Annotated in this window: 57 protein-coding genes and 1 tRNA gene (2 of these 58 cut by a window edge); 25 read left to right on the forward strand and 33 right to left on the reverse strand. The window is 59.1% G+C overall.

Translation table 11 applies throughout. The features are described 5' to 3' along the window. The 4 genes from folE to nudB all read right to left on the reverse strand — a co-directional run. Positions 1-89, reverse strand: the 5' end (the start) of a protein-coding gene (folE, locus tag IC609_RS02285; RefSeq protein ID WP_191818880.1) for a GTP cyclohydrolase I. Its footprint begins 640 nt before the window's first position; 89 of the gene's 729 nt are visible here — the first part of the coding sequence; it begins with the start codon at positions 87-89; its stop codon lies beyond the left edge, outside the window. Positions 90-156: 67 nt separating this feature from the next. Then, complete coding sequence (gene clsB / locus IC609_RS02290) at positions 157-1,386, reverse strand: cardiolipin synthase ClsB (RefSeq protein WP_191817827.1); 1,230 nt, start codon at positions 1,384-1,386, stop codon at positions 157-159. A 2-nt stretch (positions 1,387-1,388) separates the two neighbouring features. Next, entirely contained in the window at positions 1,389-2,135 is a 747-nt protein-coding gene (locus tag IC609_RS02295; RefSeq protein ID WP_191817828.1) for an endonuclease/exonuclease/phosphatase family protein, read from the reverse strand. Then, on the reverse strand, positions 2,132-2,599 hold the full coding sequence (gene nudB, locus IC609_RS02300; RefSeq protein ID WP_191817829.1) for a dihydroneopterin triphosphate diphosphatase: 468 nt from the start codon (positions 2,597-2,599) through the stop codon (positions 2,132-2,134). Before nudB ends, IC609_RS02295 begins: the two co-directional genes overlap by 4 nt. 125 nt (positions 2,600-2,724) lie before the next feature. Between nudB and IC609_RS02305 the strand changes: the two genes are divergently transcribed. Next, positions 2,725-3,054 carry a c-type cytochrome gene (locus IC609_RS02305; protein ID WP_191817830.1) on the forward strand — a complete coding sequence of 110 codons (330 nt, stop codon included), beginning with the start codon at positions 2,725-2,727 and terminating at the stop codon, positions 3,052-3,054. Positions 3,055-3,082: 28 nt separating this feature from the next. Here IC609_RS02305 and IC609_RS02310 read toward each other — a convergent pair whose 3' ends face one another. Continuing rightward, positions 3,083-5,221 (reverse strand): TonB-dependent receptor family protein, encoded by a 2,139-nt coding sequence (locus tag IC609_RS02310; RefSeq protein ID WP_191817831.1) that lies wholly within the window; start codon positions 5,219-5,221, stop codon positions 3,083-3,085. Positions 5,222-5,392: 171 nt separating this feature from the next. Between IC609_RS02310 and IC609_RS02315 the strand changes: the two genes are divergently transcribed. After that, positions 5,393-6,001 (forward strand): ABC transporter ATP-binding protein, encoded by a 609-nt coding sequence (locus tag IC609_RS02315; RefSeq protein WP_191817832.1) that lies wholly within the window; start codon positions 5,393-5,395, stop codon positions 5,999-6,001. Between the two features lie 61 nt (positions 6,002-6,062). On the opposite strand, the gene aspS is transcribed toward IC609_RS02315, so the two are convergent. The 10 genes from aspS to IC609_RS02365 all read right to left on the reverse strand — a co-directional run bounded on the left by aspS (position 6,063) and on the right by IC609_RS02365 (position 18,721). Beyond that, the gene (gene aspS / locus IC609_RS02320) at positions 6,063-7,880 is read right to left on the reverse strand and encodes an aspartate--tRNA ligase (RefSeq protein WP_191817833.1); all 1,818 of its coding nucleotides are present in this window, start codon (positions 7,878-7,880) and stop codon (positions 6,063-6,065) included. A gap of 51 nt (positions 7,881-7,931) precedes the next feature. Then, complete coding sequence (locus IC609_RS02325) at positions 7,932-8,600, reverse strand: DUF502 domain-containing protein (RefSeq protein WP_191817834.1); 669 nt, start codon at positions 8,598-8,600, stop codon at positions 7,932-7,934. Between the two features lie 30 nt (positions 8,601-8,630). Then, positions 8,631-8,936 carry an FmdB family zinc ribbon protein gene (locus tag IC609_RS02330; protein ID WP_191817835.1) on the reverse strand — a complete coding sequence of 102 codons (306 nt, stop codon included), beginning with the start codon at positions 8,934-8,936 and terminating at the stop codon, positions 8,631-8,633. 81 nt (positions 8,937-9,017) lie between these two features. Further along, positions 9,018-10,463: a sodium:solute symporter family protein gene (locus tag IC609_RS02335; protein WP_191817836.1), complete on the reverse strand. Its 1,446-nt coding sequence runs from the start codon at positions 10,461-10,463 to the stop codon at positions 9,018-9,020. 21 nt (positions 10,464-10,484) lie between these two features. Next, positions 10,485-12,053: a ubiquinone biosynthesis regulatory protein kinase UbiB gene (gene ubiB / locus IC609_RS02340; protein ID WP_191817837.1), complete on the reverse strand. Its 1,569-nt coding sequence runs from the start codon at positions 12,051-12,053 to the stop codon at positions 10,485-10,487. Beyond that, positions 12,050-12,547, reverse strand: a complete 498-nt coding sequence (locus IC609_RS02345) for a hypothetical protein (protein ID WP_225223960.1) — start codon at positions 12,545-12,547, stop codon at positions 12,050-12,052. Before IC609_RS02345 ends, ubiB begins: the two co-directional genes overlap by 4 nt. 95 nt (positions 12,548-12,642) lie before the next feature. Further along, positions 12,643-13,620 carry a Tim44 domain-containing protein gene (locus tag IC609_RS02350; RefSeq protein WP_333473619.1) on the reverse strand — a complete coding sequence of 326 codons (978 nt, stop codon included), beginning with the start codon at positions 13,618-13,620 and terminating at the stop codon, positions 12,643-12,645. A gap of 36 nt (positions 13,621-13,656) precedes the next feature. Next, positions 13,657-14,388 (reverse strand): bifunctional demethylmenaquinone methyltransferase/2-methoxy-6-polyprenyl-1,4-benzoquinol methylase UbiE, encoded by a 732-nt coding sequence (ubiE, locus tag IC609_RS02355; RefSeq protein WP_191817839.1) that lies wholly within the window; start codon positions 14,386-14,388, stop codon positions 13,657-13,659. 22 nt (positions 14,389-14,410) lie between these two features. Then, positions 14,411-14,827, reverse strand: a complete 417-nt coding sequence (locus IC609_RS02360; RefSeq protein WP_191817840.1) for a gamma-butyrobetaine hydroxylase-like domain-containing protein — start codon at positions 14,825-14,827, stop codon at positions 14,411-14,413. Between the two features lie 15 nt (positions 14,828-14,842). Continuing rightward, on the reverse strand, positions 14,843-18,721 hold the full coding sequence (locus IC609_RS02365) for a DUF3683 domain-containing protein (protein WP_191817841.1): 3,879 nt from the start codon (positions 18,719-18,721) through the stop codon (positions 14,843-14,845). A gap of 261 nt (positions 18,722-18,982) precedes the next feature. Here IC609_RS02365 and ugpB point away from each other — a divergent pair, with 261 nt between their 5' ends. The 5 genes from ugpB to ugpQ all read left to right on the forward strand — a co-directional run bounded on the left by ugpB (position 18,983) and on the right by ugpQ (position 23,892). After that, positions 18,983-20,287 (forward strand): sn-glycerol-3-phosphate ABC transporter substrate-binding protein UgpB, encoded by a 1,305-nt coding sequence (gene ugpB / locus IC609_RS02370; RefSeq protein ID WP_191817842.1) that lies wholly within the window; start codon positions 18,983-18,985, stop codon positions 20,285-20,287. A gap of 97 nt (positions 20,288-20,384) precedes the next feature. Then, positions 20,385-21,266, forward strand: coding sequence for a sn-glycerol-3-phosphate ABC transporter permease UgpA (gene ugpA / locus IC609_RS02375; protein ID WP_191817843.1), 882 nt, complete (start codon positions 20,385-20,387; stop codon positions 21,264-21,266). A 16-nt stretch (positions 21,267-21,282) separates the two neighbouring features. Further along, positions 21,283-22,137, forward strand: a complete 855-nt coding sequence (ugpE, locus tag IC609_RS02380) for a sn-glycerol-3-phosphate ABC transporter permease UgpE (protein WP_191817844.1) — start codon at positions 21,283-21,285, stop codon at positions 22,135-22,137. Then, entirely contained in the window at positions 22,137-23,147 is a 1,011-nt protein-coding gene (ugpC, locus tag IC609_RS02385; protein ID WP_191817845.1) for a sn-glycerol-3-phosphate ABC transporter ATP-binding protein UgpC, read from the forward strand. Before ugpE ends, ugpC begins: the two co-directional genes overlap by 1 nt. Then, entirely contained in the window at positions 23,119-23,892 is a 774-nt protein-coding gene (gene ugpQ / locus IC609_RS02390; protein WP_225223961.1) for a glycerophosphodiester phosphodiesterase, read from the forward strand. Before ugpC ends, ugpQ begins: the two co-directional genes overlap by 29 nt. Position 23,893: 1 nt before the next feature. Here the strand turns inward: ugpQ and IC609_RS02395 are convergent, their stop codons facing one another. Further along, positions 23,894-24,871 carry a Bug family tripartite tricarboxylate transporter substrate binding protein gene (locus IC609_RS02395; protein ID WP_191817847.1) on the reverse strand — a complete coding sequence of 326 codons (978 nt, stop codon included), beginning with the start codon at positions 24,869-24,871 and terminating at the stop codon, positions 23,894-23,896. A 26-nt stretch (positions 24,872-24,897) separates the two neighbouring features. Next, positions 24,898-25,173 (reverse strand): hypothetical protein, encoded by a 276-nt coding sequence (locus IC609_RS02400; protein ID WP_191817848.1) that lies wholly within the window; start codon positions 25,171-25,173, stop codon positions 24,898-24,900. A gap of 91 nt (positions 25,174-25,264) precedes the next feature. Between IC609_RS02400 and hemA the strand changes: the two genes are divergently transcribed. From hemA to grxD, 5 genes are all read left to right on the forward strand, one after another. Beyond that, positions 25,265-26,536: a glutamyl-tRNA reductase gene (hemA, locus tag IC609_RS02405; RefSeq protein ID WP_191817849.1), complete on the forward strand. Its 1,272-nt coding sequence runs from the start codon at positions 25,265-25,267 to the stop codon at positions 26,534-26,536. 83 nt (positions 26,537-26,619) lie between these two features. Next, positions 26,620-27,720 (forward strand): peptide chain release factor 1, encoded by a 1,101-nt coding sequence (gene prfA / locus IC609_RS02410; RefSeq protein ID WP_191817850.1) that lies wholly within the window; start codon positions 26,620-26,622, stop codon positions 27,718-27,720. Then, positions 27,717-28,559 (forward strand): peptide chain release factor N(5)-glutamine methyltransferase, encoded by an 843-nt coding sequence (gene prmC, locus IC609_RS02415; protein WP_191817851.1) that lies wholly within the window; start codon positions 27,717-27,719, stop codon positions 28,557-28,559. The genes prfA and prmC overlap by 4 nt, the downstream gene beginning before the upstream one ends. A gap of 152 nt (positions 28,560-28,711) precedes the next feature. Continuing rightward, the gene (locus tag IC609_RS02420; protein ID WP_408611008.1) at positions 28,712-29,689 is read left to right on the forward strand and encodes a tripartite tricarboxylate transporter substrate-binding protein; all 978 of its coding nucleotides are present in this window, start codon (positions 28,712-28,714) and stop codon (positions 29,687-29,689) included. 143 nt (positions 29,690-29,832) lie between these two features. Then, positions 29,833-30,156: a Grx4 family monothiol glutaredoxin gene (grxD, locus tag IC609_RS02425; protein WP_191817853.1), complete on the forward strand. Its 324-nt coding sequence runs from the start codon at positions 29,833-29,835 to the stop codon at positions 30,154-30,156. A gap of 49 nt (positions 30,157-30,205) precedes the next feature. Here grxD and IC609_RS02430 read toward each other — a convergent pair whose 3' ends face one another. After that, positions 30,206-30,841, reverse strand: coding sequence for a lytic transglycosylase domain-containing protein (locus IC609_RS02430; protein ID WP_191817854.1), 636 nt, complete (start codon positions 30,839-30,841; stop codon positions 30,206-30,208). A 55-nt stretch (positions 30,842-30,896) separates the two neighbouring features. After that, the gene (locus IC609_RS02435; RefSeq protein WP_191817855.1) at positions 30,897-32,642 is read right to left on the reverse strand and encodes a proline--tRNA ligase; all 1,746 of its coding nucleotides are present in this window, start codon (positions 32,640-32,642) and stop codon (positions 30,897-30,899) included. Between the two features lie 100 nt (positions 32,643-32,742). On the opposite strand from IC609_RS02435, the gene IC609_RS02440 reads away from it, so the two are divergent. Further along, on the forward strand, positions 32,743-33,360 hold the full coding sequence (locus tag IC609_RS02440; protein ID WP_191817856.1) for an RNA pyrophosphohydrolase: 618 nt from the start codon (positions 32,743-32,745) through the stop codon (positions 33,358-33,360). Positions 33,361-33,444: 84 nt separating this feature from the next. Here the strand turns inward: IC609_RS02440 and proB are convergent, their stop codons facing one another. The 4 genes from proB to rplU form a co-directional block, all read right to left on the reverse strand. Next, positions 33,445-34,581: a glutamate 5-kinase gene (gene proB / locus IC609_RS02445; protein ID WP_191817857.1), complete on the reverse strand. Its 1,137-nt coding sequence runs from the start codon at positions 34,579-34,581 to the stop codon at positions 33,445-33,447. Between the two features lie 49 nt (positions 34,582-34,630). Further along, positions 34,631-35,731, reverse strand: coding sequence for an Obg family GTPase CgtA (cgtA, locus tag IC609_RS02450; RefSeq protein ID WP_191817858.1), 1,101 nt, complete (start codon positions 35,729-35,731; stop codon positions 34,631-34,633). A gap of 112 nt (positions 35,732-35,843) precedes the next feature. After that, the gene (gene rpmA, locus IC609_RS02455) at positions 35,844-36,104 is read right to left on the reverse strand and encodes a 50S ribosomal protein L27 (protein WP_191817859.1); all 261 of its coding nucleotides are present in this window, start codon (positions 36,102-36,104) and stop codon (positions 35,844-35,846) included. Positions 36,105-36,116: 12 nt separating this feature from the next. Beyond that, positions 36,117-36,428: a 50S ribosomal protein L21 gene (gene rplU, locus IC609_RS02460; RefSeq protein WP_191817860.1), complete on the reverse strand. Its 312-nt coding sequence runs from the start codon at positions 36,426-36,428 to the stop codon at positions 36,117-36,119. 247 nt (positions 36,429-36,675) lie between these two features. On the opposite strand from rplU, the gene IC609_RS02465 reads away from it, so the two are divergent. Next, positions 36,676-37,605 (forward strand): polyprenyl synthetase family protein, encoded by a 930-nt coding sequence (locus IC609_RS02465; RefSeq protein WP_191818883.1) that lies wholly within the window; start codon positions 36,676-36,678, stop codon positions 37,603-37,605. 16 nt (positions 37,606-37,621) lie between these two features. Here the strand turns inward: IC609_RS02465 and IC609_RS02470 are convergent, their stop codons facing one another. Together IC609_RS02470 and IC609_RS02475 are read right to left on the reverse strand one after the other, a co-directional pair. Further along, positions 37,622-37,939, reverse strand: a complete 318-nt coding sequence (locus IC609_RS02470) for a hypothetical protein (protein ID WP_191817861.1) — start codon at positions 37,937-37,939, stop codon at positions 37,622-37,624. A gap of 563 nt (positions 37,940-38,502) precedes the next feature. Further along, entirely contained in the window at positions 38,503-38,976 is a 474-nt protein-coding gene (locus tag IC609_RS02475; protein WP_191817862.1) for a hypothetical protein, read from the reverse strand. A gap of 138 nt (positions 38,977-39,114) precedes the next feature. Between IC609_RS02475 and IC609_RS02480 the strand changes: the two genes are divergently transcribed. After that, positions 39,115-39,324, forward strand: coding sequence for a hypothetical protein (locus tag IC609_RS02480; RefSeq protein ID WP_191817863.1), 210 nt, complete (start codon positions 39,115-39,117; stop codon positions 39,322-39,324). 14 nt (positions 39,325-39,338) lie between these two features. Then, complete coding sequence (locus IC609_RS02485; RefSeq protein ID WP_225223963.1) at positions 39,339-39,803, forward strand: hypothetical protein; 465 nt, start codon at positions 39,339-39,341, stop codon at positions 39,801-39,803. 150 nt (positions 39,804-39,953) lie between these two features. On the opposite strand, the gene IC609_RS02490 is transcribed toward IC609_RS02485, so the two are convergent. After that, positions 39,954-40,394, reverse strand: coding sequence for a DUF6641 family protein (locus IC609_RS02490; protein ID WP_191817865.1), 441 nt, complete (start codon positions 40,392-40,394; stop codon positions 39,954-39,956). 46 nt (positions 40,395-40,440) lie between these two features. Between IC609_RS02490 and IC609_RS02495 the strand changes: the two genes are divergently transcribed. Further along, the gene (locus tag IC609_RS02495) at positions 40,441-41,061 is read left to right on the forward strand and encodes a hypothetical protein (protein ID WP_225223964.1); all 621 of its coding nucleotides are present in this window, start codon (positions 40,441-40,443) and stop codon (positions 41,059-41,061) included. A gap of 60 nt (positions 41,062-41,121) precedes the next feature. Here IC609_RS02495 and IC609_RS02500 read toward each other — a convergent pair whose 3' ends face one another. Continuing rightward, a complete protein-coding gene (locus IC609_RS02500; RefSeq protein WP_191817867.1) occupies positions 41,122-41,712 on the reverse strand; it encodes a hypothetical protein in 591 nt (196 codons plus the stop codon). A gap of 421 nt (positions 41,713-42,133) precedes the next feature. Between IC609_RS02500 and IC609_RS02505 the strand changes: the two genes are divergently transcribed. Then, the gene (locus tag IC609_RS02505; RefSeq protein ID WP_191817868.1) at positions 42,134-42,706 is read left to right on the forward strand and encodes a tyrosine-type recombinase/integrase; all 573 of its coding nucleotides are present in this window, start codon (positions 42,134-42,136) and stop codon (positions 42,704-42,706) included. Positions 42,707-42,725: 19 nt separating this feature from the next. Here the strand turns inward: IC609_RS02505 and IC609_RS02510 are convergent, their stop codons facing one another. Then, positions 42,726-43,472: a hypothetical protein gene (locus tag IC609_RS02510; protein WP_191817869.1), complete on the reverse strand. Its 747-nt coding sequence runs from the start codon at positions 43,470-43,472 to the stop codon at positions 42,726-42,728. A gap of 150 nt (positions 43,473-43,622) precedes the next feature. Between IC609_RS02510 and IC609_RS02515 the strand changes: the two genes are divergently transcribed. After that, entirely contained in the window at positions 43,623-44,450 is an 828-nt protein-coding gene (locus IC609_RS02515; protein ID WP_191817870.1) for a hypothetical protein, read from the forward strand. A 58-nt stretch (positions 44,451-44,508) separates the two neighbouring features. Further along, entirely contained in the window at positions 44,509-45,156 is a 648-nt protein-coding gene (locus IC609_RS02520) for a hypothetical protein (protein ID WP_191817871.1), read from the forward strand. Positions 45,157-45,180: 24 nt separating this feature from the next. On the opposite strand, the gene IC609_RS02525 is transcribed toward IC609_RS02520, so the two are convergent. From IC609_RS02525 to IC609_RS02540, 4 genes are all read right to left on the reverse strand, one after another. Then, a complete protein-coding gene (locus IC609_RS02525; protein ID WP_191817872.1) occupies positions 45,181-45,636 on the reverse strand; it encodes a hypothetical protein in 456 nt (151 codons plus the stop codon). Next, complete coding sequence (locus tag IC609_RS02530) at positions 45,627-47,012, reverse strand: tetratricopeptide repeat protein (protein WP_191817873.1); 1,386 nt, start codon at positions 47,010-47,012, stop codon at positions 45,627-45,629. The genes IC609_RS02525 and IC609_RS02530 overlap by 10 nt, the downstream gene beginning before the upstream one ends. Before the next feature lie 9 nt (positions 47,013-47,021). Then, entirely contained in the window at positions 47,022-48,449 is a 1,428-nt protein-coding gene (locus IC609_RS02535) for a hypothetical protein (protein WP_191817874.1), read from the reverse strand. A gap of 166 nt (positions 48,450-48,615) precedes the next feature. Continuing rightward, positions 48,616-48,692, reverse strand: a tRNA-Pro gene (locus IC609_RS02540). Positions 48,693-48,960: 268 nt separating this feature from the next. Between IC609_RS02540 and IC609_RS02545 the strand changes: the two genes are divergently transcribed. Then, a complete protein-coding gene (locus tag IC609_RS02545) occupies positions 48,961-49,341 on the forward strand; it encodes a response regulator (protein WP_191817875.1) in 381 nt (126 codons plus the stop codon). Between the two features lie 71 nt (positions 49,342-49,412). Here IC609_RS02545 and IC609_RS02550 read toward each other — a convergent pair whose 3' ends face one another. Then, complete coding sequence (locus tag IC609_RS02550) at positions 49,413-51,377, reverse strand: HAMP domain-containing methyl-accepting chemotaxis protein (protein WP_225223965.1); 1,965 nt, start codon at positions 51,375-51,377, stop codon at positions 49,413-49,415. Positions 51,378-51,589: 212 nt separating this feature from the next. Here IC609_RS02550 and IC609_RS02555 point away from each other — a divergent pair, with 212 nt between their 5' ends. The 4 genes from IC609_RS02555 to IC609_RS02570 form a co-directional block, all read left to right on the forward strand. After that, positions 51,590-51,781: a hypothetical protein gene (locus IC609_RS02555; RefSeq protein ID WP_191817877.1), complete on the forward strand. Its 192-nt coding sequence runs from the start codon at positions 51,590-51,592 to the stop codon at positions 51,779-51,781. Between the two features lie 103 nt (positions 51,782-51,884). Next, positions 51,885-53,102, forward strand: coding sequence for a GspE/PulE family protein (locus IC609_RS02560; protein WP_191817878.1), 1,218 nt, complete (start codon positions 51,885-51,887; stop codon positions 53,100-53,102). Then, positions 53,099-54,313 carry a type II secretion system F family protein gene (locus IC609_RS02565; protein ID WP_191817879.1) on the forward strand — a complete coding sequence of 405 codons (1,215 nt, stop codon included), beginning with the start codon at positions 53,099-53,101 and terminating at the stop codon, positions 54,311-54,313. The genes IC609_RS02560 and IC609_RS02565 overlap by 4 nt, the downstream gene beginning before the upstream one ends. A gap of 3 nt (positions 54,314-54,316) precedes the next feature. Continuing rightward, positions 54,317-54,832, forward strand: partial view of a prepilin peptidase gene (locus IC609_RS02570; RefSeq protein WP_191817880.1) — the 5' portion only. Its footprint extends 312 nt past the window's final position; 516 of the gene's 828 nt are visible here — the first part of the coding sequence; it begins with the start codon at positions 54,317-54,319; the stop codon falls past the right edge of the window.

A 54,832-nucleotide genomic window follows, 5' to 3' on the forward strand; every position in this document is an offset into this window, starting at 1 on the left:
TGGATGCGCTCGCGGATCTTGACGGAGACAGGAACGCCATCGTCTTCGGGTGTGGCAGCAGAAGCAGTCATGGCGTCTGGGGCTTTCATTAACATCCAGCCATCGTACCAGCGAACGGCGCCCCGCCTGAAAGTGAGGTTTTACGGCTGCCGGGATTCAGTAACGCAAGCCACTGATGAACAGCATCAGGCGCATCAGACCAAAGGCGATGCGGTCCCGCAGGCGCTGGTGCCAGGGGCGACTGAGGTAGGTCGCCGCATCAATCGGTGTACTTTGTTCTTCCATGGCCTGCACCAGGCGGCGGTGCAGCTGCACGGCAAAGGTGCGGTCGGCCACCACCACATTGGCCTCACGGGCCAGCAACAGGCTCAGCGGGTCCAGGTTCGAAGACCCCACCGTGGCCCAGGGGCGGTCGCTGTCCGGGTCAATCACCGCCACTTTGGCGTGCAAAAAACTGGCGGTGTACTCGTGGATCTCGACCCCGGAGGCCAGCAACGCGCCATACACCGGGCGCACCGCGTGGTACTGCATGAAGTATTCGTAACGCCCCTGCAGCAGCAGCCGCACCCGCACACCGCGCCGGGCGGCGTGGATCAGTGCCGCACGCACGCGCCGCCCCGGCAGAAAGTAGGCATTGGCGATCACGATCTCACGCCGCGCCATGCCAATGGCCTTGAGGTAAGCCCGCTCGATCTGGCTGCGGTGGCGCACATTGTCACGCAGCAGCAGGCCCGCCCGGGCCTTGATCTGGTCGGGCTCGGCTGTCCCGTCCTCGTGCGTCCAGGGCAGATGCAGGCCTGCCGCACGAAAGGAGCTGAAGGCCTCCGGGAAATTGTGCTGGCGCACATGGCGCACCGCCTGCAGTCGCCACCACAGCTGGGTCATCGTTTCCTGCACCTGCTGCACCAACGCACCTCGTGCCTGCACCGCAAAGTCCAGGCGGGGGTGAGACAAGGTGCCGTGATGGGGGTCGTACCAGTCGTCCAGGATGTTGATGCCCCCGCAAAACGCCTGCTGACCGTCCACCACGCAGAGCTTACGGTGCAGACGACGCCAGCGGCTGGGGATCAACAACCCCAAGGCGCCCAGGGGTGAATACACGCGGCAGCTCACCCCGGCACGTTCAAAGCGCAAGGCCCACTCGGCAGGCAAACGCCCGGTGCCCACGCCGTCGACCACCAGCCACACACGCACACCGCGCAGGGCAGCGCGCTCCAGCGCCTCGGCCACGGCAGCGGCGGCGCCATGGAAGTCAAAAATATAGGTTTCCAGCTGCACCTGCGAGCGGGCGCGGTCCACTGCCGTAATCACCGCCTGGAAATACGCCTCCCCCCCGTCGATCAAGCGGATCTGGTGCCCATCGCGCAAAGGTGCGGTGTGGCGCATGCTCAGGCCTTCAAAGCGAACTCGGCCACCAGCGGCAAGTGGTCCGACATGCGCCGCCAGATACGCCCACTGGGCACCATGGCCCCCAGGGGCTGCAGCCCGCGCACATACACATGGTCCAGCTGGTTCAGAGGCAAGCGTGAGGGGTACGTGGGCGTGGGCTGCTCCCGCCACTCCTGAAAGCCCGCCAAGCCCATGCGCTGGCCCAAGCCCGTGCCCCAGTCGTTGAAATCGCCGGCCACCAGCACAGGGGCATCGGCAGGGATTTCGCGTGCGATGTAGCGCAGCAGCTGCTCGGTCTGGCGCACGCGGCTGGCAGGCACCAGGCCCAAGTGCACCACCACCGCATGCACATCCCGGCCCATGAGATGGACCTGTGCATGCAACAGACCGCGCTGCTCAAAGCGGTGGTCCGACATGTCCTCGTGCTGGTGCGACAACACAGGCCAGCGCGAGAGCAAGGCGTTGCCGTGCTCGCCGTGCCGGGTGATGGCGTTGGTGCGGTAGACCGACTCGTAGCCCTCGGGCGCCAAAAATTCGGCCTGCGGCAACTCGGGCCAGTGGGCAAAGCGCCGCTGCTCGCGTCGATTCACAAAACGCACCTCTTGCAGGCACACTAGGTCCGCATCGAGCTGCTCCACCGCATGCCCAATGTTATGGATTTCAAGCCGCCGCACGGGCCCCAGGCCCTGCACCCCTTTATGGATGTTCCAGGTCACCACGCGCAAGATGTCGGGCGAGTGGCTCATGCGGGGCGACCTGCAAAACGGGGCAGCATCAGGATGGCCTCGGCATTAGACGCCGAAAAGCACACATCGGCCGCCGCGTGCCACGGCAGCCATTGCAGCTCGGTGTGTTCGGCCGGGTTGAGCTTGACCGGGGTGCCGTGCGGGACACGCAAACCAAACACGCGCTCGGTGTTGCGGCTCACCTCGGGCGCATAGCGCCAGCGCCAGGCCGGATAAATGTCGTAAATGTTTTCCAGCTGCCAGTCCTGCAGCAAGCACTGCGGGTGGCTGGCGTCGATGCCGGTTTCTTCAAGCACCTCGCGCCTGGCCGTCTCGTGCCAGTCTTCGGTCTCAAAGTCCTTGCTGCCCGTGACCGACTGCCAGGTGCCCGCATCGGTGCGTCGGATCAGAAGCACGTCGTGCGCCGGGGTATGGATCACCACGAGCACGGATTGCGGGATTTTGTAGATGGGGGAAATCACCATGCCATTCTAGGCAAGCTGGGCTCAGCAGCCATTGCACCAGATCGACTTACGGTCAATGCGAGCCAACACACTGAAGCGCCGACAGGCGCAGGCTAAGGTGCGTGCGACTGACTCAGGAGCACCTCATGCACAAACACCCATGGTTCGGACTGATCCTCATGCTGATGGCCAGCACCCACGCCTTGGCCAACCTCAAGCTGGTCGAGGAAAAGCAATGCCTGCAGTGCCATGCTGTGGACAAGCCCTCGATTGGCCCGTCATTCAAACGCATCGCTTACCGATGGAGCGGCAACCCGAATGCTGAAAAAATGCTGCTCTCCACCATCCAGAACGGCACCCGTGAAGGCGGTGGGCAACACTGGAGTGAAACCACCTCGATGCCCAACGGGTGGGAACGCCCCGTGGTCAGCAATGCCGAGGCCAAAGCCATTTACCGCTGGATCATGGGGCTTTGATGGCACACCCGGCAGCCCCCGGTCCAGATCACAAGGGCAGCGAAGCCTTGACGCCGACCATGCTGTTGCGCGGCAGGCCCGGCTCAAAGAACTGCGCGCTGGCCTGGTTGACGATGAGCGAGCCGACGTAACGGCGGTTGAACAGATTGTCGATGCCTGCATAGACCTCAACCCGGCCCGGGCCGACCTGATAACGCTGGCGCAGCTTGGCGTTGAGCAGCCCGTAGCCCGCTGCGCTGGCCGTCAGGTCATTGGCATCGCTGGCCCAGATGCGTGAGCGGGCCACCCAGTCGAGCGAAGCCTGCAGACCCAGAGGCGCCTTGGCACCAAAGCCTTGCGCCGCCCATTGCACCGATGCAAACAGCTGCTGCTCGGGGATGCCCGGCATGGCCTTGCCAGCGGCCACGGTTTTGTTGGTGTAGTTGGAACCCGTCTTGGCGGTGGTGGTGAAGGCGCTGTCGTAAGTGGCCTCCAGCCAGGTGGCCGACAGTTGCGCACGCCACTGCTCGGCCAGCTTGGCGCGCCAGGACAGCTCCACCCCCTGGCGCAGCGTCTGCGCGGCATTGGTGTAAGCGGTCTTGCCCGCGTCGGACAGGGACGTCACGATCTCACGCTCGGTCTGGATGTGGAACACTGCGGCATCCAGGCGCATGTCGCGCGTGGGTGTCCACTTGATGCCGACCTCTTTGTGCTGGCTTTGCGAGGCCAGCAGATTGGGGTTGAACTGCCCCACCACCGAGCGGGTGTTGCCCGTACCGGTCACAGCGTAGGCGGCTTCGGCCAGCGTGGGAGTTTCAAAACCACGGCCCCAGTTGGCGTAGACGTTGAGTTGCTCGCTGGCGTGCCAGGTGGCACCCAGCACCGGGCTGGTGGTGGTGAAGTTCACCGAACCGGAACCGTTGGGGTCTAAGGCAGTGACCGGTATGTCGTCGCGGCTCTTGAGGTCCACACTGCTGCGGCGCACGCCTGCGGTCAGGGTCCAGGGCGAGCCTGCTAGGTTGGACAGGTGCCAGTTGAGCTGCGCGAACAGGTCGCGGTTGCTGGCTTCGTTGTATTCGTTGCGGGTGATGGCACCGGTTTTTTCTCCGGCAGCGGTGGCGCCGCCCTGGCGCTGCTCGCCCGACTGGTCGGCATCCACACCCAGCACCCAGTCGATTTTGTTGCCCGCATCGGTGCGCGTTTTGCCATTGAGCTGCAAGCCGAGACCTTTGAACTCACGCGCCAAACCAACCCAGGTGCCGGCTGTGGCGCTGCTGGCCTGGTATTGCAGGTTGTCGCGTGTGCCTGTGTAGGCACGCGCTTGCAAGCGCAGGTCATCGCTGAAACGGTGTTCGAGCACGGCACCCAGCTGGTTTTGCGAGACGATTTTGCGCGTTCGGTTGGCCAGCGCGTTGGTGCCCGCCTGTTGGGGATCTGCGGCGAGTTGTGCGGCGGTCAGGCCCAGGGGGTCCATGGCGTAGGGCATGTCGAAGGCGTTGGCGACCACTTTGAGGCGGGTGCCCTCTTGCAGATCGGCGGTGAGCACGCTGTTGAATTGCTTGCGCTCGGCCCCGCTGCCCGCGCGGTACCCGTCGGTGTGGAAGGTACTGTAGTCGGCCACGATGCCCACACGGCCTGTGCGCCCGCTGGCTTGCCAGTCGGTGCGGCGCAAGCCGTAGCTGCCCAGGGTGACTTGCGCGTCAGCCTGCGGCTGCGCGCCTGCTTCGCGTGTGGTGGACTGGATCACGCCGCCCGCCGAATTGCCGTACAACTGCGCCAATGGTCCCGTGAGCACTTCGATGCGCTCGGCCGAAGTCAAGCTCACGGTAGAGGCTTGGCCTTGCCCGTCGGGAATGGTGGCGGGAATGCCATCGGTGATCAGGCGAATGCCGCGCAAGCCAAAGGGGGCACGTGCGCCAAAGCCACGGATGGAGATTTGCACGTCCTGTGCGTAGTTGTTACGGTTGAGCGCCACCACGCCCGGCACCTGGCTCAGGGCCTCGGACAGGTTGACCTGCGGGCCAGCGTTGCGGATGGCCTCGCCATCGATCACCGACACCGAAGCTGGGGCGTCCAGTTGGCGCTGCAGCATGCGCCCGCTTTGGACCATGACTTCATCGGCGTTTTGGGCGTGCGCCGTGGCGCTCAGCAAACCCAGAACACCACTCCAATACAAACGGGTTTTCACATGCAACTTTCAGGTATTCGGTGCACCCGTGGACCGCATGTTGGCGGTCGTCTGGAGGCAATTGACTCGGATGATGTGGCAGATTACAGGGATCGTTGCCGTGTTTCAGCCTCCAGGTGACACGCCCTTGTCACAAAGGTGGTTTTCCAAAGGGCACGCTAACATGAGGGCATGTTCAAACACGCCCATTTCAAAGCCCACACAGCCCTCTTTTTGCAGGCCACTGGCCTGACAGGCGGACCTGGCGCAGCACCCTTGTTCTCGGGGCTGGACCTTCAAATTCCCACAGGCCTCACCGCCGTGACGGGCGACGAAGGGACGGGCAAGACCAGCTTGCTGAGGCTGCTGTCTGGCGACTTGTCCGCCCACTCTGGCACCCGACCCGCCACAGATGCCTTGTGGCTCAACCTGGCGCTGCCCGAGCACGACGAAGCCACGCCCGAGCAAGTCTGGTCAGCGCTGCAACAACAATGCCCCCGCTGGAGCACCGAGTTGCAGCAGGATGTGACCGAAGCCTTGAGCCTGCAGGTGCATCTGGGCAAGAAGCTGTTCATGCTGTCCACGGGCAGCCGCCGCAAGGTGGGCCTGGTTGCGCTGCTGGCCTCTGGCGCCACCCTCACTTGCCTGGACCAGCCTTATGTGTCGCTCGATCAGGGGTCGATCCAGGTGGTGCGTGGCTTTTTGAACGACATGGCCGATCACCCGACGCGGGCCTGGCTGGTGGCGGACTACGAAGCTGATCCGGATCTGGATTGGAGCAGTTGCATCACTCTGGGCTGAAGCGCAGACACCATGAAAAACGCCACCCGGAGGTGGCGTTTTGGTGTCAGTCAGAAGTCGCTCAAGCGGCCTTGACAGCATCCGGATTGCGCAAACGGATGTGCAGCTCGCGCAGCTGTTTTTCGTCCACAGGCGAAGGCGCCTGGGTCAGCAAGCACTGGGCGCGCTGGGTCTTGGGGAAAGCGATCACGTCGCGGATCGACTCGGCCTTGGTCATCAAGGTCACGATGCGGTCCAGGCCGAAGGCCAGGCCACCGTGCGGAGGCGCGCCGTATTGCAGGGCATCCAGCAGGAAGCCAAACTTGAGCTGCGCTTCTTCGGGCGTGATCTTGAGGGCGTCAAACACTTTTTGCTGCACGTCTGCGCGGTGGATACGGACCGAGCCACCGCCCATTTCCCAACCGTTCAGGACCATGTCGTAGCCTTGCGAGATGCACTTCTCGGGGGCGGTGACCATCCAGTCCTCGTGACCGGCTTTGGGCGCCGTGAAGGGGTGGTGCACAGCGGTGTAGCGCTGGCTTTCCTCGTCGTATTCGAACATGGGGAAATCCACCACCCACATCGGTGCCCAACGGTCTTCGAACAGACCGTTGGCCTTGCCGAAGGCGCTGTGACCGATCTTGATGCGCAGCGCGCCGATGGCGTCGTTGACCACCTTGGCCTTGTCGGCACCAAAGAAGATCAGGTCGCCGTTTTGGGCACCCGAGCGCTCCAGCACCGCATTCAAGGCCGCGTCGTGGATGTTCTTGACGATGGGTGACTGCAGACCGTCACGGCCTTTGGAGAGATCGTTGACGCGGATGTAGGCCAGGCCCTTGGCACCGTAGATCTTGACGAACTCGGTGTAGGCGTCGATCTCGCCACGGCTGATGCCGCCGCCTTCGACCGAACCATTGGGCACGCGCAGGGCCACCACACGTCCGCCCTTCATGTTGGCAGCGCCTGAGAACACCTTGAAGTCCACATCGGCCATGACGTCGGTGACCTCGGTGAACTGGAGCTTGACGCGCAAGTCGGGCTTGTCGGAGCCGTACAGGTGCATGGCGTCCTGGTAGGTCATGATCGGGAACTCGCCCAGGTCCACGCCAATGGTGTTCTTGAACACACGCTTGATCATGCCCTGGAACATCTCGCGGATGTCTTCTTCGGTCAGGAACGAGGTTTCGATATCGATCTGGGTGAATTCGGGCTGGCGGTCAGCGCGCAGGTCTTCGTCGCGGAAGCACTTGGTGATCTGGTAGTAACGGTCGTAGCCCGCCACCATCAAGAGCTGCTTGAACAGCTGGGGCGACTGCGGCAACGCGAAGAACTGGCCATCGTGCACGCGGCTGGGGACCAGGTAGTCACGGGCACCTTCGGGCGTGCTCTTGGTGAGCATCGGCGTTTCGATGTCGATGAAGCCGTTTTCGTCGAGGTACTTGCGCACTTCCATCGCCACCTTGTAGCGCAGCATGAGGTTGTTTTGCATGTAGGGGCGACGCAGGTCCAGCACGCGGTGCGTGAGGCGGGTCGTCTCGGACAGGTTTTCGTCGTCCAGCAGGAAAGGAGGCGTCACGGACGGGTTGAGCACCGTCATCTCGTGGCACAGCACCTCGATTTTGCCGCTCTTGAGGTTGTCGTTCGTAGTGCCGTCAGGGCGTGCACGCACCAAGCCCGTGATCTGGACGCAGAACTCGTTGCGCAGGTCTTCGGCCACCTTGAAGGTCTCGGCACGGTCAGGATCGCACACCACCTGCACATAACCCTCGCGGTCACGCAGATCGACAAAGATCACACCACCGTGGTCACGGCGACGGTTGACCCAGCCGCACAAGGTCACGGTTTGGCCCATCAGGGCTTCGGTCACCAGACCGCAATAGTGGGTACGCATGGAGGACATGTTTGTCGCTTTCTATGTCGAGAATCGGCGGCACTTGTGCCACCGACAGTTTCACAAATTTTCAGAAACAGCTTTCGCTGCGGGCAAGGTGTCAGGCCCACCGGGCACCACCACCCCCATCGAGATGATGTATTTAAGGGCGTCGTCGACCGACATGTCGAGCTCGATCACGTCGGCCTTGGGCATCATCAAAAAGAAGCCCGATGTCGGGTTGGGTGTGGTGGGCACGTAAACGCTGACCATGGGCTGCGGAAAGTGCTGGGCCACTTCACCGCCGGGGGTTCCGGTCAAAAAGGCGATGGTCCAGGCACCCTGGCGGGGGTACTGCACCAGCAGGGCTTTGGAAAACGCATTGCCGCTGCCCGAAAACAGCGTGTCGGCCACCTGCTTGACGCTGGTGTAGATGGAACGCACCACCGGGATGCGGTTCATCAGGTTGTCCCACTGACGCAACCACCACTGGCCAAAGATGTTGGCCACAAAGACACCCGTGGCAAAAATCACGATGGCCACAAGGATCACGCCCAAGCCCGGCACGCCGCGCAACACCTCGGCCAGGGTATGCATGCCCGGGATCAGGGCGTCGGCCGCGTACAAAACGGCCAGGAAGATGCTATCGAGCAAGCCCACCAGCCACATCAGGACCCAGACCGTGATGCCCATGGGCAGCCACACCAGCAGACCGGTGATGAAGTACTGTTTGAAGCTGCGTTGTTTCATGGGGGCAATCAAAAGTGGCCGATCAGACCATCAATGGCAGGCACAGGAAGCACCACAGCCCCCTGCAGCATCGGACGAAGCAGAAGCCTCGGCGGCAGGAGACGACGATTCGGTGGCCGGGGCAGAGGCCGCCGCAGCACCCGTGACACCGCCGCCGCCCTTGAAGTCGGTGGCGTACCAACCCGAACCCTTGAGCTGGAAGCCCGGGGCGCTCAGCTGCTTGCTGAACTTGGGCGCTCCACAGGCCGGGCAATCGGTCAGAGGGGCGTCGGAGATCTTTTGCAAGACATCCTTGGCATGTCCGCAGGACTCACACTTGTAGGCGTAAATGGGCATGTTGAGGGCTCTTGAAACGTCGTAAATACAAAACCTTCAATTATAGGCGGGGGCCGCCCTTTCAAGCCCCGGCTGCTGGGCTCAGGCCTCGCCAGCCAATTTGTGGTGCGAGGCATGCTGGTTGCGAATGGCCTGGGGACCCAAAGAGCCGATCAGCATGCCCGACAGACTGGCCAGAACACCCGCCAGCTGGGCCGGGAACTGCTCGCCCGCCGGGGTGAGCATAAACAGCAGCCAGGTCAGCAGGCCCAGCACGATGGCGAACAAGGCCCCCTGTGTGGTCGCCCGGGGCCAGTACAGCCCGAAAGCCAAGGGCACGAAAGCCCCGACCAGGGTGACCTGGTAGGCGCCCGACACCATTTCGTAGATTGAGGTGCCCTGCATGGCGATGGCATACGCCAGCACCACAGCGCTGAACACCAGCACAGTGACCCGCATGGCCCGCAGCTCCTGCTTGTCAGACTGGTGGGGGTGGAACTGGCGCCAGATGTTCTCGGTAAAAGTCACGCTGGGCGCCAGCAGGGTGGCCGAGGCGCAGGACTTGATGGCCGAGAGCAAGGCCCCAAAAAACAGCACCTGCATGATGAAAGGCATTTTTTGCATCACCAAGGTGGGCAGAACTTTTTGCGGGTCTTCGGCGATCAGTTGCGCGGCCTGCTCGGGCATGATGATCATGGCGCTGACCACCAGGAACATGGGCACAAAGGCGAACAGGATGTAAAACACCCCGCCAATGACCGGGCCACGGGTGGCCGCAAATTCGCTGTTGGCCGACATCACGCGCTGAAACACGTCCTGCTGCGGGATCGAGCCGAGCATGATGGTGATGGCGGCAGCAAGGAAGAACACGATGTCATGGAAGTTGGGCTCAGGCCAGAACTTGAACATGTCCTGGCTCACGGCCAGCGCCAGCACCTTGTCGGCCCCACCCGCCTGGTGCCCCGCAAACACCGCCAGGACGGCCAGCCCGACGACCAGGATGATCATCTGGATGAAGTCGGTGATGGCCACCGACCACATGCCACCAAACAAGGTGTAGGCCAGGATGGACACCACCCCGATGGCCATGCCCACAGGCATGCTGACCACACCGTCAGACAACACATTGAACACCAGCCCCAGCGCCGTGACCTGCGCCGACACCCAGCCCAGGTAGCTGACCATGATGATGAGCGAGCAGATGACCTCGACGCTGCGGCCATAGCGCTCGCGGAAATAGTCGCTGATGGTCAGCAGGCTCATGCGGTAGAGCTTGGCCGCAAAGAACAAACCCACCAGAATCAGGCAGCTGCCCGCACCAAACGGGTCTTCAACCACGCTGCCCAGGCCGTTGTTGACGAACTTGGCCGGGATGCCCAGCACCGTCTCCGAGCCGAACCAGGTGGCAAAGGTGGTGGTGATGATCATGCTGATCGGCAGATGCCGACCGGCAATCGCGAAGTCAGCCGAGTTGTTGACCCGCTTGGCCGCGACCAGACCGATCGCGATGGTCACCAGCAGGTAGGCAATCACAAGGGTGAGCAGCATGGCAGTTCTTCAGCTCCAAAATCAAAGGTACAGCTGCACATGGGCCCACATTTGCAGCAAGAGCAAGCTCAGCACAAAGCCCATGGCCAGGTACAGCAGGATCTGCAGCAGGCTGTTGGTGCGCCGCTGTTCAGCGAGCAACAAGTCCAGTTGCTTGCGGTCGTTGTGCTGCGGGTGCTTGAGGTAATCGTTCAACAGGCGCGGCAATTGAGGCAGCAGCTTGGCGTACTGCGGCGCTTGCGCCTTGAGTTCTTCCCACAGTTTTTTGGGCCCGATCTGGTCCAGCATCCATTTTTCGAGGAAAGGCTTGGCCGTGCTCCACAAGTCCAGCTCGGGGTCGAGCTGGCGACCCAGCCCTTCGATGTTGAGCAAGGTCTTTTGCAGCAGCACCAGCTGCGGCTGGATCTCGACATGAAAACGGCGCGAGGTCTGGAACAGGCGCATCAGCACCATGCCCAACGAAATTTCTTTGAGCGGGCGGTCAAAGTAAGGCTCGCACACGGCGCGGATGGCCGCTTCAAGTTCATCGACCCGCGTGTCGGCAGGCACCCAACCCGACTCAATGTGCAGCTCGGCCACACGCTTGTAATCGCGGCGGAAGAAAGCCGTGAAGTTTTGCGCCAGGTATTCCTTGTCAAATTCGGTCAGCGTGCCGACGATGCCAAAGTCCAAGGAGATGTAGCGGCCAAAAGTGTCGGGTGCGAGGCTGACCTGGATGTTGCCCGGGTGCATGTCGGCATGGAAAAAGCCATCGCGAAACACCTGCGTGAAAAACAGGGTCACACCATCGCGCGCCAGCTTGGGGATGTCCACACCCGCTTCGCGCAGGCGGTCCACATGGCTGATGGGCACGCCGTGCATGCGCTCCATCACCAGCACTTCGTTGTGGCAGTAATCCCAGATCATCTCGGGGATCAGCACCAGATCGAGCCCTTCCATGTTGCGGCGCAGTTGCGCGGCATTCGACGCTTCGCGCACCAGGTCCAGCTCGTCGTTGAGATATTTGTCGAACTCGGCCACCACCTCGCGAGGTTTGAGGCGCTTGCCGTCGGCGCTCAGGTTCTCGACCCAGCCGGCCATCATGCGCATGAGGCTGAGGTCTTTCTGGATCACGGGCAGCATGCCCGGGCGCAGCACCTTGACGGCCACTTCGCGCAACTGGCCCGATTTGCTGCGCAAGGTGGCAAAGTGCACCTGTGCGATGGAGGCACTGGCCACCGGCTGGCGGTCAAAGCTTTCAAAAATGGTGTCCACCGGTTGGCGAAATGCCCGCTCGATGGTCGCCACGGCCACCTCCGAACTGAATGGCGGCACGCGGTCCTGCAGCTTGGCCAACTCATCGGCAATGTCTGGCGGCAGCAGGTCGCGCCGGGTGGAGAGCACTTGGCCGAACTTCACAAAAATCGGACCCAGGCGTTCCAGCGCTTCGCGCAGACGCACCGCACGGGGCGACCTCAGGTCGCGCCCCACCGACAAGATGCGGGCCAGCAGGCGGATCCAGGGCTTTTGAAAGCTGGAGAGCACCAATTCGTCCAGGCCGTAGCGCAGGACGATGAAGACGATGAAAGCCCCCCGGCCCAGGCGGCTCATACGGCAGCACCCACCGACGTACCCGGGGCGCGCTGCGCCACAAAACTGCGCAAGGCCTCCATGGCTTTGCGGGCAAATTGCGCCAGGGTGTGCGCGGGCGCATCGCCCACCAGTCGGGCCAGGTCTTCCTCGGCATCCCAACGGACATGGTCGATCAGCCAGTTGATTTCGGCGGCCAGCTGCACATCGCCTTCGATGCGGACTTTGGGTTTGTCTCCGCGTGCCAATGCCGCAACAATGTCCAGCGGCGAGTCCTGGGTGGCCGTCAGGCGCAGATCAAAACCCTCAAACGCCGCACGCTCCAGCAGCCCTGCGGCTGTGGGTTGCAGTTGCAACTTCATGGCTTGCCAGACGATTTCGATGCGTTGGCCTTTTTGGCGAGCCAGGCGCTGACAGGCCTCAGGCTCGCTCATCAACACGTGGTTGAGGAAGAGCACCAAGCGGTTGAGGGTCTCATCCACCACCCAGGCGGGAGGCTGAAAATGGACCGCCATCTGCGGCAGAGCCTGAGCGGCCCAAGAAAAAGGGGACTGTGTTGCCATAGTCCCCGATTATTCCCGAAAGCAGCGCCCACACGGGCGCTTTGGGTTTATTGCAGCGCCTGAACGCCTGCCACCAACCAGCCGCTGCCGCCTTGCTTGGGCTTGGTCATGTTCCAGACTTCGCGGAAGGGGCTCGGACCTGCAGACGCGTCTTCGCGGATCATGCCATTGAACTCCACACTGGCCATGTAGGTGTCGGTCAGCTCTTCGATGCCCAGCAGCTGGGCTTCGAGCATGACCACTTCGGTCTTGTTGGGCTGGCCAGGGAACTGGGCCTCGCGCTCGGCGAGCTGGCTGCGGATTTCGCCGACCATGGTGTCGGTCATCATCGAGCGCAGCGTGGCGATGTCGGAGCGGTCCCAGGCATCCTGCAAAGTCACGAAGTTGCGCTTGGCCGCATCCACAAAACCTGCCACGTCAAAGTCTGAGGGAATGCCCCAGCCTTGGTTGCCCTGCAAACCCGCACCGATCATGGAACCCGTCTGGGTCGGCGCTGCGCTGTCAAAACGGGTGTCATGGCTCTCCCAAGGGCGAGCCGAAGCGTCGTTGCCGACTTTTTCGGGGTTGTACTGCTTGAAGCTGGCAGGTTGATCCGCTGTGGCGCCAGCACCCTGATAGGCCAGCCCGCCCGTGGAAGCGGTACCCTGGCGGCGGCGCATGAACATGCCGATCAATGCCATCACGGCCACGCCGATCAGGATGAACATCAGCACATTGCCGAAAGCTTCACCCATGCCCAGGGAATGCGCCAACCAAGCCAGACCCAGACCTGCTGCCAGACCGCCGAGCATGGCACCCCAAGGCTTCTTGGTCGGTGCTGCTGCAGCGGGGGCAGGCTTGGGTGCCACAGGTGCCGCTTGTTGTGCAGGTGCGACAGGAGCCTGCGGGCGAACGGCTTCGCGCTGCGTCACCTGACCAGACTGCTGGCCCATGGATTTGCCTCCGCCAAGACGGCGGGCGGCTTCGGCGTTGAGGCTGCCCAGAGCCAGAATGGCAGCGAGCATCAGGGTCAGGAACTTGTTCACAGTGTCTCCAATGGCAAAAAATTCACGAATCGGGCATCAACATTTGATTCCGACGTGCAAGGCTACCACCCCAGCCGACAAATTGTGAAAATCCACATGCCCAAATCCGGCCTTTTTCATAAGGGTTTTCAGTGACTCCTGGTCCGGATGCATGCGAATCGACTCGGCCAAGTAGCGGTAACTGTCGGCATCACCCGCCACCAACTGCCCCATGTGCGGCAGGATCTTGAAGCTGTACCAGTCGTAGATTTTTTCCAGCGGCTTGGCCACTTTGGAAAACTCCAGCACCAGCAGCTTGCCGCCAGGCTGGAGCACACGGCACATCTCGGCCAAAGCCACATCCTTGTGTGTCATATTGCGCAGGCCAAAAGCCACGCTCACCACATTGAAATGGTTGCCCGGAAAAGGCAGCTTCTCGGCATCGCACACCAGCGTTGGCAACGCCAGGCCGTGGTCGAGCAAGCGGTCGCGACCTGTGCTGAGCATGGCCTCGTTGATGTCGGTGTGCACCACACGGCCTGTGGTGCCGACCTTTTTGGCAAACGCCATCGACAAGTCACCCGTACCGCCCGCGATGTCGAGCACCTGATCGCCTTCCTTGAGGTTGGCCACCTGCACGGTGTAGGCCTTCCAGACGCGGTGCAGACCCATCGACATGAGGTCGTTCATCACATCGTATTTCGATGCGACCGAGTCAAACACGCCGCGGACATGCTTGGCTTTTTCTTTTTCGTCGACGGTTTTGAAACCGAAATGGGTGGTGCTCATGGCGACCCTTCTGATCTGAAATTCAGTGGTTGTGACCGCAGCTGCTGCCGCCTTTTTCGGGCATGGGGGCGTCGCGGTCTGCGCCTGCCGCTTGCAGGCGCTCTTCGTACTGCTGCCACAAGGCAGTTTGCTGATCACCCAGGAAGTACAGGTACTCCCAGGTGAACAGACCCGAGTCGTGGCCGTCCGAGAAGGTCGGCTTGACGGCGTAATTGCCCACGGGTTCGATGTCGAGCAAGGTCACCTGGCGCTTGCCTGTTTGCAGCACCTCCTGACCCGGGCCGTGGCCCTGGACTTCGGCCGAGGGCGAGTAAATGCGCATCAGCTCGAACGGGATGCGGAACTGCGCCCCATCGGAAAAACCCACTTCCAGCACGCGGCTTTGGCCGTGCACGGTCAAGGACTCGGGCGTGGGGGTGTCTTTTTTCAAACCGGCCATGGGGTGCTTTCTGCGTTAAACCAGGACGCGCTCAATGCCACCGGCGTTCGCTGCGCTGACGTACTCGGGCATCCAGTTTTCGCCCAGGATGTGCTTGGCCATCTCGACCACGATGTAGTCAGCTTCGAGCAGGCCGTTTTGCAAGTCATCGCCATAGCGCGACAGACCTTGCAGGCAGCTGGGGCAACTGGTCAGGATCTTGACATTGTCTTTGGCCCCAACTGCACCGCTGGCGCGCAAAGCGGCTTCGCCCTTGCGGATCTCTTCTTCCTTGCGAAAGCGCACTTGCGTGGAAATGTCCGGGCGGGTCACCCCCAGCGTGCCAGATTCGCCGCAGCAGCGGTCAGACTTCAACACCTGGTCGCCCAGCAGGCCTTTGACCGTCTTCATCGGCTCTTGCAGCTTCATCGGTGTGTGGCAAGGGTCGTGGTACAGGTAGGCCCCCTGCGATTCGAGCTTGATGCCTTTTTCGAGCAGGTATTCGTGGATATCCACGATGCGGCAGCCTGGGAAGATCTTGTCGAACTCGTAGCCCTGCAACTGGTCGTAGCAGGTGCCGCAACTCACCACCACGGTCTTGATGTCGAGGTAGTTGAGTGTGTTGGCCACGCGGTGGAACAGCACGCGGTTGTCGGTGATGATCTTCTCGGCCTTGTCGAACTGGCCCGAGCCTTTTTGCGGGTAACCGCAGCACAGGTAACCTGGCGGCAGAACGGTCTGCACACCTGCGTGCCACAGCATGGCCTGGGTGGCCAGGCCCACCTGGCTGAAGAGGCGCTCGGAGCCGCAACCTGGGAAGTAGAAGACCGCTTCGGTTTCCGATGTGGTGGACTTGGGGTCACGGATGATGGGCACGTAATCGTTGTTCTCGATGTCGAGCAATGCGCGCGCGGTCTTCTTGGGCAGGTTGCCCGGCATCTTCTTGTTGATGAAGTGGATCACCTGCTCCTTGATGGGCGCAGCACCCACGGTGGCGGGCGGCGCACTGGTCTGCTTGCGAGCGATGCCCTTGAGCAGACCGGCCGCAAAACGCTGCGCCCGCATGCCCACCCCCACCATGGCGGCACGCGCGAGCTTGATGGTCTCGGGGTTGGTGGCGTTGAGCATGAACATGGCTGCGGCGTTGCCGGGCCGGAAGCTCTTTTGCCCCATCTTGCGCAGCAGGTTGCGCATGTTCATGGACACATCGCCAAAATCGATGTTCACCGGGCAAGGCGTCAGGCACTTGTGGCACACGGTGCAGTGGTCGGCCACGTCTTCAAACTCTTGCCAGTGCTTGATCGACACGCCACGGCGGGTCTGCTCTTCGTACAGGAAGGCTTCTACCAGCAAAGAGGTGGCAAGGATTTTGTTGCGTGGGCTGTAGAGCAAATTGGCACGCGGCACATGGGTCGAGCACACAGGCTTGCACTTGCCGCAGCGCAAGCAGTCCTTGACGCTGGCGGCGATCTCGCCAATGTCCGACTGCTGCATGATCAACGACTCGTGGCCCATCAAGCCAAAGCTGGGCGTGTAGGCGTGCGTCAGGTCGGCCGCGTGCACATCGTCACCCAAGCCAGTCAGGGCCGCGCCGCGCAGCAGCTTGCCTTTGTTGAAGCGCCCTTGTGGATCAACCTTGGCTTTGTAAGCAGAGAAGTTGGCCAACTCGGCGTCCGTCAAAAACTCCAGCTTGGTGATGCCGATGCCGTGCTCACCCGAAATCACGCCGTCCAGGCTGCGCGCCAGCACCATGATGCGTGCCACCGCTTCGTGGGCGGTCTGCAGCATCTCGTAGTTGTCGCTGTTCACGGGGATGTTGGTGTGCACATTGCCGTCACCGGCGTGCATGTGCAGCGCCACCCAAACGCGGCCCTTGAGCACACGCTGGTGGATGGCGGTGACTTCGGCCAGGATCGGCTGGAAAGCCGAGCCGGAGAAGATGTTTTGCAAAGCCGGACGGATCTGCATTTTCCAGCTGGCGCGCAAGCTGTGGTCTTGCAACTGGGGAAACAGCGCGTCCACCTGCGTCAGCCAGCCTTGCCACTGATCGCGCACCTCGCGCACCACGGCCAGGGCCTGCGCCACACGGTCTTCCAGCAACTCGGCCGAAGCGATTTCGTTGACGTCGTCTTGCTTGCCCAGGGGCAGGTTGCCGCGCTCCAGAAAGCTCTCCAGCTCGGCACAGAACTTGAGCTTGTTGCGCAGGGAGAGCTCGATGTTGATGCGCTCGATGCCATCGGTGTACTCGGCCATGCGCGGCAACGGAATCACCACGTCTTCATTGACCTTGAAGGCGTTGGTGTGGCGCGAGATGGCGGCCGTCTTTTTGCGGTCATGCCAGAACTTTTTGCGCGCTTCGGGACTGATGGCGATGAAGCCTTCGCCGCTGCGCGAATTGGCGATGCGCACGATCTCGCTGGTCGCCTTGGCCACGTCGTCGGCGTTGTCACCGGCGATGTCACCGATCAGCACCATCTTGGGAAAGCCGCCACGCTTGGATTTGGTGGAGTAACCCACGGCCCGCAGGTAGCGGTCGTCCAGGTGCTCCAGACCGGCCATCACGGTGCCGGTGCGCTTTTGCTCGGCGAACATGAAGTCTTTGATCTCGACGATGCTGGGCACAGCATTGCGGGCATGGCCAAAGAACTCCAGGCAGACGGTGCGGGTGTGCTCGGGCATGCGGTGCACGACCCAGCGGGCGCTGGTGATCAGGCCGTCACAGCCTTCCTTTTGCACGCCGGGCAGGCCCGAGAGGAACTTGTCGGTCACGTCCTTGCCCAGGCCTTCCTTGCGGAAAGTCTTGCCCGGGATCACCAGGGTTTCGGTGCGGATCGGGGTCTTGCCATCGGCTTTGAAGTAACGCAGCTCAAAGGTGGCCACTTCGGCGTCGTGGATCTTGCCCATGTTGTGGTCCATGCGCACCACGTCCAGCCATTCGGCGTCGGGCGTCACCATGCGCCAGCTGGCCAGGTTGTCGAGCGCCGTACCCCACAAAACCGCCTTTTTGCCGCCCGCGTTCATGGCGATGTTGCCGCCAATGCAGGAGGCTTCGGCCGAAGTCGGGTCGACGGCAAAGACAAAACCGCCGCGCTCGGCGGCATCGGCCACGCGCTGGGTCACCACACCGGCTTCGGTGTAAATGGTCGGGATCTTGTGCGCGATGCCAGGCAGGTCGACCATTTCGACCTCGGTCATGGCTTCGAGCTTTTCGGTGTTGATGACCGCGCTCTTCCAGGTCAGCGGGATCGCGCCCCCGGTATAGCCCGTGCCGCCGCCGCGCGGGACGATGGTCAGGCCCAGGTCGATGCAGCCTTTGACCAGGCCCGCCATTTCGGCTTCGGAGTCGGGGGTCAGCACCACAAAGGGGTACTCGACGCGCCAGTCGGTGGCGTCGGTCACATGGCTCACACGCGAGAGGCCGTCGAACTTGATGTTGTCCTTGGCCGTGAGGCGCCCCAGGGTCTTTTGCACCTGGCTGCGCAGCTTGGCGCGGTTGGCAAAGCGTTCGTTGAACTGGGCCACGGCCTGCCCGGCCAGGTCCAGCAAAGCCCCCACCAGGGCGTCGCGGGAGGTATCCACATCGGGCGTGCGGCGTTTTTGCACCTCGCCCAAGCGGTGCTGCAGGGCGTCCACCAGCAGTTTGCGGCGACCAGGGTTGTCCAGCAAATCGTCCTGCAAATAAGGGTTGCGGTCGACCACCCAGATGTCGCCCAGCACTTCATACAGCATGCGGGCCGAACGGCCTGTGCGGCGCTCCTGGCGCAGCTGGTTGAGCAGATCCCAGGCTTTTTCACCCAACAGGCGAACCACGATTTCGCGGTCAGAGAAGCTCGTGTAGTTGTAAGGGATCTCGCGCAGGCGCGGCGCATCGGCGTCGGCTTGCATCAAATGTTGGAGCGTGGTGGGTGCATTCATAGGGGATAAGGCGCGATCAGCCAGACCCGGACAGAGGCGTCAACCCGGCTGAGGCTGAATGTTACCGCAGTGCAACAAACACACGCCGGGGGTGGGGGCACCTGTCGCCCAGAGGTCTCGGGTCATGGAAACCCCGGGTTGTCGCGGTAAAGTCACGCCGGTTTAATGCTTTTGACATGTTCAGGTGCCAAAGTGCCCGTCTGCAATTGCCTATTTTTTAGGCAAATCAGGCACTTCCCTTTCTCTTATTCAGGAACCGCGATGAAACTCAAGCTCACCCTTTCTGCCTTGGCCCTGGGCCTGGCCAGCCTCTCCGCCCAAGCCCAGACTGAGATCCAGTGGTGGCACTCCATGGGCGGCGCCCTGGGCGAGTGGGTCAACGATCTGGCCAAAGACTTCAACGCCAGCCAAAAAGACTACAAAATCGTGCCGACCTTCAAGGGCAGCTACGACGAGTCCATGACCGCCGCGATCGCCGCCTACCGTGCGGGCAATGCTCCCCACATCCTGCAGGTGTTCGAAGTGGGCACCGCCACCATGATGGCCAGCAAAGGCGCCATCGTGCCCGTAGGCAAAGTCATGACCGACGCGGGCTTGAAATTTGACCAAAACGCCTATGTGCCTGCTGTGGCCGGTTACTACACCGCCCCCAACGGCCAAATGCTGAGCTTCCCATTCAACAGCTCCACGCCCGTCTTCCACTACAACAAAGATGCTTTCAAGGCCGCCGGACTGGACCCCAACACCCCGCCCACCACCTGGCCTGAAGTGGCTCTGGCTGCCGCCAAGCTCAAGGCCAGCGGCCACAAGTGCCCCTTCACCACCAGCTGGATCAGCTGGACGCAGCTGGAAAGCTTCTCGGCCTGGCACAACACCGAATTCGCCACCAAGGGCAACGGCATGCGCGGCATGGACGCACGACTGAGCTTCAACACCCCGCTGCATGTGCGCCACATCGACAACCTGGCCAACATGGCCAAGCAAGGTCTGTTCGTCTACAAGGGCCGGGGCAATGCAGCCGACGCCACCTTTGTCTCGGGCGAGTGCGCCATGGCCACCGGCTCCTCAGCGCTCTACGGCAGCGTGGTGCGCAACGGCAAATTTGGCTACGGCATTGGCACCCTGCCTTACTACCCTGATGTAGACGGCGCACCACAAAACACCGTGATCGGCGGTGCGAGCCTGTGGGTGATGAACGGCAAAAAAGCCCCCGAGTACAAAGGCGTGGCACAGTTCTTCGCCCACCTCTCCAAAGCCGATGTGGCTGCTGCCAGCCACCAACGCACAGGCTATCTGCCTGTCACCAAGGCCTCTTTTGAGCTGACCGAAAAGTCCGGTTTCTACAAAAAGAACCCTGGCACCGATGTGTCGGTCACCCAGATGATCCGCAAGACCACCGACAAGTCGCGTGGGGTGCGGTTGGGCAACTTTGTGCAAATCCGCACCATCATTGACGAGGAACTCGAAGGCGTCTGGAGCGGCAAAAAAGGCACCAAAGAAGCTCTGGACATGGCCATCAAACGCGGCAACGAACAGCTCGAACGCTTCGAAAAAGCCAACAAGTAAGCTCAGGCGCTGACCGCCGCCCCGGTCGCCCTTCATCGGCAAAGCAGAGGCTCAGGCTTCTGCTTTTGGCCATACCGGGGTGACTTTCAAAGCATTTATGGAAAAACGCGTCCGTTTCAAATCCCGCTGGCTGCCCTGGCTGCTGATCACACCGCAGTTGGGCATCGTGCTGGTGTTCTTTTTCTGGCCCGCTGCGCAAGCGCTCTACCAGAGTGTGCTGCAAGAAGACGCCTTTGGCGGCAGCCGAGAGTTTGTGGGCCTGGACAACTTTGCGCACCTGTGGAACGACGCCAGCTACCTGGCCTCGTTCAAGACGACGGCGGTGTTCTCCATTCTGGTCGCGGTATGTGGCCTGTCGGTATCACTGCTGCTGGCCACCATGGCTGACCGCGTGGGCCGGGGTGCCGGACTCTACAAAACCCTGCTGATTTGGCCCTACGCTGTGGCCCCGGCCGTGGCGGGCGTGCTGTGGTTGTTCATGTTCGCCTCGCCGATGGGGGTGGTCGCCTACGCTTTGCGTGCCATGGGGGTGGAGTGGAACCACCTGCTCAACGCCGACCACGCGATGGCGCTGATCGTGATGGCCGCCGTTTGGAAGCAGATTTCCTATAACTTCCTGTTTTTTCTGGCGGGGCTGCAGTCGATTCCCAAATCGCTGATCGAAGCGGCAGCCATCGACGGTGCCGGACCCTGGCGGCGTTTTTGGACCATCGTGTTCCCGCTGTTGTCGCCCACCACTTTCTTTTTGCTGGTGATCAACATCGTTTACGCCTTCTTTGACACCTTCGCCATCGTAGACGCCACCACCCACGGCGGTCCGGGCAAAGACACCGCCATTCTGGTCTACAAGGTGTACTACGACGGCTTCAAGGCACTGGACATGGGCAGCTCCGCCGCCCAGTCGGTGGTGCTGATGGGCATTGTGGTGGCGCTGACGGTGGTGCAGTTCCGCTTTGTGGAAAAGAAAGTCCAGTACTGATGTCCGGGAGCCTGACATGATCGAACGACGCCCCGGCCTGCAGATCCTTCGCCATCTGGTCTTGTTGATCGGGGTGGCGGTGGTGGCTTTTCCGTTGTACTTGACCTTTGTGGGGTCCACCCAGACCGCGCAGGAAATCAACCAGAGCGTGCCCATGTCCATGGCGCCAGGCAGCCACTTCTGGGAAACCTACAAACTCACATTGCTGGGTGGAGACAACTCACAGGGCAGCCCCTTGCCGGCCATGCTGCCCATGATGAAGATCAGCCTGGTCAGTGCACTCATCATCTCGATCGGCAAGATCGCGATTTCGCTGCTGTCGGCCTTTGCCATCGTGTATTTCCGCTTCCCGCTGCGCAACTTGGTGTTCTGGATGATTTTTGTCACCCTGATGCTGCCGGTCGAGGTGCGCATCAGCCCCACCTACGAAGTGGTTGCGGGACTGGGCCTGCTCAACAGCTTTGCAGGCCTCACAGTGCCCCTGATCGCCTCGGCCACAGCCACCTTCTTGTTTCGCCAGTTCTTTTTGACAGTGCCCGACGAGCTGGTGGAAGCGGCCCGCATCGACGGCGCGGGGCCCATGCGCTTTTTCAAAGACGTGCTGCTGCCGCTGTCGGCCACCAACATCGCAGCACTGTTCGTGATCCAGTTCATTTATGGCTGGAACCAGTACCTGTGGCCGCTGCTGGTGACCACCAACGAAGACATGTACCCCGTCGTGCTGGGCATCAAGCGCCTGATTTCAGGCGAGTCCTGGACCGAATGGAACGTGGTCATGGCCGCGGCCATCCTGGCCATGCTGCCCCCGGCACTGGTCGTGGTCCTGATGCAAAAATGGTTCGTCAAGGGCCTGGTAGACACGGAAAAGTAATGGCCTCCATCACCCTCTCCCACATCCTCAAAACCTACGGCACTGGCGCCAAGGCCAACACCGTCATCCACGACCTGAACGCGAGCATCGCTGACGGCGAGTTTGTGGTCATCGTCGGGCCCTCGGGTTGCGGCAAATCCACCTTGCTGCGCATGGTGGCGGGCCTGGAAGACATCTCGGGCGGCACGATCTCGATTGGCGAACGCGTGGTGAATGACCTGGAACCGGCCGAGCGCGACATCGCCATGGTGTTCCAGAACTACGCGCTGTACCCGCACATGAGCGTGTTCGACAACATGGCCTACGGCCTGAAGATCGCCAAGCGCCCGGCCGAAGAAATCAAGGCACGCGTGGACAAGGCGGCTGGCATTCTCGAACTGAGCCACCTGCTGCAGCGCAAGCCCCGTGAGTTGTCAGGTGGCCAGCGTCAGCGCGTGGCCATGGGCCGCGCCATCGTGCGCCAGCCGCAGGTCTTCCTGTTTGACGAGCCGCTGTCCAACCTCGACGCCAAGCTGCGCGCCCAGACCCGGCTGGAGATCCAGAAGCTGCACCGCGAATTGGGCATCACCAGCCTGTTTGTGACGCACGACCAGGTGGAAGCCATGACCCTGGCCCAGCGCATGATCGTGATGAACGGCGGCCACATGGAGCAGTTCGGCACGCCCGAAGAGGTCTACAACCGCCCGGCCAGCACCTTTGTGGCCAGCTTCATCGGCTCGCCGCCCATGAACTTGCTCCAGCGCGCACCGGGCACGCCCGACGGGCAAATTCTGGGCATCCGGCCCGAGCACTTGGACATCACGCCTTCCGGTGGCTGGACGCTGTCTGTGGACACGGTGGAGCTGCTGGGTGCCGAGCGTTTGGTGCACGCCCGTCTGGGCGACGAAACCCTCACACTGCGGCTGGACGAGTCGCTGCCCGCGCCACAACCGGGCACCACCTTCCACGCCACCCCCCGCGCAGACCGTGTGCACTGGTTCGATGCGCACACCCAAAAACGCATCGCCTGAATCGCACAGCATGCAGTACTGGCCCTACCCCCGCTGGATCGCCCACCGAGGCGCGGGCAAACTCGCCCCCGAAAACACCCTGGCCGCCTTCCGGCTGGGGGCCGAGCACGGCTACCGCATGTTCGAATGCGATGCCAAACTCAGCGCCGACGGTGTGGTATTTCTGATGCACGACGCCGCGCTGGAACGCACCACCAACGGCCACGGCATCGGTGGCGATCTTTCCTGGCAGGCGCTTTCACAACTGGACGCTGGCAGTTGGCATTCACGCGCCTTTGCGGGCGAGCCTTTACCCACCCTCGAAGCCCTGGCACGCTTTTGCCTGGCCAACCGCTACCTGCTCAACATCGAGATCAAGCCCACCCCGGGCGCCGAAGCGGCGACGGGCGACGCGGTTGCACGTCTGGCCGAACAACTGTGGCAAGGCGCCAAAGTGCCGCCACTGCTGACCTCGTTTAAACCCGACGCCCTGGCTGCCGCACAAGCAGCGGCCCCCAAGTTACCCCGTGGGCTGCTGGTGGACACGCTGTGGGATGGCTGGTTTCTCAAAGCCCAAGAACTCGGCTGCGTGGCGGTGGTCGCCAACTATGCCCTGTGGGACGCCACCACCGTGGCCCAGGTCCACGGGGCAGGCATGCGGTGCCTGAGCTACACCGTCAACGACGAGTGGGCCGCACAACACCTGCTGGCGCTGGGCACCGACGGCATCATCACAGACCGGGTGGACCTGTTCAGCCCGGACTGAATCAGTCGAGCTTGGCGCCCGACTTCTGAACCACGTCGGCCCAGCGGGGCATCTCGGCCGCCAGGAATTTGGCAAAGTCGTCTGCCCCCAGAAACGCCGGATCAGCCCCCTGAGACACCATGCGCGACCTGATGTCGGGCTGTGCCAGCACCGCCTTGAATGCGTCACTGAGTTTGCTCACCACATCTTTCGGTGTGCCTGCGGGAGCCAGGAAACCGTAGAAACCGACCACCTCGAAGTTTTTCAATCCGGATTCGATGGCCGTGGGCACATCGGGCAAGGCCGGGCTGCGTTCCCGACTGGTCACGGCCAAGGCCCGCACCTTGCCCTGCTTGTGGTACTGGGCGGCTTGCGGAATGCTCTCGGCCATGAATTGGACTTGCCCCGCCATCAGGTCGGTGAAGGCAGGCGCACTGCCCCGGTAAGGGATGTGCACCATGAACACGCCTGTGGCCGACTTGAACATCTCGGGCACCAGGTGACTGCTGCCGCCATTGCCGGCCGAGCCGTAATTGATCTGCCCAGGGCGGGCCTTGGCGTACTGGATGAACTCGGGCAAGGAGCTCACAGGCACCTTGGGGTTGACCAAAAAGGCCAGGGGCTGCATGGCCGTGCGCGCCACCGGCACAAAGTCACGCAGCGTGTTGTAGGGCAACTTGCTGTAGAGCGCCGGGTTGATGACCATCACTCCGGTGTTGGCCAGCATGAGGGTGTGACCATCTGCGGGGGCTTTCATGACTTCCTGGGCGCCCACCGTGCCGCCAGCACCTGACTTGTAGTCGATGATGACCGGCTGCCCGAGCTGGGCCTGCAGGCGGTCCGACAGGATGCGCGCATGCTGGTCCAGCGGCCCGCCCGCCGGAAAGCCCATGACGATGCGGATGGGTTTGGTCGGAAAGGCCCAAGCGGCAGAACTGCTCAGCCCAGCCAAAGCCACACAGACACAAGTCAACAAACCCCGGTAGATGGCGTTTTTCATCGAAAGCATCCTCATGTTCAGCCCCTTCATCGGCGTGTCCAACCACGGTGCATGGCCCATTCGGCCGTGGCGGCCAGAAAAATCAATGCAAAGTAAGTGCTCATTTTTCCGTCATGGCCCTGCAGCACCAGGCCTGCCACCAGCACCAGCAAACCCAGCACGGCATGGACCACCATGCGCCGTCCCCAAGGCGTGCCGCCGGGCCCCATGACCCAGCGCCCCGCACCGGGCATGAACAGTGCCATGGCGAATGCGGGCAGCACGAAGTTGAACAAATGCAAAACCAATTGCCAAAGGGTCATACAGACAGGTCAAAACACGGATAGGGCATTGTGCCTTGCGCCAACCGCCTGTCGGAGGGCCTTCTTCTAGGGGGTTTCTATAATCCAGCGCATGGCTGTCTGGACCCTGGGCTTGAATCACACGACCGCGCCGCTGGATTTGCGCGGCCGGTTTGCCTTTGCCTTGGACCAGCTCACGCCCACCCTCAGCGCCTTGCGCAGCGATCTGGCCAGCCAGACTTCGCAGCCCCCCGAAGCGGCCATCCTCTCGACCTGCAACCGCACCGAAATTTACTGCGCCGCAGACCAGGCCGCCACCGCCGACACCTTGCGCTGGCTGGCCCAAACGGGCGGTGTGACCCCGCAAGAGCTGCAGTCGCACACTTACCTGCTCGAAGGCGATGAAGTGGCCCGCCACGCTTTCCGCGTGGCCAGCGGGCTGGACTCCATGGTGCTGGGCGAGGCGCAGATCCTGGGTCAACTCAAGGACGCCGTGCGCGCTGCCGAAAACGCGGGAGCTCTGGGCACCACGCTCAACCAGTTGTTCCAGCGCAGCTTTGCGGTGGCCAAAGAGGTGCGCAGCTCCACCGAAATCGGGGCCCATTCGATCAGCATGGCCGCCGCCTCGGTGCGGCTGGCCAGCCAGCTGTTTGAAGACCTGAAAGACATACGCGTGCTGTTTGTGGGCGCGGGCGAGATGATCGAGCTGGTGGTGACCCACTTTGCGGCCAAGAACCCCAAATCGATGGCGATTGCCAACCGCACCATGGAACGAGGCGAAAAGCTGGCGGGCCGTTTTGGTGGCGAGGTCATGCGCCTGTCCGACCTGCCCTCGCGCCTGCACGAATTCGACGCGGTCATCAGCTGCACCGCCAGCACCTTGCCTTTGATCGGTCTGGGAACGGTGGAGCGGGCCCTCAAACAACGCAAGCACCGCCCCATGTTCATGGTCGATCTGGCGGTGCCACGCGACATCGAACCCGAGGTGAAGTCGCTGGACGATGTTTACCTCTACACCGTGGACGACCTGGCCAGCGTGGTGCAGGCCGGGCAAGCCCAGCGCCAGGCGGCTGTGGCCGAGGCCGAAGTGATCATCGACGCAGGGGTGCAGAGCTTCAAGCACTGGCTGGGCCAACGCGGCACGGTGCCCGTGATCCAGCAACTGCAGGAGCAGGCCGATGCCTGGCGTGAAGCCGAACTGGCCCGTGCCCGCAAGCTGCTGGCCAAGGGCGACAGCCCTGAGGCGGTGCTCGAATCCTTGTCGCGCGGCCTGACCCAAAAAATGCTGCACGGCGCGATGGCTGAGTTGCGCAGTGCCGACCCCGAGCACCGCGAGCAGACCGTGCAGACGGTACAGCGGCTCTTCTTGCGCCAGGAGCGTTAGCGCCACCACAGGCCATGCGCCTGTGCCCTGCCGCTGTGCCAACCTCGCGTGGCACCTGTCCCGTTCCTTGTGAGTGCCTTGCCTTGAAACCTTTTTTGATCCAGCAACTCGAACGCTACGCCGAACGCCTGGCCGAGCTGGACTTTTTGCTCTCGCGCGAAGACATCATGGCCGACATGGGCCAGTTCATGAAGCTTTCGCGTGAACACGCCGACGTGGCCGCCGTGGCCAGCCGCTACGCCCGCTACCAGCAGCGAAGCGCCGACCTGCGCGAAGCCCGCCAGATGCAGGCCGAGCTGCCCGAGAGCGATGAGATGCACGCCATGGCGGGCGAAGAAATCACCTCGGCCGAACACGAACTGACCGAGCTGGCCGCCGAGCTGCAGCGCATGTTGCTGCCCAAAGACCCGCAAGATGCCCGTCCGGCGTATCTGGAAATCCGCGCCGGAACCGGAGGCGACGAGTCGGCTTTGTTTGCAGGTGATCTGCTGCGCATGTACACCCGCTACGCCCAGGCCCAGGGCTGGAAGACGGAGCTGCTGTCCGAGTCGCCCAGCGAGTTGGGGGGCTACAAGGAAGTGGTGCTCCGCGTCGAGGGCGACAACGTTTACGGCGCGCTCAAGTTCGAGTCGGGCGGCCACCGGGTGCAGCGCGTGCCCGCCACCGAGACGCAAGGCCGCATCCACACCAGCGCCTGCACCGTGGCGGTGCTGGCCGAGCCCGATGAAGCCGAGGCGATCAAGATCAACCCATCGGACTTGCGCATCGACACCTACCGCGCCAGCGGTGCGGGTGGCCAGCACATCAACAAGACCGACTCGGCCGTGCGCATCACGCACTTGCCCACCGGCATCGTGGCCGAGTGCCAGGACGGCCGCAGCCAGCACAGCAATAAGGCCCAGGCCCTCAAGGTGTTGACCGCCCGCATCCAGGAAAAAGACCGGGCCGAACGCGCCGCCAAGGACGCGGCCCTGCGCAAGGGCCTGATCGGCAGCGGCGACCGCTCGGACCGCATCCGCACTTACAACTTCCCGCAGGGCCGCTGCACCGACCACCGCATCAACCTCACGCTCTACAAGCTGCCCTTCATCATGGAAGGCGATCTGAAAGACGTGATCGATGCCCTGCAGGCCGCGCGCCAGGCCGAGCAGCTGGCTGAGCTGGAGATTGGCGGCGTGGCATGACCCCCATCACCCTGGCCCAAAGCCTGCAGCAAGCCCAAATGCTGGGGCTGGCGCGCATCGATGCACAGCTGCTGCACCTGCATGCGCTGGGGCGTGAGCCGCATGACCGTGCCTGGCTGCTGGCCCACGATCGCGACGCCTTGCCTGCCGAGGTGCAGACCCAGCTCGAAGCTTTGCTGCAACGGCGCCTGGCGGGCGAACCCATCGCCTACATCACCGGGTTCAAAGAGTTCTTTGGCTTGCGGCTGCAGGTGGACGCCCGTGTGCTCGACCCGCGCCCCGACACCGAAACGCTGGTGGAATGGGCCCTGGACCTGCTGCCCGAGGGTTGCACCCAACGCGTGCTGGACCTGGGCACGGGCAGCGGCGCCGTGGCCCTGGCTCTGCAACACCAGCGCCCCAGCTGTAGCGTGACCGCCGTGGACGCCAGTGCCGACGCCCTGACTGTGGCCAGCGCCAACGCCCAACGATTGAACCTGCCTGTGCGCTTTGTGCAAAGCGACTGGATGGCCGCTGTACCTGGCACGTTTGAATTGATCGTTTCCAACCCGCCGTATGTGGCTGACAGCGACCCGCACCTGGCCGCCCTGACGCACGAGCCCCTGCAGGCCCTGACCAGTGGCGCAGATGGCCTGGATGACATCCGACACATCGTGGCCCAGGCCCCCAGCCACTTGGCCCCGGGCGGCTGGCTGCTGCTGGAGCACGGCTGGGACCAGGCGCAGGCAGTGCAGGCCCTGCTGGCGAGCGCCGGATTTGAATCGGTGCAGTCGCGCCGGGATCTGGCGGGCGCCGAACGCTGCACAGGCGGGCGCCTGGCCCAGTCAAAAAACACCTGACCCTGGGGCAGACCTGCGCACTGCGGGCCCCAGGCACGCAGGCGACAGGCGACGTGCCCCATCGGTGTTCTCCCCGATGCGCCACAGGCGCAATTGCCCCAGCATGTGGATTCAGGTCACTCCCTTGCAACAGGAAAAACACCATGGAATTCATGCCCGGCAAACTCATCAAAGCATTTGTGAGCGCCAGCTGCGTGCTGGCTTGCGGCTTGGCTGCCGCGCAAACCTATCCCAGCAAGCCCATCAGTCTGGTGGTGCCGTTTGCGGCGGGTGGCCCCACCGACATCGTGGCGCGCACGCTGGCGGCCACCATGAGCAAGTCCTTGGGCCAAACCGTGCTGGTGGAAAACAAGGTCGGCGCTGGCGGCACCCTGGCCGCTGCCTATGTGGCCAAGGCCAACCCCGATGGTTACACCTTCCTGATCCACCACAACGGCATGTCGACCGCGCCTGCGCTGTACCGCAAATTGCCCTACAACCCGCTGACCGACTTCGAGTACGTCAGCCAGGTCGTGGACGTCCCCATGACTTTGCTGGGCCGCAAGGACCTGCCTGCCAAAAACCTGCAGGAGCTGAGCAGCCACGTCAAAGCCAACGCCAAGAACATCAACCTGGCCAACGCGGGCCTGGGGGCGGTGTCGCATCTGTGCGGCATGCTGTTTCAGCAAGCGCTGGGGGTGGACCTGACCACGGTGCCGTTTTCAGGCACCGCGCCTGCCATGAACGCCTTGCTGGGCGGGCAGGTGGATCTGTTGTGTGACCAAACCACCCAAACCACGCAGCACATCAAGGCGGGCACCGTGCGCATGTACGGCGTGACCACCAAACAGCGCATCCGCGCCCTGCCCGACGCCCTCACGCTCCACGAAAGCGGCATGAAGGATTTCGAGGTCATTGTCTGGCATGGTGTCTACGCGCCCAAGGGCACACCCGCTGCCGTGATCGACAAAGTGGGTTCGGCCATCCGCACCAGTCTCAAAGACCCTGCGTTCACCGCGCGCATGGCCGATCTGGGGGCCGAAATCGTGCCGGAAGCCAAGCAGACTTCTGAAGGCCTGCGCAGCTGGCTGCAGTCTGAAATCGGCAAATGGGGCCCGGTGATCCGCTCGGCGGGCGTCTACGCCGACTGAGGTTATTGCAGATCCCCATCGCAGGCCCTCCCCTCTGGGGCTTGCGATTGTCCCCGCGGCCGACGACCCCTTAGCGCGGTGCAGGCTTTCAATCAGAGGGATAATCCACCCATCTGACAAAAGCCCCATTTGGAGTAAAGACCATGAGCGACACCCAGCAACGCATCGACGAACTCGTCAAAGGCAACGAGATCTTGCTGTTCATGAAAGGCAGCGCCAGCTTCCCCATGTGCGGCTTCTCAGGCCGCGCCATCCAGATCCTCAAAGCCTGCGGCGTGGACCCCAAGACGGTCAAAACCGTGAACGTGCTGGACGACGCTGAAATCCGCCAGGGCATCAAGGAATACAGCAACTGGCCCACCATCCCGCAGCTCTACATCAAAGGCGAATTCATCGGCGGCTCGGACATCATGATGGACATGTACGAATCGGGCGAACTGCAGCAAGTGATCAGCGGCCAAGCCTGAACGACCACTGCCCCGGATTCAAAGCCACCTGCGGGTGGCTTTTTTCATGTCAATCGACCACCTGCCGCCAAGCGCGCTGCGCAGCCATGACCGCGTTGGGGTAAGCGGCCTGTCCGCGTGAGCCGTTATACCGGCCCAGGCCCATGAAAGCGTCACCCGCTTCGCGGTCGAGCAGGTAACGCAAGATCACGCAGCCAAACCGCAGGTTGGTCTGCATGTGAAAGAGCCGCCCTGCGTCGCCATCGCCGATCAGGCGGGCCCAGAAAGGCATGATTTGCATGTACCCCAGTGCCCCGGCGCTGGAGACAGCGTGTTTGCGAAACCCACTCTCGACTTGCACCAGCCCCAAGACCAGGGATAAGGAGAGACCCGCTCGACGCGTTTCGTACCAGAGGGTTTGCAAAAATTCCTGCCGCTCCACCGGGTGGGGCATGTAAGAGGTCAGGCGTGTGCTGCAGGCCAGCAGCCATCGGTCATGGGCCTGCCGCTCGTCGGCAGAGGTAAAGATCAACGCTGGCGGCGCACTGCCGGCCACAGCGGCGCTCAAGGCCGTGCGCACGGCGTGAGACAGTGGCTCCTCAATCTGCCGCCCGGCCATCGCGGGCGACACGGGCCACAAGCCCGCCGCGCAAGTCGCCAAAACAAGGCGCCGGGTCAGTGCTTGCGGGCTGGGCTCAGCGGCCATCACCGCACCCTGGGGCAGCTGCTGGCTGCTGGCGCATGTCGGTGTCAGGCCGACTTCAAGCCGACAAACGGCCCAGGATGAAGTCCAACACCTCAGCCGCCGGCACCTTGGACGCCTCGGTGTCGCGGCGGTGCTGGTACTCGACCTGACCGTCCTTGAGGCCTTTGTCACCGATCGTGATGCGATGTGGCACACCGATCAGCTCCCAGTCGGCAAACATGGCGCCGGGCCGCTCGCCGCGGTCGTCCAGGATCACGTCCACACCTGCAGCCAAGAGGCCGTTGTAGATGCGCTCGGCTTCCAGCTTGACCGCTTCGCTGCGGTCCATGCCGATGGGGCAGACCACCACAGTGAAAGGGGCGATGGCGTCTGGCCAAATGATGCCGCGCTCGTCGTGGTTTTGCTCGATGGCAGCAGCAGGCAGGCGCGTCACGCCAATGCCGTAGCAACCCATTTCGAGGAATTGCGGCTTGCCGTCTTCGCCCAGGAAAGTGGCGTTCATGGCCTTGGAGTACTTGGTGCCCAGGTAGAAAACATGGCCGACTTCAATGCCACGCTCAATGGCCAGTTCGCCCTGGCCGTCGGGCGATTTGTCGCCCGCGACCACGTTGCGGATGTCGGCCACCAGCGCGGGCTCGGGCAAGTCGCGGCCCCAATTGACGCCAGTGATGTGGAAGTCTTCTTCGTTGGCGCCGCAGATCCAGTCGGCCATGACGGCCACGTCGCGGTCGGCCACCAAGTGCACGGGCTTTTTGAGGTTCAGCGGACCCAGGTAACCAGGCTTGCAGCCAAAGTGCTCTTCGATCTCGCTCAAGGTCGCAAAGCGGAAACGGCCTTCCATGCCAGGCAGTTTGCCGACCTTGACTTCATTCATGTCGTGGTCGCCACGCAGCAGCAAGAGCCAGACTTGGGATTTGACGATCTCCCCCTGCTCATCGAGCGTGTCGGTGGCCAGCACCAGCGATTTGACGGTGGTGGACAGCGGCACGTTCAGCAAGGCGGCCACGTCTTCGCAGGTGCTCTTGCCGGGTGTTGGGGTCTTGGTCAGCGCTTGTGTGGCCGCGCCGCGTGGCTGGCTGGGGGCCAGGGCCTCGGCCTTTTCCATGTTGGCGGCGTAGTCGCTGCCCGGGCAGTACACGATGGCGTCTTCACCCGTGGCGGCGATCACCTGGAACTCTTCGGACAGGTCACCCCCGATGGCACCGCTGTCGGCGGCCACAGCACGGTAGGTCAGGCCAAAGCGGTCAAAGATGCGTCGGTAGGCCGCGGCCATCACCTGGTAGCTGGCCTTGGCGCTCGCCATGTCGCGGTCAAAGCTGTAGGCGTCTTTCATGATGAATTCGCGGCCACGCATCAGGCCAAAGCGAGGGCGGCGCTCGTCGCGGAACTTGGTCTGGATCTGGTAAAAGTTTTTGGGCAGCTGTTTGTAGCTGCGCACTTCCTGGCGCACCACGTCGGTCACGACTTCTTCGCTGGTGGGCTGGATCACAAAATCACGACCGTGGCGGTCCTTGATGCGCAAGAGCTCGGGGCCCATCTTGTCAAAGCGACCTGTCTCCTGCCACAGCTCGGCCGGTTGCACCACGGGCATGGTCATCTCGATGGCACCCGCGCGGTTCATCTCTTCGCGCACGATGGCCTCGACCTTGCGGATCACCCGCAGGCCCATGGGCATGTAGTTGTAGATGCCAGCGCCCAGTTTCTTGATCATGCCGGCACGGGTCATCAGCTTGTGGCTGACCACTTCGGCGTCGGCAGGTGCCTCTTTGAGGGTGGAGATCAGGAATTGAGAAGCTTTCATCGCGACGAACCAATAAATCTGGGTAAATCAGGGAAACATCCAAGAGCCAAGGCCAGTGCGGCGTGCATAATGGACACAATTTAAAAATTTGGGGTTGATTATGCTTGACCGTGAAGGCTTTAGGCCGAACGTCGGCATCATTCTGCTCAACCAGAAAAACCAGGTGTTCTGGGGCAAGCGCATCCGCACCCACAGCTGGCAGTTTCCGCAGGGCGGCATCGACCGGGGCGAGAGTCCCGAGCAGGCCATGTTCCGCGAGCTGCATGAAGAGGTGGGGCTCCATCCGGAGCATGTGCGCATCGTGGCCCGCACCCGCGACTGGTTGCGCTATGAAGTGCCAGACCGCTTCATCCGCAGGGATGCACGCGGTTTTTACAAGGGCCAGAAACAGATCTGGTACCTGCTGCAATTGGTCACGCACGACCACCACCTGAACCTGCGCGCCACCGACCACCCGGAATTCGACGCCTGGCGTTGGAACGACTACTGGGTCCCGCTCGATGTGGTGGTGGAGTTCAAGCGCGGCGTGTACGAAATGGCGCTGACCGAGTTGGCGCGCTTTCTGCCGCGCCAGGATCGACATAACCGCTACCTGCGTGGCGGGCCGCGCGGCCCACGCGAAGAACAGGAATCGGCAGCAGCCGCCGCCGAGCGGCAGCCCCCCATGCACATGGAGCTGCCACCGGGCGCCAGCTTTGACCCCAACCCACCGGGTTGACAGCATCTGCAACCTCCGGCTTGAGTTCACACCACACCTGCCCAGACGCCCACAAAAAAGCCCGCAATTGCGGGCTTTTGACTTTCAGCGGCTGAGGATCAGGTTGTCCCGGTGCACCATCTCGGGCTCGGCGGTGTAGCCCAGCAGGTTTTCGTATTCGTGCGAAGGCTTGCGGCACAGCAATCGGGCCTCGGCGCTGGCGTAGTTGGCCAGCCCTCGGGCGATTTCAATGCCCTGCGCATCGCGGATGGCGATCACATCGCCGCGCGAAAAATCGCCATCGACCCCTGTCATGCCGATCGGCAACAGGCTCTTGCCCTCGGTCAGCACCTTGTGGGCTGCGCCTGCATCCACCGTGACCGAACCTCGCAGCTGCAAATGGTCGGCCATCCACTGCTTGCGGGCCTGTTGCTTGGCCGTTTGCGCCACCAGCAGCGTGCCCATGTTGTCGCCTTGGCACAAGCGAAGCAAAGCATCAGGCTCCCGCCCCCAGGCGATCACGGTCGATGCACCCGATCCAGCCGCACGTTTGGCGGCCAGGATTTTGGTGATCATGCCGCCCTTGCCAATGCTCGAGCCTGCGCCGCCCGCCATGGTCTCCAGCACCGGGTCCCCGGCACGGGCCTCGTGCACAAAAGTGGCTGCCGGGTCCTTGCGCGGGTCGGCGGTGTACAGGCCCTTCTGGTCGGTCAGGATGACCAACACATCGGCTTCCACCAGGTTGGCCACCAGGGCGCCCAGGGTGTCGTTGTCACCGAACTTGATTTCGTCGTTGACCACCGTGTCGTTTTCGTTGATCACGGGCAGCACGCGGTGCTGCAGCAAGGTCAGCAAGGTCGAGCGGGCGTTGAGGTAACGCTCCCGGTCGGCCAGGTCGGCGTGCGTGAGCAGGACTTGGGCACTGCCCATGCCGTTTTCGCGCAGTTTGGTTTCGTACATCTGCGCCAGACCCATCTGGCCCACGGCAGCAGCGGCCTGCAGCGCGGGCACTTCGCTGGGGCGGGTGGTCCAGCCCAGGCGCTTCATGCCTTCGGCGATCGCACCGCTGGAGACCATGACCACCTCTTTGCCCTGCCCCACCAGCAAAGCCATCTGGCGACACCACTCACCGATCGCAGCCTCGTCCAGGCCACGGCCTTCGTTGGTCACCAAGCTGGAGCCCACCTTGACCACGATGCGACGGGCATCACGCAAAACGGAAGAGAGGGCAGGAGTGGTCATGCTCGAAATGGTTGCGGCCTCAGTCAAAGGCCAGGATGGTGCGGGCAGGTCAATCGGGCTTCTTGAAGCGCGGATCGTCCAGCTCGGGCTCTTGCGCCTTGAAGCGGGGATCAACGTCGATCGGGCCCTGCTCTTCAATTTGCTGCGCCTTGATGTGCTTGTAGATTTCCTTGATCAAAGGCTCGCAGCCCTCGCGCGTCAGAGCGGAGATCTCGAACACCGGGCCCTTGTAGCGCATGCGTTTGATGAAGTCCTTGACGCGGGCTTCGCGCTCATCGGCAGGCACCATGTCCAGCTTGTTGAGCACCAGCCAGCGCGGCTTGTTGTACAAGCCCGGGTCGTATTTCTTGAGTTCGGCCACGATGGCCTTGGCCTGCTGTACCGGGTCCACGTTGTCATCGAACGGTGCAAAGTCCACCACATGCAGCAGCAAGCGGGTGCGCTGCAAATGGCGCAGGAACAAGTGGCCCAGGCCAGCCCCCTCGGAGGCACCTTCGATGAGTCCAGGCACATCGGCCACCACAAAACTTTGCTCGGGGCCCACGCGGACCACGCCCAAATTGGGGTGCAAAGTGGTGAAAGGGTAGTCGGCGATCTTGGGGCGGGCGTTGGACACGGCCGCAATGAACGTGGACTTGCCCGCGTTGGGCATGCCCAGCAGGCCCACATCGGCCAGCACCTTCAGCTCCAGCTTCAGGCTCTTGCGCTCGCCTTCGTGGCCAGGTGTTTTCTGGCGCGGCGCGCGGTTGATCGCGCTCTTGAAGCGCATGTTGCCAAAACCACCATCGCCGCCTTTGGCGATCATGATGGTCTCGCCCGGCACCAGCAGCTCATACAACACTTCGCCAGTTTCGGCGTCGGTGATGATGGTGCCTACGGGCATCTTGAGGGTGACATCGTCGCCCGCAGCGCCGAACATGTCGGAGCCCATACCGTGTTGGCCACGCTTGGCTTCGTGGCGACGCGAGTAGCGGTAGTCCACCAGGGTGTTCAGGTTGACATCGGCAATGGCAAACACATGGCCGCCGCGCCCACCGTCGCCCCCGTTGGGGCCGCCGAATTCTTTGTACTTCTCATGACGGAACGAGACGCAGCCGTTCCCGCCGTCACCTGCGGCGATGTCAATATAGGCTTCGTCAACGAACTTCATGGGGTATCCAGTTTATCTGAGGGCGATGTCGGAGAGGACTGATGGACTCGCCAGAGGCCAGAAAGCGAAAAGCCCCGACGGGCGGGGCTGATTCGCTGGAACGGAACCTGGCTTAAACGGCCGGGGTCACATTCACAGTGTGCTTGCTCAGCTCGCCTTTGACAGCAAACGACACGTGGCCGTCCACCAGGGCAAACAGAGTGTGGTCCTTGCCGATGCCGACGTTGTTGCCTGCATGGAACTTGGTGCCACGTTGACGAACAATGATCGAGCCAGCGCTGATCAGTTCACCACCGAAAGCCTTGACACCCAGCATCTTTGGCTTGGAATCACGACCGTTGCGCGTAGAGCCGCCGCCTTTTTTCTGTGCCATGACCTATTCTCCTCAGGCAGAGATGGCACCGATTTGCAGTTCGGTGAACTGCTGACGGTGACCCTGACGTTTTTGATAGTGCTTACGACGACGCATCTTGAAGATGCGCACTTTGTCGTGCTTGCCATGCGCCACCACAGTGGCTTTGACAGTCGCGCCGGACACCAGGGGCGTGCCGATCTTCAGGTCTGCGCCGTTGCCGACTGCGAGAACTTGATCGATCACGATTTCCTGGCCAACGTCCGCAGCAATCTGTTCTACTTTAATTTTTTCGCCAGCAGCAACACGATACTGTTTGCCGCCGGTTTTTATGACCGCGTACATAAATGACCTCTTGAATGGAAGTTTCCCAGGGCTCATCCCAAGGAACCTGCGATTGTAGCACGGCATGACCTGAATGGCCAGCGAGGGAGCCACCAAGCTGCTGGGGGCCCTGGGCAGACCTATAATCCGAGCCAATTTAGAGGGTTTTCCCGCCCTCACCCGCACCACAAGTGCTTTCAGCAGGATTTTCAAGTTGTCTGCCCCCGAAAACAGTACCGCCACTGTCCTCGCCCTGGTCGCCCAGGACATGGGCGAAGTCGATCGCGTGATCGCCCAGCGCCTGGATTCGGGTGTGCCCCTCGTCGGCGAAGTGGCCCGCTACATCATCTCGGCAGGAGGCAAACGCCTACGCCCCGTCTTGCTCTTGCTGACCTGCGGCGCCCTGAGCTACACCGGATCGCAGCGTCACAACCTGGCTGCGGTGGTGGAATTCATCCACACCGCCACCTTGCTGCACGACGATGTGGTTGACGAGTCCACCCTGCGCCGTGGCCGCCCGACGGCCAATGAGAGTTTCGGCAACCCTGCCAGCGTGCTGGTGGGCGATTTTTTGTACTCCCGAGCCTTCCAGATGATGGTCGACGCCGACAGCATGCGGGTGATGCAGGTGCTGTCCGACGCCACCAACGTGATCGCCGAAGGCGAAGTGTTGCAGTTGATGAACATGCACGACGCTTCGCTCGACGAAGAAGGCTACCTGCGCGTCATCCGCTCCAAAACCGCCAAACTGTTTGAGGCCAGCGCCCGACTGGGGGCCATTCTGGCTGGCAGCGACGCCGCTGTTGAAGCCGCCTGCGCCGATTACGGGCAGGCATTGGGCACGGCGTTCCAGGTCATCGACGATGTGCTGGACTACGACGGCAACGCGGCCGAAATGGGCAAAAACCTGGGCGACGACCTGCGTGAGGGCAAAGCCACCTTGCCTTTGATTTTGGCCATGCAACGCGGTAACTCGACCCAGAGCCAGACCGTGCGCGAAGCCATTGAAAGCGGCAGCGTGGACAAACTGAGCGAAATCGTGGCGATTGTTCGCGAGACAGGCGCCTTGGACGGCACACGACAAGCCGCCGCCGCAGAAGCCCAGCGCGCCATTGACGCGGCCATGCAATTGCCCGACAACCGGTACCGCACAGCCATGGTGACGCTGGCGTCACAGTTGCTGGAGCGTCGGACTTGAGAACCCCAGCGCCGTTTCATTCAACCACGACTTTGCAGGCATCCCGAATCTTGAGTTCGGCCCGTTTTTCCTCGCAATAACGCATCGCTCGGCGCGCACCCTCTGCGGCCATGCGGATGTGCACCGAGCATTGGAGCGTGGCTTTGTCCGACTCGCCATCACCGTCAAATGCTGCAGCGCAACGGCTCTGATCGCTCATGTCTGGTTTATTGAGGAGCCAGACCCGCTTGAGAAAATCAGGCAACGCTCTCATGTGCACCGTGGGGTAAGGTTCAGTGGCACCTGCGCCCAAGGCCAGCAAACACAAGCTCAAAAGGCAGATTTTCTTGATCATGGGATGACTTTAGAACAATCCCGTTGACAGCAAAAGGCCATCCGGTAGCCAACACCCGAAAACCCTGAGCCAGATCAAAGGATGAGCCGAAACCGAGCATCCTGCCTTGAGAAAAATGGTCGGGGTGAGAGGATTCGAACCTCCGGCCTCTACGTCCCGAACGTGCCTGACTATGGTCTAAGCTGTTGATTTTATTGAAGTTTTACGTTATGTAGTTTAGTTTGTAGTTTATTAAAGGCTGAATGCAAACCAAAGAAAAGACGCTGTCTAAGCTGCAAAAACGTGTCTGTCAGTGTGCCATAAAAGCCTCTACGTTCAGCGTCGATTTTTAGGACGCTGCTACGTCATTGAAGCACAGCAGATGGGCTCTGCTGCCCCCACACAAGCCCTACAGCACGTCGATTGCCGACGCTGTGCTCGCCTCGTTAAAGGGCTCTGCCATCGACAGCTTGTAGGGTGGTTAGATTAAAAGTGGTGGGGGTTAGGTTCTCCACCACCTTCGAAAACTGCAGCAGAAATTTTTTGAGTGCTGCAACCATTTTCACTATGCCTCTCATCCCCACTCACCACTTTTTTGCAGTAGCTATGTTTCTCGCCGAAAAACCCACTTTTTTGGGTGGTTTGAGCGGATTTGATGGCAACGCTTGGGGCTGTGCCGATGCTGTGGGCGCTGTGGGCGCTGTGGGTTGGGCTGAGGGTAAGGGCTGCTGATGTGCTGTGGGTTGGGTAGTCTTTGCCGAAAGCTGTTGAGGGGTGGCTGCACGTGGGGGCTGCTGCTGAACACCCACAGCTGATTTCTGTTGCTGCTGTTGTGGGGGTGCTGCTTTCTTCGGTGGGGGTGGTGGGGGTAAGCGAAGCGAGGGCGCTGCACCCTTAGTCTTTCGTTTGCCACCCTTCAATTTTGCTGCACGTTGCGCCGCTGCTTTGCGTTCTGCTTCATCGCGTGCTTGCTGATTGATAGCAGCCCACACGTTGTCATTGATGAGCTTCCATAGTGCCATCTGCTCTTCTGCACTTGCAATTTCCATCATTCTCATCGCCATCTCCATTTCTTATATTTATCGTCAAAGCCTTTGGGTGGTGATGCATTAACTGACTTTGGTGCTATAGTTGTTGGGGCATTGAGCTGTCTTTAGCCTCTTGTTAATGTCTTCGAAAGAATGAGGAGTTTGATTATGTCTAAGATTTTTCCAAAATGGATTAGTCCTCGCGCATTTTTTCTTGCTGCTTTGATTTCTGTTCTTCCTTCTTTTGGAGCTATAAATTTCAGCGGCTTTTCTGCAGAAGTAATTGTTCAGCTATTGCTGCAAGCATTCTTCGGCGGGTTGTTTTGGGGCTGGATTTTTACGAAATTTCTACCCAAATATTTCGGTAAAAAAGATTGAATTGTATGGAGTTAATGCCTGCCGAACTTAGGGCTGAATGGGCTCCTATTGTTGGTAATTTTATTATCGAGTTTGGAGAATTGGAGTCTGCAATTAGTGAGGTTGTTAGACTGAGTTCAACCCCCAGCCAATTTGAAATTTTATATACTCTTAACTTTGTTAAGAGGTTGGATTTGGCGGAGGCTGCTCTTGTTGAATGGAATAATCATTCCAAAGAGTTAATAAAAGAAGCTTTTAAGAAAATAAGAGATGTAGTGGCGAAAAGAAATATTATTGCTCACAATGGTTTTTCCATTAATATTTATGAGTTAGAGGGAGGTGAGACTCGGTATGAGTTTGGAATGACGCCTTCGTATAAGCAAAGTAGTATTTGGCTTACTAAAGAGCATTTAGAGCGAGATACGGCATTGCTTGTAGAGTTTATTAAATCAATTATTGAGTGGATTCCCAAAGACTGCGTTGCAAATAAGGTTAGGTAGGTTTCAGATTTACGACACTCCTTAAACCATACTGAGCTTCCAACAGCCACTTTGCGCGGTTGATGTCCTCTGCTTGCACTTGTGTTCGAACGAGGACGGTGCTGCCACCGCCCATTCGAACGCGGACGGTAGCAGTAAAGCTCAGCAGCTTCATTTCTTAAAGCCACTACGCAGCTTGTTGCTGACAGCGTCAATCTGTGCATCTAAGCTGCCCTCTTCGACAGCTTGCTTGACGATTTCCAACGTGGGCAGCAGCTCATCGACGGACGACAGCTCAATGGCATTTTTCCCTTTGCTGATTTCGATGACTTTGGCACCGTAGCGGATTGACAGATTGAGCTTGCCGTCCGCTGTTTTCCACCACCACTGTTTCACCTTCTTTGCCGTTTCGATGCTGCGGCGTTCGCCAGTCTCTGCATCTTTTACAGATTTGAATTTGGTAGGTGCATACACACGCCCTTCGGCTTGTGCTCGTGCCAACTGCATCTGCTCGAACAGCTTTGTGCTCAGCTTGTTGCGACGCTGCTGCGTAGGGGTTTGAGCTGTAGCACGCTTAGCTACGACGAATTTGAGGTTTGCGAGTGCAGTCATTCAATGCTCCAAAAAAGTTGTTGTGTATTGAATGTAGTTTCAGAGCTTGGCGATGGACAACCGAAAAAGGCTGCATCGTGTGGCTCTTTTCTCACACCGAAAATTCGTCTCCTTTTATTTGGTTTTGCTAAATAGCTGTATGAAGCCAACAGCAGAACACGTCCGAAATTTCCTCAACGAGCACAGCCAACACATCACGCATTGGGCAGTGGCACACACGCCGTTCCACACCTACAAAGCAACACCGCAGCAGCTCGAAAGGATGAAGCACGAGGCACAGAATCAGTGTCGATTTTTTCGACGCTCGTTCAGCCAATTTCTCTATCAAGCAAAGGCACTCCGCAAACCCGAAATCTACAGCCCACTACTCATCACAACCATCGAAGGCGTAAAAGCATCTCCATTCACACAAGACACCATCCACTTCAATTTCGCAATAGGCAACGTCCCACGCTGCATCAGCACTGACGAGCTACGGCAAGTGTTCGAGCATTGTTGGGTTGATAAGGCAAAGCTCAGCGGCAAGAACTTATGGCTGCAAGCTGCAGACTGCAGCCGCAACACGCATTGGCTCAACTACATCACCAAAGAAGCAGAGATAGGCAACATAGACACGTGGGATTTCCAAAACACGCAAATCCCACACGTCGCACTCGCAGCAGACTGAAGTTAGCTGTGCAGTTCCCACAAGCCCACGCAGATGATGGGTAGTGCTGTCGCTTTGATGTTATTTCTGAGACTTTGCAGAAGATAGATGCATTGACTGATGCTCCCAAATTAAATCAAGCACCGCTTTGTCTGGCTTGCAGATAGATGGCTTGCCTACTGAGGTGAATATGACAGCTCGCAAGTGTTCGCAGTCCTTCCGACTTTGAATTCCTTCATTGAAGAAGCCAGACTTTTGGATGTTTTGTGTCCAATCATATTGTCCTTGTAGTCCGATGAGGAATGTTGCTGATTCACCGTGCTGTAGCTTGTGTGGGAGTTGGGGATTTCTAACAACAGAGTCAGACGTAGAGACGTCTTGTATTGCCCATCGTTTCTTTTTGAAAGGCAAACTCAAGCACCAAGCAACATTCACAATAGTCGCTGGTGTTTCACCTTCATTGACAGCATTGAATGTTAGGTATTCTGGTGCTTTACCTTGCTGTTGATACCAGACTATGACTCTGAGAGAGCAAGAAATCTTTAGCAAAGGAGATGGACGTCGATTGGCAAGGAATAGGCTCACTACAACTGCAGCGAGAGTTCCAACGGCGCTTCCAATTTGGGCGTAATCAACGAGTGTTTGAGGATAGAAGCTTGGCTCAGTCATCATTCGTATGTGTTGTGTGTGGTTATAGACTTTATACATCTACATCCGTAGTGGTGGGTAAAAATCACCATACAGACGAAAAAATACCCTATACCTAAAAAAACTGCAGCACAGAAATTTGAGGACTGCAAACCCAATTCGAGCTGCAAGCACGCAGCATCACGCAGACGCAGCAAAACACGCTACAGCACGCTTTTAGGGGCGCGTGCAGCGTTGGGTAGCGAGTAGGGTGCTAAATAGCTTGTAGGGCTTGTTTTGCTCAGTGGCGCTGCTGCCACACGAAACTACATAAAAGTAGGGTTTTCTGTAGTTCTTGCATAACACGTTGAATTTATTGAGATTTTTGCACGTGCCTTTTTCGGTTGCTCTTTGAAAACAAAGAAAACAAACTGCAGCTCTGTATTTATTTGATTTGGAGCAACAGATGGCAAAAGCAAAAACACTCAGCAGCACAGAGCTTCGTCGTGTGCTCGACTACATCGCAACACGCAAACACGCAGCACGCAATAGGGCGACGCTGCTACTCACACATTGGGGCGGAATGCGAGTAGGGGAAGTGGCAGCACTACGCTACTGCGACGTGCTCAACAGCGACGGCACAGTGAAGGACGAAATCAACTTGAGCGCCGAACAGACGAAGGGCAAGCACAGCAGAACGGTGTTTATCAGCGGCAAGCTACGCAAAGAGGTTGCCGCTTACATTGCTGCTCATCCGATGAAGGACGGAGAGCACGCTCTTTTCTACACGCAGAAGAATCCCAAACGAGGATTCACAGCCAACACGCTCACACAATACTTTCTGCACCTCTACCGCAATGTGGGTATCGACGGCGCAAGTAGCCACAGCGGACGCCGCACGTTTGCCACTGTGCTCAGTTCGAAGGGCGTGGGCATACGTGTGCTGATGCGTGCAATGGGACATCGCAACATCAGCACCACTATCGGCTACGTGGATGCATCGGACGATATGCTGCGGAAGGCTGTTGATTTGGTGTGAGCGTCCCAAAAATCGACGCTCACAACTCACTGTTGGGGAACTGCCCTTTCGCTGTATTGGCAATGATGGCACGTGCTTGCTTGACGTATCGACTCACAGTCATTGTCATAGTGGCGTGCTTTTTACGAGTGTCATAGGCGTTGTCCCACTTGTGCGGCATTGCATTGGGCACGAGTTTGAGACTTTCGCCGATTGCCCATAAAGGCTTGCGCTGCTCTTTGGGTTGGGCATCGTTGGCAGCAACAGCGTCATAGACATCGAGCATCACCTTTAGGCTGTGCTGCGTGAAGTTGCGATGCAGAGGGTAGCGTGCTGTGCTTGAAGCTGTCTGCAGCGACTTTCGCCCACGTTTGCCCTTGTGCTCCGTCTGCAACAAGTCAGCGAACTTCTTCTGCAGATGCCGACGCCCCAAATCCATATTGACAGCGACGAACAAGACGTTGCAGCCCCAACGCTTGTTCATCTCCGCTGCAGCGTCGATTTTTTGGACGCTTAGCTCCAATGGCTCTTCGGCGAACAAATAGTCGCCCTTGTTGTTAGGTGCTCCCCACCAGCTGCGGAAGTCATCACTACGCACGTCGCCGAAGTCCGCATACAGCTCAGCAAGCTCGCCAACACCCCCACGCTCACAGCAAGCAAGGTAGTCAGCGTTCCTTCGCAGATATGCCCACCACCAATAGTAGGGGCTGCGCTGCTGCAGATGTATGGGCGATGGCTTGTGCTTCGTCCCAATCAGCGGATGGATGGCTAAGAACTTTTTGCGCATCGCAAGATGTTATCAGCTAATTCGCTGCGAATACGTTGCTGCCTAAAAAATAGGCAAAGAGGCGCATACTAACACTTGTGCTGAGGGACATAACCAAACAAGTCAAGCAGCACGTTTTATCAACTCTCTTTATTTCAAAAGGAAATCAAAATGGCTAAATTTTCTAAAGCTCAGTCTGCTGCAATGGCAATCGCAACCAACGCAAATGTCAAAGCAGTAATCGAAGAGGCAAACAAGCTGTCAGTGCAGCGTGAAAAGTTCGAAAACGAAGAACTCGCACGCAGCAATAAGGCTCTGTATGCAATTCTCGAAAAGGTATATGGGTTGTTTAATAAAGCAGTCAAAGATGGCTGTATTAAAGAAACGGCGAAGGAAATGCGTTCGATGCTGAAAGAGCGTGGCGTTAAAGTGCAGAGCAATACGCCAGCCCTTACTTGTTTCGTTCGCTTTGTTTTTAACAGCGACAGAAAGCGTGCATACAACTACGCAAGCACGCTGATGGCAGCAGTAGATGCAGACATCAAGCCCGAAAACCTTGCTGCTTTTATTGAAGGCAGCAATGGAGTGGAGGAGTGCAAAAAGGCATACAAGATGAAAGACGAGACAAAGCAGCGAGTTGAGGCTGTAGCTGCAGCAAGCGTCGATGTAATGGACATTCTTAAAACGATGCCCTCTGCAGCCAACATCACTCTGCCAAATGCAAGCGTCGATTTGAGCGACGGTGTGGATTTCGCATTCATCGTTGCTCGTAGTGTCGGCAACGGCAAATTCGAACTTCTGCGTGCTGTGCCTAAATCGACGAAGGCTATGCAAACTGCTGCTGTTAAAGAGCTTGCTAAAAACCTAATCGAAGTCGCAGCCAAAGCACAGACTGAAACTAAGGAGCAGAAAGTAAAAGCGACTACTGAAAAGGCAGTCAAGTCAATTTCTGCTAAGTCTGCTGCAAAGATGACACTGAAAGAGTTGGAAGCAGCGTGAGCAATATGTGGGGTGCTGCAATGCACTCCACCTTTAATTAAATTATTTGGAGGTTATTATGGGCAAGATTGTTGATACTGAAAGCAAATATCGTCCTCGTTCGCTTGACGAGTTTGTTTTCCCTAACAAGCACGTTGAGGAAGTTGCAAAGGCGTATGGTAGTGGTGAAATAACTCGTCCGCTGATTTTGAGTGGAACGAATGGCACTGGTAAAAGTCTCTTGTCAGAGCTAATACCGCAGCAGATTGAGGGATTTGAACCGCAAATCAATCGAGTGCGTTCGTGTGATTTGAATAGCAGCAAAGAAATCTACAGTCAATTTACACGCAACAAGCAATTCGACAAGCTATTCACTCCCTACAACCAACGCTTTAGCTACAACATCATTGAAGAAGTGAATTTCGATACCAAAGCAAGGGACGCTTTTCGAGTAGTGCTCGATGAGTATAGGGGGGTAGATATGACGATTATGACTACGAACGAGATAGGGAAAATTGACATTGGTGTTCGTAGTCGATGTGAGACGCTGCATGTGCCACCGTGCGAACCACAAGTGTTTTTCCCTCGTGCCAAAGCCATTATCGAAGCTGAGGGCTACAGCATAGACGACGACGCCCTAATAGCTGCGTTGGATGCTGTATATGACGCCAAGCCAGATAATCGGCGCTACTATCAGACAATCGACGAGATACTGCGTAAAGCGTAGTCTATAACGTCAATTTAATCGACACTAAAAGCCCGCCTTGTGCGGGTTTTTTACCATTATGTTGGTATTTCCTTGATTTACAAAAAGATGCTCCACCAATTCAGCAAATTCCTCATCATTCAGATAAGACGGAAGAAATTTATACTCCTGCAAATCTTTATTCATAGGCGTTATGTCGATAAGTTCGCCGCTGACCATTCTAACTATAGAGTGTGATACAAATATTACGAAAGGGCTTGCTACGGCATCAACGCAAATCCATCCTCTTATCGGATTTGCATTTTTATTTATATTGCAATACTCATCTACATTGTCGTGACAGTGGTTTTTAGTAGCCGAAAAACTTTCATCATCAACGCACCGCTTAACTATCAATTGAGCCTCTGATATTTTTGATATCAAAAATTTCCCGTAATCCTCAATCTGTCTTTGCGTGCAGCAACCTTTTGCAAGCCCTTCATACCTCAGCATCACTGCCACTTTTGATAGCTATCCGTTATAGTTGGATGCTTTGAAGACAGACTCTTTTTTAACTCTGCAACAAGCTCGTCGCTTGCGTATATCTCATTCATATTCATCTGCTTTTGGAAAAAAGTGACATTATGTTTGGCGTCTGACACGTTTGTCGAGGCTATTACCGCCCAAGCATGCGCATATATTTTATTCGCGGCCACACCCTCTCCCTTCCAATACAGCGACGAGAGTGAGTGTTGAGCCTTTGCACTACCCAAATATGCAGCCTCTCGCATCAGCTTAAAGGCATCCTCCAGCTTTCGCTCTTTTCCGTATGTTCCGTTATAGCTAATATTCGCGAGTTCATAGATTGAATTGGCGTCGCCTTTGTTAGCCTTTGCCTCCAACTCCCTATACGCCAATGCATTATGTCCCAGCATTTTATCGTTTACCGCTTTGGACTTAAGCGCCGTAAATCTCTCTTCTATATATTTCGCCTCTGCTCGTTTGATATCACCCTCTGATTGAGCCAAAGATTTCGCCCAAACACCTTTATCTTTTCTATTTGACTCGATTTCCTCTAATGCAGTAGCATAAAGCAAATTAATCTCTTCATTGGATAGATCATGTACTTTGACGTCGGGCTTACTCGAATCATTTAATGCATCACCTACCTTCGATTCGAATTTGTCGCGCTCCTCGCCAGTAGAGATTGCCGAATACGCATCTTCCATAAGTGGGATTTTATTGGGCTGCAATTTATTAAAGCCAGCATTCCCGTTAGATAAATCCCTCAATCCCGCTTGACTTGACTCTTCAGTTTTTGCCTTACCGAGCATAACGATAATTCCCCATAGCACCGCTGGAAATACTATCAAATTTGCTATTATGAACTGCACTATTTTTTCATATCTTATTTTCAACCCAGCCAGCGGAAAACTAATCAATTCATTAAAAATTCCCGTCAAGCCAATGCCAATGGAAATCATTAAGATGAGGATAAGGGCAGATTGAACTTTTGATTTGTATTTCTGCCTCAACCTCTTCGCAAAATAAAAAGCCGCTCCGAAGCCCAATATGGAGGCTATTAATACGGGTATGAATGCACTCATCAAACTCACCTCCTCAATATTTTTGCCCACATGCGTAGAATCTTTTCCCACTACTGCAGATGCAGACATGCCCTTTGACATAGCTTCGTTATAGGCGACGAATCCGCAGGCATACCCCCCACTGGGAAGTGGTATCGGAGCGTAATATGATTCCACTCCGCACTTCCATGAATCCTTGACAAAGAATATTTCTGGATATTTTTTAATTGCTTTATTCAAGGCTTCGGCTTCAGTTACATTGTCATTAACTTTTGCCGAATCACCATTTGGTAGTGGTAAGTATTTCGCCATTTACAGCCTTTACTTTCTTTGTCTTTTGCTCTGCAACATCTCAATATTCATCTCACCTTCTAAGTGGGACGCATAGAAACGCTCAATCATTTCCGTTGATGTGCGTGCGTTGCGTGCGAGTGTGAGCAAGTCCAAACCCTCGCCATAAAGCAAACGGTACATTATGCAAGTGTGTCGTAGGCTGTAAAGGCTGCGCTCTTCCCCACGTGCCCCTTCTGCAAGCCCACAGTGAGCAAGCAAGACGCTGAACTGACGCTGTAGTTGTGTCAGTGCTGCACCCCTACGCTTTTCAATCTGTTCCTTTGTGTCCGCTGCAGACGTGCGCCCATACGAGGGCAGAAACACGTAGTCCTCTGCTGTCGCTCTATTCTTCCGCTTGTCGTCGCTCCAATGCAGCGCCTTCTGCCGACGGTAGTAATGCACAGCAGCAGCCATCGACACAATAGGCTTGTCGTGCTTCTTGCTTGTGGGCAGCGACATACGCAGATAGGTATGCACGCCCTCAATTACCTCAATGTGCTTGTGCTGCATCCACTTGATGTCCGTTGGGCGTATGAAGCTGTTCGTCATAAAGACGATGAGGTTCCGCAAGTCCTCTGTCATCTCCACACGCCGCAGCAGTTGGCTCGCTGCAATCTTCTGCTGTAGTGCCTTCTGTGCCGCAGCACGTGGCTTGTAGGTGGAGGGCTGTCGTTGGGCTGTGAAGATTTCCTCTTTGCCGTTGGCATCGACGAACTTGCGTATCTCCCACGTTTGCCCACTGAGCTTGCGTGCTGCACTCCACAGCTTGCGGTATTCCTTTGTGTTGAACCAACCGCGCGGTGCATCCACCTTTTTGACTTTGGGGAACTGCGGCACAGCTTCGATGTAGCCCCTGCGCTGTGCATAGCCCAACGTCTTGCGGACAAGCCCCAAATAGTTGCTGATGGTGGGTGCTGTGAGCTTGTCGGCACTGAGCTTGTTGATGAACTTCTCAATGACGAAGTAGTCGATGCTCTTCAAGTCGTAGCTGCGGAAGTAGGGCAGCACTTCCTTCTGCAGCCGATACCTATCGTTCTGCTGCATCATTGCCGACATCTCACCGCGCTGCACCTTTGCGTCTTGCTGTTCGAGCAAAGCCGCAGCGCACATCTCAAAGTCTGCACGACTGTTGAGCACCAGCCCTTGTCGCTGCTTGTAATTGACTTCGTCGTAGAAGTCTTTGGCGAACTCGATTGCACGCCGCTTGTCTGTTTCCTTTGTGCTGCGACGAAGGATTTTTCCGTCAGCGTAGTAGCGCACCCACCAAAAGGGCGACGCTGCAAGCTGATAGACAACGAGCTTCTTTGGATAGTTGGGAACGTGCGTGAGGTTGAGGGCAGAAGTGCGATGCTTCGTCGCACCACCGTCGATTTGCACGACGCTGAGAACTGCCTTCTTTGCTGCTGCACGTGCCATCTATGCAGCCCCCAAAGAAAAAAACACGCTGCAGATACGCTCCGCAACGTGTTTTTTGCAAACCAAAGAACTTATTTTTACGAAATCAAGCATTTGTAGTTTAGCTTAAACTAAACTACAAAACAGAGCAATCGAGTTGCTAAGTTGTTGATTTCATTGAAGAAATTGGTCGGGGTGAGAGGATTCGAACCTCCGGCCTCTACGTCCCGAACGTAGCGCTCTACCAGGCTAAGCTACACCCCGATTGGGCCCGGATTATAGCCACGCACCTGTTGCGCGCTGTCACGAAAAAATGAACGCCAGCATGGCCGCATCGTCCATGAGATGCTGCGTGGCATAGCTGGCAAGCCGGTAAAGGGCCGCAGTGATGGCCTCTGTGAATGGATCTCTGTCACTCATGTCTCAATGGCCATGCCGTGGTACGGATTCGTTACCTTGATGAAATCATTAGATTTTACAAATTTCGCAGTGATATCGAATTAAAATACAACCTTCACTGATTGCTCAAACCATGACGACCATACTGCTTGTTGAAGACGAAGTTCTGCTGCGCGAGGGTGTCCAGGAAATGCTGGAGGTTCATGGTTACAAAGTCATTGGCGCGGGCGATGGCCAGGAAGCACTGGAGTGGCTGGACCAGGTGGCCGTCAACCTCATCATCACCGACCTGGTGATGCCCGGCATGAACGGTGTTGACTTCGTCAAACTGGTGCGCGAAAAGTTTCCGCGTTTGCCCATCATCGTGGCTTCCGGCAGCCCGGGTTCGGTGGTGCGCAGGCTGGGCATCGACAGCATCCATGTGCCTGGGGCCACCGCCAGCATTGGCAAACCCTTCAAAACCGCCGAGCTGATTGCCATGGTTCAACAGGCCATGGCCGACGCCGCGACCTGATTCGCGCCTGTACCTCCCGCGCTGGCCTGGGCTGCTCCGTACCGGTCAGCAGCCCGCCAGCAGGCGCCACGTCAAACTCTGAATTTATCGACTTCGTTGCGTGTGGCTTCCGCCAACTGCGACAACTCCATGACCGTGGCCGTGATTTCTTCGGATGCCGAAGCATTGTTGTCCGCGATCTTGTCAAGGCTGCTGATGTTGGCGTTGATTTCCTCCACGGCAGCGCTTTGCTGCTCCATGGCCGCTGAAATGCGTTGCAGCATGTCATCGCTGGCATGTGTGCTCACCTCGATGCGGGCCATGTCGTCGGCGACTTGACGCACAGTCTCCACGGCACGCGCAGCTTCCGCAGCCGCCTGGTGCACAAGGTGTGTGATTTGCTGGGTGCTTTCAGCACTGCTGCTGGCCAACTTGCCCACCTCTTCTGCCACCACAGAGAAGCCTTTGCCATGCTCTCCTGCCCGGGCGGCTTCGATGGCCGCATTCAGCGACAGCAAATTGGTCTTATTGGCGATTCCTTCGATCACTTCGGTGATTTTGTTGATTTTTTCAGAGTTGAGGGCGATGTTGTTCACCACATCGACCATGGTGGCCATCTTGACTTGACCGCTCCTCACCAGCTCCATGGCGGCGCGCGATTTGTTGCTCGCTTCTGCGGTGTTGCGGGAAACGTCCACCACCGCGGAAGCGGTCTGGTTGACCGCGCTCGAAACCTGACGCATGGCGTGCTTTTGCCCTTGTGCACCGTCCGAAATTTGTCCAATGGCGGTGGTGAATTCGTTGGCAGCTGCCGCCACTTGGCGGGTATTGAGGTGGATGGCTTTCATGGTGCCACCGAGTGTCACCAGCGATTTGTTGAGGTTGTCGCGCAGCAAGGCCAAGTCACCGCGGCCTGATGTTTGAACCCGCAAGGTCAGATCGCCTTGCGCAACCCCGTTCATCACCACACCAACTTCACCCAGCATGCTTTGCAGCGATTGCATGGCCTGCGTGGCCAGGTCGATCGCTTGCTTGAATTCGCCCTTGACCGAGGCATCGGAGCGGACATCAAATTGACCGTTGTAGAGGGCTTGCATGACGCTGTTGAGGCTGGCCATCGTGGCATGAATGCTGTCCACGCTCAAGTTCACCGCATCTTTCATCGTCCCCAGGTCACCCCGCAAAGGCGCATTGACTTTTTGCGAAAAATCACCATCCGACAAGGCCTGAACCACTTCATTGACCTGGTTCACGGAGGACTGCATGGCGATCATCAACTGGTTGAATGCCTTGGCTGTTTGCCCAATTTCGTCCTGGGCCAATACCGGCACCCGCAAACCCAGATCGCCACTGGACTCGATCTTTTCAATCGAAGACTGCAGTGCTTTGACCGGCCCGAGGATTTGCCGCTTGAGCAACTGAGACAACACAATCATCAGCAGCAACGAAATTGCAAAAATCAGCAAAATTTCCTGGATCGCAAGATCAATGCTGTCGGTGACCTCGTTGGCCAACGCGGCAAACTCCTTGTTCCAGGCATCCACCATGGCTTGAATGGTGCTGTCGATGCGGTTGATCTGCCCTCGCACTTCCTTATTGAGCAGCAATTTGGCTGCGGGCTGGTAGTCACCTTGGTCCATCAGCTGCAACAACTCGGTCGTGGATTTCAAAAACGCATCGACATCTTTTTGCAATTCGGTAAATTGCTTTTTTTCCTCTTCGGTGAGAACAAGCGTCCCCACCTTGGCCAGCAAAGCCACCAACTCTTTGGCCCCCTCATCGGCCACTTTGTGCATCCGGGCTTTTTCTTCGTCGACGGTGGTGTAGGGCACGCGGCTGATGCGACGCAGCAGGTTAAAGAAGGTGGATTTGCTGTCCAGAACAGCTTCAACTTTGACCAAGGCTTGCGTCTGCATCTGGTGGTTGGCGCTTTCGATCGTTTTCAGGTGGTGGTAGGCCAAACCGACCATCAGCAGCATGGCCATCACCATGCAAATCAAAAACGCATTCAATTTGGCCGCAAAACGCTGGGGCATCAGAAGGGATATCAGTGACATGGCTTTGAGGTCAATATTTTTCGCAATATTCGAATAATATTTGATATTTTCATAAATATAATTGTTTTAATGAACAATCAAAACCCGGCACGAGGTTTCGACCCTGGTGTTTGGACTGGCGAAACCCAGTGCAAAACCCTTTTGGGTCGGGTCATGATGGCCTTCACAGCCCACGGGGGTTGACCTGCCCCACTCAACACCAGGAGACACGCATGACCACCCCTATCACTGACCGACCCACACGCATTCAGCCAGAGCGGCCGGTCCAGCAGACCAAGCCTGCACAAAACAGCCGCCCCGAGACGGTCGACCAGAAAAATCAGGCATCGCGGGCTGCGCAAGAAGCCAGGGCCGAAGCCGCGCACCAAGCGGAAAAAGGTCGCCATGTGGACCGTTACGCCTGAACGCTGTACTCCGCCCGGACTGTGAGGCGGCCGGGTCTGGACAAGGCCGCGCATCCGTCGGATCATTCGAATACAAAAACATTCATGATCCACAGGGGGATGCATGCGGGAAAGCCTCAGCAGCGCGCCGCGTATGGGCGCCATGGAAGACGCACCGGTCGTGGTCTATGTCCAGAACCTCCTGGAACGGGCCGTGGCACTGAGAGCGTCTGACCTGCATTTCGAACCCTACGAACACCACTACCGCGTTCGCATGCGCATTGACGGAGAATTGCGCGAAATCGATCAACCCCCGATGGCTTTCAAGGACCGACTGGCCTCGCGCATCAAGGTCATGTCGCGCCTGGACATCGCCGAAAAACGCTTGCCGCAAGACGGGCGCATGAAGCTGCAACTGGCCAGCGGACGCGAGCTGGACTTGCGGGTGAGCACGTTGCCCACGCTGTTTGGCGAGAAACTGGTGGTGCGCGTGCTGGATGCGCAACAGGCACAGCTGGACCTGACCTCACTGGGTTACGAGCCGCAGGATTTGCAGCGGCTCAAGGAAGCGATCCAGCGGCCACACGGCATGGTCCTGGTCACGGGCCCGACAGGATCGGGCAAGACGCAATCGCTCTACGCCTGCCTGAACCTGCTCAATACCCCTGAAGTCAACATCGCCACGGTGGAGGACCCTTGCGAAATCCAGATGCCGGGCATCAACCAGGTCAATGTGCAGGACAAACCCGGACTGACCTTTGCTGTGGCGCTGCGCGCCTTCTTGCGGCAAGACCCGGACATTTTGATGGTGGGCGAAATCCGCGACCTGGAGACAGCACAAATCGCCATCCAGGCCTCGCAGACCGGCCACCTGGTGCTGTCCACCCTGCACACCAACGATGCCACAGGCACCTTGGTGCGGCTGCGCAACATGGGGGTGGCACCCTACAACATCGCGGCCAGCGTCTCCCTGGTCACAGCGCAGCGGCTGGTGCGCCGCCTGTGTGAGCGCTGCCGCCAGCCGCAAACCCTGAGCCGCGACGCGTTGCGGCTGGCCGGGTGGGATACCCCCGAAACAGGCCAGGAGGCCATGACCGTCTATGCCCCTGTGGGCTGCAGCGATTGCCACAAGGGTTTCAAAGGCCGGACCGGGATTTTCCAAGTCATGCCGGTGAGCGCGTCCATGCAAGAACTGGTGCTGCAGGAAGTGGGCCACCAGGCACTGGCCCAGCAAGCCCGGCGCGAAGGCATCGCCAGCCTACGCCAGGCGGGTCTGCACAAAGTGCTCGCAGGCATCACCTCTCTGGACGAGGTGCTGGCCGCCACGCGAGAACCCGCATGAGCCGCCCGTCTCAGCCCGAGCGCGCCATGCCCACATTCCTCTGGCATGGCCATGGCCCGCAAGGCACACCCGCCACAGGGCAGATCCAGGCAGAAAACGCCGAACTGGCACGCGCCCTGCTGCGCAGGCAAGGGGTGCGGATCACGCGGTTGCAGCGCCTGTGGTGGGCCCCCTCCAATGCCATCCGCGCCCGTGAACTGCCCCCCATGACGCGCCAGCTGGCAGCGCTGCTGCGTGCAGGCGTGCCCCTGGTGCCCGCTTTGCAAATGGTCTCGCGCAGTGCCAGCACCCGCGCCTTGAAAGAATTGATGGGCACCGTGCGCTCGAATGTGGAATCGGGCATGGCGCTGCACGCCGCACTGGCCTTGCACCCAGAACACTTCAGTGGGTTGTACATCAGCATGGTCAGCGCGGGCGAGGCTGCAGGCATTCTGGACACCATGATGGAGCGGCTGGCGGCCACGCTCGAGAAAAACGACGCCCTGCGTTCACGGGTGCGCTCAGCCCTCATGTACCCGTGTGCCGTCATCGTGGTGGCGCTGGCCGTACTGGTCTTGATCATGCTGTACGTGGTGCCCGTGTTTGAAGATGTGTTCAAGGCTTTTGGCTCGGACCTGCCTTGGCCCACGCAATGGGTGTTGAACCTGAGCCAACTCATTGGCCAATCGGGCTGGGCCGTGCTACCCGCCCTCTTGCTGTTGCCCTGGCTTTGGCAACATTGGCAACGCAACCCAGCGTGGCAGCGCAGGGCTGACCGCTGGCTGCTGGGCCTGCCCCTGGTGGGCGGCTTGCTGCGCAGCGCTGTGGTGGCCCGATGGACACAAACCCTGTCGGCATTGCTGGCCGCGGGCGTGCCTTTGGCCGAAGCTCTGGGGTCCGCAGGGCAAGCCTGCAACCACGCGGTCTATGTACGCCTGACCGAACATTTGCAGCGCCGCGTCTCGCAAGGCGGCAGCCTGAGCGAAGCCATGGCACACACGGGGCGGTTTCCAGACATGATCGTGCAACTGTGCGCCACAGGTGAAGAAACCAGCGCACTCGAGAGCCTGCTGGCCCGAGCGGGTGTGCTGATGGAAAATGAACTGGATGACCGGATCAACGGCCTGTCGAGTTTGCTGGAGCCTTTGATCATTGTGGTCCTGGGCGGGCTGATCGGGGGTATCCTTGTGGCCATGTATTTGCCCATCTTCCGCCTGGGCCAGGTCTTTTGAGACATGGTGCCCGATGCCTTCGCTTTTGCACCCTGGGTACTGGCCGCGCTGCTGGGCCTGGTGGTGGGCAGCTTTCTGAATGTGGCGATCCACCGCCTGCCCCTGATGCTGGAGCGGGAGTGGCAAGCAGCGCATGACGCACCGGAAACGCCAAGCCCCCATTTCAACCTCGCGGTCCCCGCCTCGCACTGCCCGCACTGCACCCATCCGCTGCACATGCATGACAACATCCCTGTGCTGAGCTACCTCGTGCTGCGCGGAAAATGCCGCCATTGTCAGGCTGCCATCCATTGGCAATACCCTGCGGTTGAGCTGCTCACCGCCGCGCTGTTTGTCTGGAGCCTTGGCCGCTATGGGCTGACGGGCCAGGCACTGGCGTGGGCGGGCTTTGCGGCGGCCTTGTTGGCCCTGGCGGTCATCGATGCCCGCACCACCTTGCTGCCCGATGTCCTCACCCAGCCCTTGACCTGGGCGGGACTGCTGGCCGCGCTCATGGGCTACAGCAGCGTGCCTCTGCCC

This window comes from Limnohabitans radicicola (assembly GCF_014837235.1).
Taxonomy (GTDB): Bacteria; Pseudomonadota; Gammaproteobacteria; order Burkholderiales; family Burkholderiaceae_C; genus Limnohabitans_A; species Limnohabitans_A radicicola.

What these genes read in the sequence shown, in the direction of transcription:
- IC609_RS02535 (WP_191817874.1), bottom strand. Translation starts at nt 48,449, where the DNA reads ATGGCACGTGCAGCAGCAAAGAAGGCAGTTCTCAGCGTCGTGCAAATC.
- IC609_RS02315 (WP_191817832.1), top strand. Translation starts at nt 5,393, where the DNA reads ATGTTCAAACACGCCCATTTCAAAGCCCACACAGCCCTCTTTTTGCAG.
- IC609_RS02470 (WP_191817861.1), bottom strand. Translation starts at nt 37,939, where the DNA reads ATGATCAAGAAAATCTGCCTTTTGAGCTTGTGTTTGCTGGCCTTGGGC.
- IC609_RS02560 (WP_191817878.1), top strand. Translation starts at nt 51,885, where the DNA reads ATGCGGGAAAGCCTCAGCAGCGCGCCGCGTATGGGCGCCATGGAAGAC.
- clsB (WP_191817827.1), bottom strand. Translation starts at nt 1,386, where the DNA reads ATGCGCCACACCGCACCTTTGCGCGATGGGCACCAGATCCGCTTGATC.
- IC609_RS02330 (WP_191817835.1), bottom strand. Translation starts at nt 8,936, where the DNA reads ATGCCCATTTACGCCTACAAGTGTGAGTCCTGCGGACATGCCAAGGAT.
- IC609_RS02555 (WP_191817877.1), top strand. Translation starts at nt 51,590, where the DNA reads ATGACCACCCCTATCACTGACCGACCCACACGCATTCAGCCAGAGCGG.
- IC609_RS02295 (WP_191817828.1), bottom strand. Translation starts at nt 2,135, where the DNA reads ATGAGCCACTCGCCCGACATCTTGCGCGTGGTGACCTGGAACATCCAT.
- ubiE (WP_191817839.1), bottom strand. Translation starts at nt 14,388, where the DNA reads ATGAGCACCACCCATTTCGGTTTCAAAACCGTCGACGAAAAAGAAAAA.
- nudB (WP_191817829.1), bottom strand. Translation starts at nt 2,599, where the DNA reads ATGGTGATTTCCCCCATCTACAAAATCCCGCAATCCGTGCTCGTGGTG.
- IC609_RS02360 (WP_191817840.1), bottom strand. Translation starts at nt 14,827, where the DNA reads ATGGCCGGTTTGAAAAAAGACACCCCCACGCCCGAGTCCTTGACCGTG.
- IC609_RS02305 (WP_191817830.1), top strand. Translation starts at nt 2,725, where the DNA reads ATGCACAAACACCCATGGTTCGGACTGATCCTCATGCTGATGGCCAGC.
- IC609_RS02515 (WP_191817870.1), top strand. Translation starts at nt 43,623, where the DNA reads ATGGCTAAATTTTCTAAAGCTCAGTCTGCTGCAATGGCAATCGCAACC.
- cgtA (WP_191817858.1), bottom strand. Translation starts at nt 35,731, where the DNA reads ATGAAGTTCGTTGACGAAGCCTATATTGACATCGCCGCAGGTGACGGC.
- IC609_RS02420 (WP_408611008.1), top strand. Translation starts at nt 28,712, where the DNA reads ATGCCCGGCAAACTCATCAAAGCATTTGTGAGCGCCAGCTGCGTGCTG.
- ugpA (WP_191817843.1), top strand. Translation starts at nt 20,385, where the DNA reads ATGGAAAAACGCGTCCGTTTCAAATCCCGCTGGCTGCCCTGGCTGCTG.
- IC609_RS02335 (WP_191817836.1), bottom strand. Translation starts at nt 10,463, where the DNA reads ATGCTGCTCACCCTTGTGATTGCCTACCTGCTGGTGACCATCGCGATC.
- IC609_RS02530 (WP_191817873.1), bottom strand. Translation starts at nt 47,012, where the DNA reads ATGGCGAAATACTTACCACTACCAAATGGTGATTCGGCAAAAGTTAAT.
- IC609_RS02400 (WP_191817848.1), bottom strand. Translation starts at nt 25,173, where the DNA reads ATGACCCTTTGGCAATTGGTTTTGCATTTGTTCAACTTCGTGCTGCCC.
- IC609_RS02325 (WP_191817834.1), bottom strand. Translation starts at nt 8,600, where the DNA reads ATGAAACAACGCAGCTTCAAACAGTACTTCATCACCGGTCTGCTGGTG.
- IC609_RS02430 (WP_191817854.1), bottom strand. Translation starts at nt 30,841, where the DNA reads ATGGCCGCTGAGCCCAGCCCGCAAGCACTGACCCGGCGCCTTGTTTTG.
- rplU (WP_191817860.1), bottom strand. Translation starts at nt 36,428, where the DNA reads ATGTACGCGGTCATAAAAACCGGCGGCAAACAGTATCGTGTTGCTGCT.
- proB (WP_191817857.1), bottom strand. Translation starts at nt 34,581, where the DNA reads ATGACCACTCCTGCCCTCTCTTCCGTTTTGCGTGATGCCCGTCGCATC.
- IC609_RS02395 (WP_191817847.1), bottom strand. Translation starts at nt 24,871, where the DNA reads ATGAAAAACGCCATCTACCGGGGTTTGTTGACTTGTGTCTGTGTGGCT.
- IC609_RS02545 (WP_191817875.1), top strand. Translation starts at nt 48,961, where the DNA reads ATGACGACCATACTGCTTGTTGAAGACGAAGTTCTGCTGCGCGAGGGT.
- ugpQ (WP_225223961.1), top strand. Translation starts at nt 23,119, where the DNA reads ATGCGCACACCCAAAAACGCATCGCCTGAATCGCACAGCATGCAGTAC.
- IC609_RS02480 (WP_191817863.1), top strand. Translation starts at nt 39,115, where the DNA reads ATGTCTAAGATTTTTCCAAAATGGATTAGTCCTCGCGCATTTTTTCTT.
- IC609_RS02465 (WP_191818883.1), top strand. Translation starts at nt 36,676, where the DNA reads ATGGGCGAAGTCGATCGCGTGATCGCCCAGCGCCTGGATTCGGGTGTG.
- IC609_RS02510 (WP_191817869.1), bottom strand. Translation starts at nt 43,472, where the DNA reads ATGCGCAAAAAGTTCTTAGCCATCCATCCGCTGATTGGGACGAAGCAC.
- IC609_RS02475 (WP_191817862.1), bottom strand. Translation starts at nt 38,976, where the DNA reads ATGAGAATGATGGAAATTGCAAGTGCAGAAGAGCAGATGGCACTATGG.
- IC609_RS02435 (WP_191817855.1), bottom strand. Translation starts at nt 32,642, where the DNA reads ATGAAAGCTTCTCAATTCCTGATCTCCACCCTCAAAGAGGCACCTGCC.
- ugpE (WP_191817844.1), top strand. Translation starts at nt 21,283, where the DNA reads ATGATCGAACGACGCCCCGGCCTGCAGATCCTTCGCCATCTGGTCTTG.
- rpmA (WP_191817859.1), bottom strand. Translation starts at nt 36,104, where the DNA reads ATGGCACAGAAAAAAGGCGGCGGCTCTACGCGCAACGGTCGTGATTCC.
- IC609_RS02440 (WP_191817856.1), top strand. Translation starts at nt 32,743, where the DNA reads ATGCTTGACCGTGAAGGCTTTAGGCCGAACGTCGGCATCATTCTGCTC.
- ubiB (WP_191817837.1), bottom strand. Translation starts at nt 12,053, where the DNA reads ATGAGCCGCCTGGGCCGGGGGGCTTTCATCGTCTTCATCGTCCTGCGC.
- IC609_RS02365 (WP_191817841.1), bottom strand. Translation starts at nt 18,721, where the DNA reads ATGAATGCACCCACCACGCTCCAACATTTGATGCAAGCCGACGCCGAT.
- IC609_RS02500 (WP_191817867.1), bottom strand. Translation starts at nt 41,712, where the DNA reads ATGATGACTGAGCCAAGCTTCTATCCTCAAACACTCGTTGATTACGCC.
- IC609_RS02490 (WP_191817865.1), bottom strand. Translation starts at nt 40,394, where the DNA reads ATGACTGCACTCGCAAACCTCAAATTCGTCGTAGCTAAGCGTGCTACA.
- IC609_RS02565 (WP_191817879.1), top strand. Translation starts at nt 53,099, where the DNA reads ATGAGCCGCCCGTCTCAGCCCGAGCGCGCCATGCCCACATTCCTCTGG.
- hemA (WP_191817849.1), top strand. Translation starts at nt 25,265, where the DNA reads ATGGCTGTCTGGACCCTGGGCTTGAATCACACGACCGCGCCGCTGGAT.
- IC609_RS02520 (WP_191817871.1), top strand. Translation starts at nt 44,509, where the DNA reads ATGGGCAAGATTGTTGATACTGAAAGCAAATATCGTCCTCGTTCGCTT.
- IC609_RS02505 (WP_191817868.1), top strand. Translation starts at nt 42,134, where the DNA reads ATGGCAAAAGCAAAAACACTCAGCAGCACAGAGCTTCGTCGTGTGCTC.
- aspS (WP_191817833.1), bottom strand. Translation starts at nt 7,880, where the DNA reads ATGTCCTCCATGCGTACCCACTATTGCGGTCTGGTGACCGAAGCCCTG.
- IC609_RS02550 (WP_225223965.1), bottom strand. Translation starts at nt 51,377, where the DNA reads ATGTCACTGATATCCCTTCTGATGCCCCAGCGTTTTGCGGCCAAATTG.
- IC609_RS02485 (WP_225223963.1), top strand. Translation starts at nt 39,339, where the DNA reads ATGCCTGCCGAACTTAGGGCTGAATGGGCTCCTATTGTTGGTAATTTT.
- IC609_RS02345 (WP_225223960.1), bottom strand. Translation starts at nt 12,547, where the DNA reads ATGGCGGTCCATTTTCAGCCTCCCGCCTGGGTGGTGGATGAGACCCTC.
- grxD (WP_191817853.1), top strand. Translation starts at nt 29,833, where the DNA reads ATGAGCGACACCCAGCAACGCATCGACGAACTCGTCAAAGGCAACGAG.
- ugpB (WP_191817842.1), top strand. Translation starts at nt 18,983, where the DNA reads ATGAAACTCAAGCTCACCCTTTCTGCCTTGGCCCTGGGCCTGGCCAGC.
- prmC (WP_191817851.1), top strand. Translation starts at nt 27,717, where the DNA reads ATGACCCCCATCACCCTGGCCCAAAGCCTGCAGCAAGCCCAAATGCTG.
- ugpC (WP_191817845.1), top strand. Translation starts at nt 22,137, where the DNA reads ATGGCCTCCATCACCCTCTCCCACATCCTCAAAACCTACGGCACTGGC.